This is a genomic window from Rahnella sp. PD4, from assembly GCF_049199325.1.
GTDB lineage: Bacteria > Pseudomonadota > Gammaproteobacteria > Enterobacterales > Enterobacteriaceae > Rahnella > Rahnella perminowiae.
In genome coordinates, this window is sequence record NZ_JBLZQF010000004.1 from 403168 (window position 1) to 460838 (window position 57671).

Sequence of the window (57671 nt, forward strand, 5' to 3'; positions counted from 1 at the left end):
CAGTAATTATTGGATTTCACATGGCCGATTGCTTACTAATACATTCACTTTTGCTAAAGCTTTTTATTTTCACTTTAAAAAACAAACAAATACAGCATAGCATTCATTATTTTCATAAGGGTAATAAAAGAGTTTCACGGTATTTTATTTTGGTAAATATAAAAATGAATACACGTTTTTTTTTATAAAAACACAAAAAATCGTCAAATATTAAATGATAATCATTGTTACATTTCATTTTTTTACATTGCCTGTTAAAAATACATTCTTAAACAAAGCGTATGTAGGATGAACTGTAGAGATAATTGATTTCAATCCATACGAGGGATCCGAAACCTCACAGCCAGTGCCTTTACAGACCTGGGCTTATCCCTCTGCACAGAGGCAGATATGGATAAATTTCTGTATTGATCAGCCAGATAGTGTTTTGTAGCTGGCAGGTATAAGCAGCATATGCTCAGCGCCAGTGCCGTTTATCCCCCCCGCACTTGGGGAGCGCTGAATGATTTTATGAACACCCGGTGTTACGGCTGATGACAGTGAACCTGAACTCTTTCAGTCATTTTCCAGTGCTGAGTAGCCGCCGGTGAAGTTCAGCGTGGTGACTTTTATTTCTTTCATATCATGAGTCAGTCAGATTCTTTGTATAAACCCCACTCATTCTGTATTGTTATGATTATTGATGTTTTTGCTACTTCGCGTTGCCATTTTCATCAGTTTGCGGTTATTTCAATCAAATATAGCCTATGCTAACTTTCTTAACCAAGACTATAACACATTGAAAATAAAGGTTTTTCTATTTTTAGTTTTGTGGCAAACTGCGCATCTCAACGAATAACCCGCCTTTTTTGTTCCCGAAGGCCTGACTGGTCCGTTTTATGCAACTTTATACCATTCTCATTCTGGCGTTCGGTATGTCCATGGATGCCTTCGCTGCGGCAATTGGCAAAGGTGCCTCTCTGCACCGGCCACCGCTGAAAGAGGCATTACGCACCGGGCTTATTTTTGGCGTGATTGAAGCCATCACCCCGGTGATCGGATGGGGAATCGGTCTGGCGGCCAGTCAGTTTATTATGAGTTGGGATCACTGGGTCGCATTCACCCTGTTGCTGATCCTCGGTATCCGCATGATTGTGGAAGCCTTCGGGAAAGATAAAGCGGTAGAAGATACACTGGCACCGCGCCGTCATGGTTTCTGGCTGCTGGTCACGACAGCCGTCGCAACCAGTCTGGATGCCATGGCCGTCGGAGTCGGTCTGGCTTTCCTTCAGGTGAATATTCTGGTGATGGCACTGACTATCGGTGCCGCCACCACTATTATGGCAACATCCGGTATGCTGCTTGGCCGGTTCCTCGGTGCCGCAATGGGTAAATGGGCCGAAATTCTGGGTGGCGTGGTGCTGATCGGTATCGGTACATCCATTCTTGTGGAGCATCTTGGCCTGCTGGGCTGAGATTTTCAGACATAAAAAAGAGGATTTTGTATCCTCTTGATCATTGGATGTTTTCTTTCTTTTCCCTGCCCCTGTTAAACAGAAAAATCCCGGTTCAGATTATCTTCACGCACAAAATCGATAAACGCCTGTAACGGCGCAGGGATAAGGCGCCTGTCATTGTAGTAAAGATACGGCCCGGAAAACGACAGCCACCACGGTTGCAAGATAGCCTCCAGTTTGCCGCTGGCAATGGCAGGCCGCAGCCATTCTTCAAACAGGTAGATAATGCCAGTACCCGCCACCGCCGTTTCCAGCGCCAGATCCATCGCGCCGCCGACACTGACCACCAGCGGGCCGTTCACCTGCACGCTGAGGCTTTCCCCCTCATGTTCGAATTCCCAGTCCGGCATGATCCCGCTGGCATAGCGACCACGCAGGCACCGGTGCTGTATTAGCTCCTGCGGATGCGATGGCCTGCCATGCGTATTGAGATAATCCGGGGAGGCCGCCGCAGCGTAACGCTGACGGCGCGGCCCGATAGGGATAGCCACCATGTCCAGTTCAAGGCGTTCGTCATAACGGATCCCCGCATCACAACCGTCACGAAATACATCCTGTACATTACTTTCGGCAATGATTTCCAACTGAATATCCGGATAACGCCGCAGAAACTCCGGTACCAGCGCAGGCAAAACCAGCCGGGTTGCACTAACCGGCACATTCAGACGCAGCGTGCCACCGGGCGTATTGCGATAACGGTTGAGAGCGTCAAGTGCCGCATCCACCTCTTTCATGGCCGGAATTAGCCGCTCGAGCAATGCTCTGCCCGCTTCAGTCAGCACCACTGCACGCGTGGTACGGTGAAACAGACGGATGCCGAGCTGCTGTTCAGCACGGCGCACCGCATCGCTCAACCGGGATGGATTGCTGCCCGTGACGCGTGCCGCCTCACGAAATCCCCCCGCTTTCGCCACTTCTACTACTGCATGCAACAGCGCGATATCCATCGGCATTGTGCGTCACTCCGTACAGTTTGTCCTGATTTCACCGGATAGTTGCACAAGCTGAGTGCGGCTACAATCGATGAACACCCACACAGGAGAATTCCATGACACAACCCTCAATGACTTACCGCCTCGGCGACAGAGAAGTGGCGCGCTTAGGTTACGGTGCAATGCAACTGGCTGGCCCCGGCGTTTTTGGCCCGGTCAGCAATGAAGCACGGGGCATACAGGTGCTGCGTGATGCCGTGGCTTCGGGTGTTAATCACATCGATACCAGCGATTTTTATGGCCCGCATGAAACCAATAAGCTGATCAAAAAAGCCCTCCATCCTTATCCCGATAATCTGCGCATCGTGACCAAAGTGGGTGCGCGACGCGATGAAAAAGGCGGCTGGTTACCGGCTTTCAGCCCGCAGGAACTGACGCTGGCGGTGGAAGATAACCTGCGCAATCTCGGGCTGGAGGTGATGGATGTGGTGAATCTGCGCAGCATGCTCGATGTCCATCAGCCGAAAGAAGGATCGCTGGAACCGCAGCTGGAAACGCTGATCAGGCTCCGGGAACGCGGTCTGATCCGCCATATCGGCCTGAGCAATGTGACGGCAAAACAGGTCGCCGATGCACAGAAAATGACGACCATCGCCTGTGTTCAGAATATGTATAATCTGGCGAACCGTCACGACGATGCGCTGATCGACAGCCTGGCGGAACAGGAGATTGCTTATGTACCGTTCTTCCCGCTGGGCGGTTTTTCGCCTTTGCAGTCAGCGCGGCTTGATGAAGTCGCGGCACAATTGCAGGCAACACCGATGCAGGTGGCGCTGGCCTGGCTGCTGAAACGCTCGCCGAACATTTTGCTGATCCCCGGCACCTCATCACCGCAACATTTGCAGGAAAATCTGGCCAGTGCGAAGGTAACTTTGTCAGATGAGGTAATGGAAACCCTGAACGGAATGGCGGGTTAGACGTCACGCGTCCCCTGCGCATCATGCAGGGGACGTTTTTCGGGATGGCTGAATCTGCGCTGTCATATTAACGGTCAGATCACGTCAACGGTATCCGGCTGTTCACTGCAATTCGCGGGCCTGTGCACAGATAAGTTTCCTCAGCCATTTCTGCGCATTACTGTCATCCGAACGCCGGTGCCATAACAGATAAAACGGGATTTCCGGCAGCGCTACCGGCGGCGGCGTCATCACGATATTTTGATGTTTCCCGCTGACTATCACACTGCGTTTCAATACGGTTGCAACATATCCCGTCTGCTGCACAACACCGGCAACACCCGCCATGGTCGGCAGCGTCAGGCGGAGTTCCCGTGTCAGCCCCATTTTTCTGAGCTGTTCATCGACCAGACCATAATGATTTCCTTCCGGCGAGACCAGAATATGGCTCATTGCCAGATAAGCTTCTAACGTCATGCCGTCGCGAGCCGCATCATTGTCGCGGCGGATCAGTGTGACAAATTCATCACTGAACAGAGGCAGTGACAAGATGCGGTTTTCCGGCCGGGTCGGGGGAATACCGATCACCAGATCCACCTCACCGGCATCCAGCATCGACACGGACGCATCGCGGTCGGTAAATGTCCGCACATGCAGCGCCACACCGGGCGCCTGTTCGCTGATCGCCCGCATAATGCCGGGCAGCAGCACCATCAGCGGGTATTCAGACGTACCCAGCGTAAAGGACATTTTTCTGTTCTCCGGCGCAAAATTGTCGTCCGGAGCCAGCAGATTACTCAGTTCGTTAAGCGCTTTTGACACGTGTAAACTGATCTCTTTTGCCCTGGCGGTAGGCAACAAACCGGAAGCACTGCGAATAAACAGCGGATCTGCAAAATGCGTTCGCAGGCGCGACAATGCCGCGCTCATCGCCGGCTGACTGACCGCCGCTTTGCTGGCGGCACGGGTCACATTCCGCTCTTCCATCAGCGCATCAAACGCGACCAACAGATTCAGGTCGAGGCCCTTAAAATCCATAAAACGTATATTCCTCTATATGCTTTTCTTATTTCAATTATGACTGATACAAATGGGATACTCGCTGCGTGCACCACATTAACCCTATAAAAATGCATTCAGCCAGAGGAATTTAGCGATGTCAGACAATAACGAGATGGCAAATCGACTTATAGCGGAACGTAAGGCAGTTGAAAAAATCTATCAGGCTTTCAGCCTGCATAATCCGGACTTAATGGATGAGGCAGTTACCCCGGACTGGAAAGATATTCCCCTCGCCCCCGGACAGGCTTCCGGCCCTGAAGGGCTGAAACCCATCATCAGGGGATTTATTGAAGCTTTTCCGGACGTGAAGATCACCCTTCACGATCTCCTTCAGACGCCGGGGAAGATTGCCGTGCGTGCAGAAATTACCGGCACACATAACGGCAACTTTATGGGCATCGAGCCTACAGGCAAATTTGTCAGCATCCGGTTGCATGAATTCCATGAGCTAAATGGCGAACGCATCACCACCACCTGGCATCTGGAAGACTGGTTTGGCGCGTTCATGCAACTCGGCCAGTTCCCGCCGCAGGGTTAAAAACGGACAATTCGCCGCACGGGCTGACCGGTCCCCTCTCTTTCATTTCGGATTATCCGGCGGCGTGGCCGGTGCGGCGAACCAGTTGTCCTGAGTCACCATGACGGCTGTTTCCGGCTGATTGACAAAATTCGGCGACATAATCTGCACATTAAATTCGTTGAAGACGTCCTGAATATGGCTGTGTAATTCGCTTCTTACTGTGGCAAGGGATTCGCCCGGACGGAGATGCACCTGCAGTTCATAGGCGATATACCAGTCCATCAGACTGAGCTGGCGTACCAGCGGTTTATGCTGAAGATCAATACCCTGCGTACGGCTGGCGGCCAGCTCCAGCATGGCGTGCACCTGCCGCCAGGGCGTGTCATAACCGATGGTGACACTGGTTGTCAGGTTGACACCGCCCCCCGGATTTTGTGCGCTGAGATTGGTGATTTTGCCACTGACCACCACAGCATTCGGCACGGTGACAACGTAACTTTCACGGGTGATAATTTTGGTCGCCAGCATGCCGATTTCACTCACCAGTCCTTCGTTATCGCCGATGCGGATCACATCGCCTTTACGCAGCGCCCGGGAATAAATCAGCACCAGTCCGCTCATCGCATGGTTCATCACGCCGGCAGATCCCAACGTCAGCATCAGGCCAAAGAATACGCTGACACCTTTGAAGGCCAGTGAGTTTGCGCCCGGCAAAAACGGATAGGCCGCAGACAGCGCAAACAGCCAGACCATGACAGAAATCAGTTTTCGAGTCGCGCCCACCGTTTCAGGGTGCAGGCCGGGCACCTGCGTTTTTCGGGTCTCAACCCGTTTTAACAGTATTTTTAGCAGCTTGAGAATAAACGCCGTAATGAGGAAAATGATTGCCACGATCATCAAGCCCGGGAACGCCGACACAATCGCCAGAGCGATTTTTTGCACCACATCGACTGACCAGTCACCCAGCGATTCCCCCCAGATACGCGTCCACGGATATAAACGGAACAACCAGCTCAGCCAGAGATAAAACGCCACGATGCTCAGAAAAATTATCAAAATGGCGTATAAATGCACTTCAACCGCACCCAGCAAACTGCGCCACCGGTACGGGATCCACCCTTTCTTCAGCAAAATCCTTGCCGTGAAATACGCTTTCACTTTAGCCCAGGATGTAAACGCCGCGTAGTACAGCAGAATAAGCACAGCGGTACCCGCAACCACTTTGAGTGTCGCGATCGCCAGATACGAGGAAGAATACTGCTCTGCCAGCGAGGTGCGTTGTGTGTTGAAGCGCGCCAGCACACGCTGCGCGGCCTGATCGAGCGTCAGGTCATCGCCTTCATCCAGATCACTTTCCGACAGCAACATCAGTGGCTTACCATTGATTACAAACAACCGCCCCTGCTGACCATAACGTTGCACAGACAGGATCTGCACCGGATGGCGGATGTCCTCGCCGTTCAGCGAACGCAGCGTATTACGGATACGCAACACACGCTCTTCCGGCGTGGACAAGCCGAACGTTGCCTGCAACATCACAACCGGCTGATGAAAAATAAACACAGTGCGGGCTTTTTCCTGATCAGACGGCATCTGCCGGGGTTCAGCTGCCTGCAGATGAAAGGAGCCAAAAAATGCCAGCCACGCCAGCAAAACGCACAGTCTGCCCTTTCTCAGCCAGGCCAGTAACTCCATCACCCTCAACCTGCTGTCACCCATCTACAGACTCCCAACACAAACACGGTAGGATCAAGACGCTGACTTAAAAATTTCAAGATAAGTCATCGTGAAATAAGTCTTTTAATTAAAATCAATCTTGGATAAATGCTAGTTACTCAGGGAAATTTTTACTAGCGATCAGGCATCTTTTTTTATTAACTGCGCCTGACCTACCAATGTCAGGTGTGACAGATGATATGGTTAAACGCAGGCGGCGGGCCTGCGGCAGTCACTGTATCTGCACCAGCAACCGCCCGCAGGTAAAACGTGGCTATTTAAAATGCGAAGCAATAATATTTATTTTAAACGAGGCATGGCGGTAATCATTTAATAACGAGCAGATCCTGATATCGCGTGGTATATCTCGGCGAGAGCATTTCACGCTTCATCTGCCATTGCTGCCGTATGCCCTGCCCGGCAAAATAAAGCGTTCCACGCCCCTTCCTGGCATTCAGATAATCCAATACGCCCATCAGTTTCTGGCTATTATGTCGCGGTGCGTTTTCATCGAAAAGATTCAGCTGAGCCACACCCTGACTGTAAAAATCGCCCAACATAATTCCGGCTTTCTGATAGCGATGTCCCTCTTTCCAGATAGCATCCAGACAGCGCGTCGCCGCAACCATAATATCCCGGCTATCCTGTGTCGGCGTCAGCAAATTAACGAATGAGCTGGATCCATAATAAGGCTCATTTAATCCGAAGGGAGACGTTTTAATAAACGCGGAGATAAACCGGCAATACTGATGTTCATTGCGGAGCTTTTCCGCTGCCCGGATAGCATAACTACAGATAGCCTGACGCATCTGCTCATATTCCGTGATCCGATCACCGAATGAGCGGGAGCAAACAATTTCCTGCTTTACCGGCGCAAACTCTTCCATCTCAAGACACGGTTCACCCCGTAACTCACGCACCGTTCTTTCCAGCACAACGTTGAAATGTTTTCTGACAAACCGGATATCAGTGTCTGCCAGCTGCAGCACCGTCCCGATCCCCATAGACTTCAGTTTCTTCGTGATCCGCCGGCCGACTCCCCAGACTTCATCCACGGGTAACGCCGCCATAAGCTTTCTTTGCCGTTCGACATTTGACAAGTCAACAACGCCACCCGTCTGCCGTTGCCATTTTTTTGCTGCATGATTAGCCAGTTTGGCTAACGTCTTGGTTTGTGCGATACCGACCCCAACCGTCAGATGCGCACGTTGCAGAACAGTGGCTCTGATTTCACGCCCAAACTCCGTCAGATCGCGACAATTGCGCACGCCCGTCAGGTCACAAAAAACCTCATCAATTGAGTATACTTCGCAGCGTGGCACCATCTCCTCAATTGTGGTCATTACCCGGTTGGACATATCCGCGTAGAGTTCATAATTACTACTAAAACAAACTACGCCATGACGCCTGAACACTTCTTTTTGTTTAAAATACGGTTCTCCCATTTTTACAAATGGATATGCTTCAGCAGAACGGGCAATAACACAGCCGTCATTATTGGATAAAACGACCACCGGCCGCCCCTTCAGGTCGGGGCGAAATACCGTTTCACAGGAAGCATAAAAAGAGTTCACATCACACAGTGCAAACATAGTCAGCTCGCAGATTTCACGATATAGGTCACTACGCCGAAAACTTCCAGGCTTTCTTCGCTGCCAATGATGATTGGCGCATAAACACTATTTTCAGGCCGGAGCATGACAACCGGATGCAGTTGCAGGCGCTTAACCGTGAATTCACCGTCAACCGCAGCAATGACAATATTGCCATGTTCAGCTTTACGGGAACTGTCCACGACCAGTAAATCGCCCTCGCCAATCCCGGCGTCAATCATTGAGTCACCGGTCACTTTCACGAAATAAGTGGCACTCGGATGCTGAATCATCAGTTCATTGAGATCAATACGCCGCTCAACATAATCCTGCGCCGGGCTCGGGAACCCGCAGGGGACAAGGTCGCTGAACAAGGGGAATGCCAGGATCTGCCGTGGCTCGTTAAGCGTGAGGAACTGCATTGTAATCACCATCAAGGAAAACTGTATGTATATACAGTATTATTTATCCCTGATGGAAAGCAAGAGGCTTTAAAGGCGGCGGTGCTTCTGCTGCGTACCGCGCTGAGTAAAAGCCTTTAAATTAAGGGTTTGCCAGACTGTAAATTTTTAGGGTCTGAGGGAACGGAGGTCGGTGAAAACAGTCCGGGCATAACCCGGACTGTACTCAGGACTGGCCGGGGAATATCAGCTGATATCTGCGCCGTTGGTCTCAATCACTTTCTGATACCAGTGGAACGATTTCTTCCTGTAACGGTTCCCCGTCCCGGAAATTTTATCGTCGAGGTCGACATAAATCAGACCGTAGCGTTTGCTCATCTCGCCGGTAGACATACTCACCAGATCGATGCACCCCCACGGGGTATATCCCATCAGTTCCACGCCGTCTTCAATCGCTTCAGCCATCGCTTCAATGTGCCGGCGCAGATAATTGATACGGTAATCATCGGCAATAAAGTGGTTTTCATCCGGTTTATCGACGGCGCCCAGCCCGTTCTCCACAATAAACAGCGGTTTTTCATAACGATCGTACAGCTGATTAAGGGCAATGCGCAGACCAACCGGGTCGATTTCCCAACCCCAGTCACTGGCTTCGAGGAACGGATTGCGCGCGCCGCCGAGCAGATTACCCTGTGCCGAAACCGCGTCCGGACTGGTTTTGTTGATGGTCGAAGACATGTAGTAGCTAAAACCAATGTAATCCACCGTATGCTCTTTAATCAGCGCTAAGTCACCCGGCTGAATATCCAGTTCGACGCCCTGCGACTGCCACAACCGTTTGGCATAGTAAGGATATTTACCACCGGCCTGCACGTCGGCGCAGTAGAAATTAAACGCCTGAGTCTCTTTCAGGGTTTCCAGCTGATTGACCGGATTACAGTCATAAGCGTAATGGGTGGCAAACAGGATCATGCAACCCATCTGGATTTGCGGGTGGGTTTCGTGGGCTATTTTTACCGCCAGGCTGCTGGCCACAAACTGGTTATGCCACGCCTGGAATTTCGCCTGAGCCTCAAGCGCACCGGTTTTCACCGTCAGCCCCTGGCTCATGATCGGGAAATGCGCCGCGCTGTTAATCTCATTGAAAGTCATCCAGTATTTCACTTTATGACCAAAGCGGGTAAGCACCGTGCGGGCAAAACGCTCAAAGTGACCAATCAGTTCACGGTTTTTCCAGCCACCAAATGCTGTAGCCAGATGGAGCGGCATCTCATAATGGGAAATCGTGATCACCGGTTCGATGCCGTGTGCGATACAGGCATCAATCACCTGCTCATAATGCTGCAGCCCCGCGTCGTTGGGTTCCTGCTCAATACCGTTCGGATAGATGCGGGTCCAGGCGATAGAAAAACGGTAACACCTGAATCCCATCTCTGCGAACAGCGCGATATCTTCCCGGAAGCGATGATAGTGATCGATACCTTTATGATTGGGATACGTATATTTTGCAGGATCAAGGGTAAAGTCAAACTCCGGGGAGGAAACGATGTTTAAACGGTCTTTACCACCCGGGATCGCATCGACAATCGACAGCCCTTTGCCATCCTGATCGTAAGCGCCTTCAACCTGGTTTGCCGCCGTTGCCCCACCCCACATAAAGTCTTGCGGAAACTTACCTTTCATAAAAAACTCCCTGAACGTGTCTGGTGATCCCTCGGATCATTTAGCAAGGGAGTAATTTACCTGCCAAAAGACGGCTCTGCCAGAAAAGTTACGCCGATGTCCGGACTTTCACGCGTAACCGACCCAGTGATCTAAATCACAGATTTTGCTGCATTAATCACTCCCGGAACCGCTTATCCCGCGTAATAACCGCTTATCTGCCTCTGTGACCGCTGACCAAGTTTCCCCCCTCCGCGCCCGCGAATTTGGCACCCTATGCAGGCACATAAAACAGGCCCCTGCCTCTCTGAAAGAGATCCTTAATAAAGAAAACAGAGAAGGGTATTTCGTGAGTCCTTTTAAAATAACCGGGTTATTTATGAATAAAAAAACATTATTCAAGCACATACCGTGGATGATTGTTGCCCTCCTCGGTGCCTGCTGTCTGGGCGTGGTTGCCCTGCGGCGGGGTGAACATATCAGCGCTTTGTGGATAGTCGTGGCCTCTGTCTCGGTCTATCTGGTGGCCTATCGCTATTACAGTCTGTATATCGCACAAAAGGTCATGAAACTCGATCCTTCGCGCGCGACGCCCGCAGTGATCAACAATGACGGTCTGAACTATGTGCCGACCAACCGCAACGTGCTGTTTGGCCACCACTTTGCTGCCATCGCCGGAGCCGGCCCTTTGGTCGGTCCGGTGCTCGCTGCACAAATGGGGTATCTGCCGGGCGTGTTGTGGCTGCTGGCCGGCGTGGTTCTGGCCGGTGCGGTGCAGGACTTTATGGTGCTGTTCATCTCTTCACGCCGTAACGGTGCGTCTCTGGGCGAAATGATCAAAGAAGAAATGGGACCGGTGCCGGGCACTATCGCCCTGTTCGGGTGTTTCCTGATCATGATTATTATTCTGGCGGTGCTGGCCTTAATCGTGGTGAAAGCACTGGCGGAAAGTCCGTGGGGAGTGTTCACCGTCTGTTCCACTGTGCCGATTGCCCTGTTTATGGGCATCTATATGCGCTTTATCCGGCCAGGTCGCGTGGGTGAGATCTCAGTGATTGGCGTTGTTCTGCTGGTCGCGGCAATCTGGTTCGGCGGCGTTATCGCCAGTGATCCGTACTGGGGTCCGGCGCTGACCTTCAAAGACACTACCATTACCTTTACTCTGATTGGTTATGCGTTTATTTCTGCCCTGCTGCCGGTGTGGCTGATCCTGGCGCCGCGCGACTATCTGGCAACGTTCCTGAAAATCGGCGTCATCGTCGGACTGGCGATCGGTATCGTCATCCTCAATCCGGAACTGAAAATGCCGGCCCTGACCCAGTACATTGACGGTACAGGTCCGTTGTGGAAAGGTGCGCTGTTCCCGTTCCTGTTTATTACCATTGCCTGCGGCGCGGTATCGGGTTTCCACGCGCTGATCGCCTCCGGCACCACGCCTAAACTGCTGGCCTGCGAAACAGATGCACGGTTTATCGGTTACGGTGCCATGCTGATGGAATCCTTTGTCGCGGTGATGGCGCTGGTAGCGGCATCGATCATCGAGCCGGGTCTGTACTTTGCCATGAATACCCCACCGGCAGGTCTGGGCATTACCATGCCAAACCTGCACGAACTGGGCGGCGATAATGCGCCGATGATCCTGGCACAGCTGAAAGACGTCACGGCACATGCCGCCGCCACCGTCAGCTCGTGGGGATTTGTTATCTCGCCTGAGCAGATTATGCAGACGGCGAAGGATATCGGTGAACCGTCGGTGCTGAACCGCGCAGGTGGCGCGCCAACGCTTGCCGTAGGTATTGCGCATGTGTTCCACAAAATTATGCCGCTGGCCGATATGGGCTTCTGGTATCACTTCGGCATTCTGTTTGAAGCGCTGTTCATCCTGACCGCGCTGGATGCGGGGACGCGTTCCGGCCGCTTTATGTTGCAGGATTTGCTGGGTAACTTTATCCCGTTCCTGAAAAAGACCGATTCGCTGGTCGCCGGGATTATCGGTACCGCAGGCTGTGTCGGCCTGTGGGGTTATCTGCTGTATCAGGGCGTGGTCGATCCGCTGGGCGGCGTAAAAAGTCTGTGGCCGCTGTTCGGGATTTCTAACCAGATGCTGGCTGCCGTCGCCCTGATCCTCGCCACCGTCGTGCTGGTGAAGATGAAACGCACGAAATATATCTGGGTCACCCTGCTGCCTGCTATCTGGCTGCTTATCTGCACCACCTGGGCGCTGGGGATGAAACTGTTCAGCACCAATGCGCAGATGGAAGGCTTCTTCTACATGGCCGGTCAGTATAAAGAACGCATCAGCGCAGGCGGCGCGAACCTGACTCCGGAGCAAATCAGCAATATGCATCACATTGTGATCAACAACTACACCAACGCCGGGCTGAGTATTCTGTTCCTGATTGTGGTGTACAGCATCATTTTCTACGGTATCCGCGCCTGCCTGCAGGCACGTAAAACAGACAAGCGTACCGATAAGGAAACGCCTTATGTGCCGGTACCGGCGGAAGGAATAAAACTCTCCTCCGGGCATTGATTGTTTTTCTGAAAGCCCCGCACTCCGGGGCTTTTCAGTTTAAATTCAAAGGAGTATGTATGTTTGACAACTTAGGTGCAGCGAAGAAATACCTCGGACAGGCTGCACGTATGCTGGTGGGCATACCGGATTACGACACCTACGTTCTGCATATGCAGACCAACCACCCGGATACGCCTGCGATGACCTACGAGGAATTTTTCCGTGAGCGCCAGCAGGCGCGTTATGGCGGAGACGGTAAAGGCGGAATGCGCTGTTGTTAAGAGGGCGCCGTTATTAGCAGGAAGGCAAACATGACACCGATTGCAGTCACAGTATTAACAGGCTTTCTGGGTGCAGGGAAAACCACACTCTTACGCCAGATTTTGCATACGCAGCACCAGATGAAAATTGCGGTGATCGAGAATGAATTTAGTGAAATACCGATCGACAACCAGCTGATAGGTGACCGTGCCACACGTATTACCACCCTGTCCAATGGCTGCATCTGCTGTACCCGCTCGGGAGAACTGGAAGCGGCGCTGCTGGATTTACTGGACAGCGTGGATAAAGGCGAGGTGCGGTTTGACCGGCTGATGATTGAATGTACCGGCATGGCCGACCCCGGCCCGATCCTTCAGGCGTTTTTCGCCCATGAGATTATCTGTGAGCGTTACGTGTTAGATGGAGTTATCACGCTGGTGGATGCCGTTCATGCCATGTCGCAGCTGGATCAATTTCCTCTGGCGCAGTCGCAGATTGGTTATGCTGACCGCATCGTGCTGACCAAGACTGATGTGGCCGGTGAATGCCCTGAACTGGCAGAGCGGCTGCAACGAATCAATGCACGTGCACCGGTTTATAGAATGATTCAGGGTGACATCGATCCGGCGCTGCTGTTTGATATCCGCGGGTTTATGCTGGAGGAGAACGTGGTCGCCGCCAGACCGCTGTTCTACCGCGTCGCGCCGGAGCAAAATGCCGTCTCTTCAATTGTCGTGGAGCTGGATTACCCGGTCGCGCTGACGGCGATATCGAAGGTGATGGAAGAACTGCTCGCCGGTTTTGCAGATAACCTGATGCGTTATAAAGGGATGTTATGGATAGCCGATCAGCCATGCCGTCTGTTGTTCCAGGGGGTGCAGCGGCTGTACAGCGCCGACTGGGATCGCGAGTGGCAACCGGACGAAACACCGCACAGTGTGTTAGTTTTCATTGGCAAGCAGTTGCCCGAAACCGAAATCCGCGAGGTCTTTGCGCGGCTGCGACCAGCCTGCTTAATCTGACCAATTTGACCTAAAGAAAAGCGGCGGGGTTTACAGCCCCACCGTCTCTTTCAGCGATTTCAGATAGCGGCGGCTGACCGGCACAATCTGACCATCGCGCAATAACAGTTCAGCCTGGTTTTTATCTTCCAGACGGATTTCCTTCAGATAATCCATGTTCACCAGATACTGCCGGTGACAACGTAACAACGGCGTGCGGGTTTCCAGCGTACGCAATGTCAGCTCCGTAAATGTCTCTTTACCATTCTGCCCGGTGACATACACCCCGCCGACCCGGCTGCTCACATAGGCTACATCTTCCAGCTGTAACAGCCAGATACGGTTGCTGCTGATACAGGGGATAAATTTCAGCGGCTGCTGATATTGCGGTAACTGCGAAACGTCCTGCGTCTGATAACCCTGACGTAATCTGGCCAGGGTTTTCTGAAGCCGCGCCGCCTGTATGGGTTTGAGCAGATAATCAAACGCGCACTGTTCAAACGCCTGCACCGCATACTCCTCAAACGCGGTGAGGAAAACAATGTGCGGCCGATGTTGCTGATCGAGCATGCCAACCATTTCCAGCCCGCTGATACGCGGCATCTGAATATCAAGAAATACAATGTCAGGGCGGATTTTATGGATCACACCGATCGCTTCAATGGCATTAGTACACTCGCCGACGATTTCAATGTCGCTTTCATCCTGAAGCTGTAAACGTAAATTTTCCAGCGCCAGTGGCTCATCATCCACAACAAGAACTCTCAACATACCACTCCCCCGGCTGGCAGGCGTAGCGTGACGCGGGTAAAATCATCCGGTTTACAGCTGACCGTAATACCGTAATCATCGCCAAAGCGCGCGCGCAGCCGCTTATCCACCAGACTCATGCCTAACCCGTCACCGCTTGCTTCCGGCTGATATAACCCGGCATTATCTTCCACTTCAACAATCACTCTTTCCCCCTCGCTGTAAGCACGAATAATAATATTGCCATTGCTCAGCAGCTGAGAAGTACCATGTTTAATGGCATTTTCCACTAATGGTTGCAGCGTGAAAGCAGGCAGGCTCTGATCAGAAAAGGCCGCCGGCACCTGTAAATCCACCTTCAGTTGTGACGGGAATCTTGCCAGCTCAATTTGCAGATAAGCATTCACATGTTCAAGCTCATCGGCCAGGGTGACAATTTCAGAGGAGCGTTTGAGATTCTTACGAAAGAATGTCGACAGGTACTGCACCAGTTGCCCGGCCTTGTCACTGTCGTGACGGATTACCGCCATCAGCGTATTGAGGGCGTTAAATAAGAAATGCGGGTTCACCTGTGCATGCAACAGTTTGATTTCAGACTGCGCCAGTAAAGCTTTCTGTTGCTCAAATTTACCGGCGAGGATCTGCGCCGATAACAGTTGGGCAATGCCTTCTCCCAGCGTCCGGTTGATGGAGCTGAACAGCCGGTTGCGGACTTCATACAATTTGATCGTGCCAATCACCCGCTGATTTTCACCCCGCAGCGGGATCACCAGTGTTGAACCCAGCTTGCAGTTAGGATGCAGCGAACAGCGGTAAGGCATCTCGTTGCCGTCGGCATACACCACTTCATCATTCTCAATGGCGCGCCAGGTATATTGGGAGGCGATGGGTTTGCCCACCAGATGATGATCGTCACCGATACCGGTAAAGGCGAGTAATTTCTCGCGATCGGTAATCGCCACGGCGCCGATATCCAATTCTTTCAGCAGCACCTGTGCCACTTTCATGCTGTTTTCTTCGTTAAAACCGCGCCGCAAAATCCCTTCCGTTGAGGCCGCCACTTTCAGCGCAGTGGCCGAAAATGCCGAGGTATATTTTTCGAACATCGCCCGCTTATCCAGCAGGATGCGCATAAACATCGCGGCCCCGAGAGTATTTGTCACCATCATCGGCGCGGCAATGCTGCTGACCAGATTAAGCGCATCATGAAACGGGCGGGCGATCAGCAGGATAATCAGCATTTGCAGTATTTCTGCGACAAAGGTGACACCGGCCGCGACCAGCGGATTAAATAATTTATCGATGCGTCCACGTTTGATCAACACGCTGTGTACCAGACCGCCTAATAATCCTTCGGCGATGGTTGAAATCATGCAACTCAGCGCGGTCATACCGCCCATCGAATAACGGTGGATCCCGCCGGTCAGCCCCACTAATCCCCCGACCACCGGGCCACCAAGAAGTCCGCCCATCACTGCACCAATTGCGCGGGTGTTGGCAATAGAGTCTTCGATATGCAGACCAAAGTAGGTTCCCATAATGCAGAAAATGGAAAAGGTGATATAACACAACAACTTATGCGGTAAGCGCACCGTCACCTGCACCAGCGGAATAAATAACCGCGTTTTACTCATCAGCCAGGCAATCACTAAAAACACGCACATTTGTTGTAGCAGCAGTAATATTAAATTAAATTCGTACATTCCCGGGCACCCAAAAACTGACAAGCTGGCAATATATCGTGCTTAAAAAAAATTTACCTTGAAGCTACCCGAAGAATAGGAATATTTTTATTGACGAATAAACTTTCATATTCTTTTAAAGGAAATATAAGAAGATTATTTAAAGGTACCGGTCAGGAAACGACAATATTTATTGAGCAGGCACCGCGCCCCGGCGCACATAAGCAAACGGCTCCCTGTCATGGAAGCCGTTATATTACCGGATAACTTATCAGTTCCGCGCCGTCTTTAATGACTACGGCCGGATTGAAAGGGACCGTTTAGCAGGCGACATCCACAATCAGTATGGCTCTCCGCTGGCCGATAATGCAAAGGTGCCCACCGGCATGACGGGCAGATATTTTTTATAATAATCGTGATAGTTTTTCACCGGGTCAATATCCTTGAATAAATCAGGATAAAGGGACTTTGCAATAAACTGTACCATGGTGAAATCGACCAGCGTACGCGATGCACCCTGATAAACCCCGAAGAGTTTGTCGTTTTTAATGGCCGGTAATGAACTCCAGCCGTCACGGTGAGCGAATCCGTTGAGTTTTGCTCTTGCGGCGGCTTCATTAACGCCGATGCCCATTTCTAACGCCGTATCGACTTTATTGTTCTCCCTGCCGGAAATAAAAATGACATCCGGTTTGGCGACCAGCAACTGCTCAGGATTAATTTCGCCCCACTGTTTAACGAAAGGCGCTGCAATATTTTCACCACCTGCGAGACGCAGCATCACGCCCCACATATTTTCGCCGTAGGTAAATGAATACTCGGCCGGACCTTTATTGCCAAACTCAATATAGACTTTTGGCTTAGGCAAATTCGCTTGTCTGATCCTGTCTTCAATCAGCGCGATGTTATTTTTATAAAGCCGGGCAAGCTCATTCGCGCGGTCGGTCTGGCCGGTTAATGTCCCGATAATCTCCGTGGATTTCACATGATTTTCCACCGTTTGATCATTATAGTCGAGCACAACAACCGGGATATTCAGGCTCTGAAGCTGGGTAACTTCATACTTCAGGGCGGCGTACTGCCAGCTGGCTAAAATGACCACATCCGGTTTCAGGCTAATCACTTTTTCCAGCGACACGTTGTGCAGATCGATTTCGCCAATATCCGGAATATTGGCGATGGACGGGCGGTGTTTAATATACATATCCCAGTTCGCAGGGACCTTGCCATGCCAGGCTTCGCGGGAGATACCGACAATATGATCAAACGCTTGCTCACCGCCGATCGCCATATAGTCTTCAAAATAGAAACCTAATACCGCTCTTTTCACCGGGGTTTCTAAGGTTATTTTATTTCCCAGGACATCAGTCAGTGTGGTGGTTGCGGCACTGGACTGTCCGGTCATCACGACTGACAGCATAAAAAGTAAACCATGAAGTAACTTCATTTAATTCCCTTAGGTATTGTGTGATTATCATCTGCAAGTGAAATTCATTATTATGGAAACCGATTTACTACACGGTTTATTTACCTTAAGTCACTGTAAAAAAAGGCGTGACGCCACACGATTATCGCGGCGGTATATTATACGTTCAATTGGCTACATCAGTACAGTCACAACTGCGCACTGCCGCGGTCGGGGCAAACAAGATCGGCTGATGTGAGTTTGCGTGATGACCGCTAATATCAATCGGAAAACGCTTCTCAGATGCTGAGCTATAATTAAAATTTACCGATAAGAAGGAGAATTATATGGCTCCAGTCGCGAGTATAGCAGGTGGGATTATATTTATTATCGTTGGCGTTGTGATGCTGTGGCTATTGGTGAAGGCGCATAAAGGCAACGCAGGCAAGAAGTTCTTTACTCCTCACAAATGTATGTTACTCATCGGGACCCTTGTCTCTTTTGTTATTTCCATTGTATTTTTCACCTCTTCTTCCTGATGACAGCTTAATTTTTGCCGTTAATGCCCCGGTTTTTATCGGGGCATAATAGCCGACAGGCTCCTGTTCTGCCCATCCTCGTCTATCATTATTATTCGTTTGCTAACTGCCTGCTTAATCGCTCAATCTTTTGTGAGGTGAATCGATGCAACGCGATGCATTTATGACAAGCTGGGGGGCGAGTTTCATTTCCGCCGGGACAGTTCTCTTTCGGGTGTGGGCGCCAGGCCAGGACAAAATGACCCTGCGACTTTCCGGCGAAAACAAAGACATGCTGCCGAAGGAAAACGGCTGGTTTGAGTTTGTGGCAACCGGTGTTTCTCCCGGTGAGGAATATCAGTTCATTCTTGCCGACGGACTGCCTATTCCTGATCCCGCCTCGCGCGCGCAGCTTGCGGACGTCAACGGCCCTTCGCTGGTGACCTCGTCATCAGGTTATACATGGCAGAATCTTGACTGGAAAGGCCGTCCGTGGGAAGAAACGGTCATTTACGAGATGCATATCGGGACATTCACGCCCGAAGGCACTTTCAGCGCCGCGCAGGAAAAACTTGCCTGGCTGGCAGAAACCGGCATTACCATGATAGAAGTGCTGCCGCTCTCACAATTTGGTGGTAATCGCGGATGGGGCTATGACGGTGTCTTGCTGTACGCGCCTCACTCCGCTTACGGCTCGCCGGATGATTTCAAAGCCTTTGTCGATGCCGCGCACGGTGTCGGCATCTCCGTGGTACTGGATATTGTGCTTAACCATTTTGGTCCTGAAGGGAATTATCTGCCGCTGCTCGCACCGGATTTTTTCGATCCGCAACGCACAACGGCATGGGGTGCGGGCATCAATTATCGAAATGAAGCGGCCCGATGCTATATTGCGCAAGCGCCCCTGTACTGGCTCAAGGAATACCGGCTGGATGGCCTGCGCTTTGATGCCATCGACCAGATGAAAGACACCTCTTCCCCGCATATTCTGATCGAAATCGCCGAGCGAATTCGCGAAGAGATAACCGACCGCCCGGTGCATCTGACTACTGAGGACAGCCGCAATGTGATCTTTTTGCACCCGCGCAATGCTGATGGCAACGTGCCGCTGTTTACCGCCGAATGGAATGACGATTTCCATAACGCCATCCATGTTCTCAGCACCGGTGAAACGCATGCCTACTATCAGGACTTTGCGCAAAATCCTGAAAAACTGGCAGCACGCGCATTAGCAGAAGGTTTCGCCTATCAGGGTGAAAAATCACCACAAACCGGTGAGCCACGCGGTGCGGTCAGCCGCAGGCAGCCGCCGGTAGCCTTTGTCGATTTCATTCAAAATCACGACCAGATTGGTAATCGCGCACACGGTGACCGGCTGATCACGCTGGCTGGTGCTGAACGTACGCACGTTCTGCTGGCCGCTTTACTGTTATCCCCGCATATCCCGCTGCTGTTTATGGGCGAAGAATATGGCGAAACCCGCCCGTTCCTGTTCTTTACCGATTTTGAAGGTGAACTGGCGCAGGCAGTTCGCGAGGGCCGCGCCCGGGAATTTGAAGGGCACAGCGATTACGGCAGCGAAACCGTACCCGACCCTAACGCCCTCAGCACCTTCGAAAATTCGAAACTTGACTGGCAAAAACTGACCCATCCCGAAGGCAAAAACGCACTGGCACTGACCCGCAAGCTGCTGGCGTTGCGCCAGAAACATATCGTGCCCTTACTGACACCGGCGAAAGGCGAAGTCGGCCAGATTGTCGGAACTTCAGCCGGTTTTCTCGCGGTTAAATGGGTATTCCCCCGAGGCACACTTTCGCTGGTACTGAATGTCGGTGAAGACACGCACCCGCTTCCTGAACTGCCGGGAGAAACACTTTTTGCCTGGCCGCCGGAAACGGTGACCTCCGTACCCGGCTCCCTTATTGTCCGTCTTGCGCCAGGAGTTTTACCGTGAAAATCCCCACTGCAACTTACCGCATTCAGTTCCGTAACGGACTGAACTTTGACACCGCAACCGGGCTAATCCCCTATTTAAAACAGCTGGGGATCAGCCATTTGTATGCTTCTCCGGTGTTTACGGCAACGTCTGACTCCACCCATGGCTACGATATTACCGACGCCAACGAAATTGATCCGTCGATTGGCGGACGCGAAGGCTTCGACCGTATGGCGCAGGCACTGAAAGCGGCAGGGATCGGACTGATCCTCGATATTGTGCCCAATCATATGGCTGCCTCACCCGAAAATGCCTGGTGGCGTGATGTCATTGAACATGGCGAAAAGAGCCGCTATGCACGCCATTTTGATATCGACTGGTCGCATCGGCTGACGTTGCCTTTCCTCGGGGATTCTTTTGAGGATGCGCTGCAAAAAGGCGAGATTACGCTCAAGGTTGATCCCCTCACTGGAAAGCCCGCTTTCGACTATTTTGGGACGTATTATCCTGTTGCGCCCGGCACCCTCACGGCAGATAACACAGACGGTCTGAACAAAACAGAACTGGCCGCATTACACGAACGCCAGCCCTACCGGCTGATGTGCTGGCGGGATGCGCCCCGCGAGCTTTCGTACCGGCGCTTTTTTGAGATCACAGGTCTCGCGGGGGTACGTGTAGAAGATGACGTCGTTTTCGATGATACGCACCGGCTGATCCTCGAACTGGTCCACGCGGGAGTGGTCGATGGCCTGCGGGTCGATCATGTGGATGGTCTTGCCGATCCCAAAGCTTATCTTGAACGCCTGCGGGAAAAAGCCGGGCCTGACTGCTATATCACGGTCGAGAAAATTCTGGGCAAAGGCGAGCGCCTGCCACCGGACTGGCCGGTTTCCGGTACTACAGGTTATGAGTTTATTGCCTCGCTTTCGGATGTGCTGGTTAATGATGAGAATATTGCAGTGCTTAGCGAGCTTTACGATAACGTGGTGGGCAAGCCGGTGGACCTGCGCAACGAACTTCGCGCGGCCAAGCTGATGATGGTGGAGAAAAATTTCGAAGGTGAATTCACTGCACTCTGGAAACTGGCTACCGATATTGCCGGGACAGAAGACGCGCCGTATGAAGAAAATGATATCCGCACCGCATTGCGCGAATTACTGATCGCTTTCCCGGTGTACCGCACTTACGGCACACCACGGGGCATGCCTGCGGAAGACGCGGCACTTTTACACAAGATACTGCGTAAGGTCAGCGCCACGATCCTTCCTGTTCAGGCTGAAATTCTCGCGTTTCTGGTGCGTATTCTTTGTGGAGAAACCTCCGCGGCGGCAGCATCGCAGGCCGGTTTATTCCGCACACGTTTCCAGCAACTGACCGGGCCGCTAATGGCTAAATCGGTGGAAGACACGCTTTTTTTCCGTCAGAACATGGAGCTGGCGCTGAACGAAGTGGGCGCGGAACCGTTAATTCGCACCTTCTCCCTCAGCCGCTTCCATACGGAGATGATAAAACGCTGCGAAGAGCAACCGGAAGCGCTTTCCGCAACGTCCACGCATGACACCAAACGGGGTGAAGATGCCCGCGCCAGACTGTTTACGCTGACTGAAGCCCCGCAGGAGTGGGCCGCCTGCGTGAAACGCTGGCACCGGATGAACGAGTCAAAGGTGAGAATACTTCCCGATGGCCCGGCACCACGCCCTGCGCTGACATGGATGCTCTATCAGGCGCTGGCGGGCGCATGGCCGGTTACCCTGGCACCTCAGGATGAACAGGGTTTGCAGGAACTCGACGACCGATTTCAGAGTTTTGTCGAAAAAGCACTGCGTGAAGCCAAGCTGCGCACGAGCTGGGATGACAATAACGAAGACTATGAAAAGGCAGTGCTGGATTACGCGCATCATTTGCTTTCACCGGCAAACCGGCTCTTCCTGCAAGATTTCCATACATCGATCCAGCCATTTATTCAGGCCGGACTGGTGAACAGCCTGACCCAGACGGTGATAAAACTCATGGCACCCGGCGTACCGGATATCTATCAGGGCAGCGAGGCGCTAAATTTCAGTCTTGTTGATCCCGATAACCGCCGTTTGCCGGATTTCACCCGGCTGGAACAGCAGTTAAGGCAGGATGAAAAACCGGCCTGGGACCAGCAGGCATACTGGCTGAACGGCCATCTGAAACAATACGTCGTGGCAACGCTCGCCGGGCTTCGCCAGCAAAAGCCTGCGTTGTTTCAGCAGGGCGACTATGTTCCGCTCAGTGCAACCGGGAAGCACACCGAAAACGTTATCGCGTTTGCGCGGGTGAGTAATGACGAGGCCGTCATTATTGCGGCACCGCGTCTGGTACTGGGTTTACCCGCGTGGGGATTCCCGCAGACGGAAATCGTACTGCCGCCCCATCTTGCTTACCGGCCCTACCGGGAGCTGTTCAGCGATAAAGAGATTACGCTGAACAACCAGATAGATATGGCGGTCTGGCCGGGTTTTGCTCCTGTCATCCTGATAGCGTCCGCCTCCTCTTAACGGAGGTGGAACTTCACGTTACCGACAGGTCTATGCGACGGATGCGCGGGAAGGCGTGCCGGGTAACAGAATGATTTTCCGGCAATCTTCCTGCCGTTTTTCGAAGATGTTATAACCTTTCGCGGCATCTTCCAGCGGCATATGATGCGTCACGATTTCTTCCGGTTTCAGTTGTCCGGATTCAATTAACATCAGCAGATCAGGAAGATAGGCATGAACATGCGTCTGCCCCATTTTAAAGGTCAGCCCTTTATCAAAAGCATCGCCAAATAAAAAACCGTGAATAAAGCCCGCGTAGACACCCGGTACGCTGACTATCCCGCCGCGGCGTACCGCAGCAATGCACTGGCGTAACGCTTTCCCGCTGCTGCCTTCAATCTTCAGATTGCTCAAAATGGTTTCGGTAAGGCTGCCTTTGGCTTCAAAACCAACGGCATCGATTACCGCATCAACGCCGCGGTGTCCGGCAGTGTGCTCAATAATCCAGGCTGCCGCATCGTCATTTTCATCGAAATTAATCGGGATCACTCCATACCGCTCCTGAGCAAACGCCAGCCTGTAGGGGTGATGGTCAATCATGAATATCTGTTCAGCGCCCGCCAGCCGGGCGCAGGCTGCGCTTAACAACCCCACCGGCCCCGCACCGAAAATCGCCACACTCGAACCGGGCATCAGTCCGGCATTTTTAACCGCCTGCCAGGCAGTGGGTAATATATCTGATAAAAACAGCACCTTTTCATCGGCTAATCCGTCCGGGACTTTAAAAGGCCCGGCATTCGCTTTTGGCACCCGCACATATTCAGCCTGCCCGCCCGGAATTCCGCCGTACAGGTCGCTATAGCCAAACAGCGCCGCCGGGGGGGTGATGTTTTTGGGGTTAAGCGCCGCACCTTTGTTGGGGTTAGTGGTTTCACAGGCGGCATACTGGTTGAGTTTGCAGAAAAAACATTCTCCGCAGGCAATAACAAAAGGAATAACGACGCGGTCACCTTTAGCGACGGCAGTAACATCCGCTCCGGCTTCCACCACTTCACCCATAAATTCATGACCAAATATATCGCCATGGTGGGTGCCCGGTATTTTCCCGTGGTAGAGATGCAGGTCAGAACCACATATTGCCGTTGCCGTCACTCTCAGGATGATATCATCGCTGGCCTGAAGTACCGGGTCAGGCATGTTATCAACGCTGACCTTGTACGGGCCGTGATAAGTCAATGCTCTCATGATTAATTTTCCTTTCAGGTCTTATTCAGACCGGTTAAGAGAATAGTAAATAATGATCACTGAGAGTATTCAGTCTAGCCCACCCTTATAGAGTGTCAAAAATACGCTATATTTCTCACCTGGAAATATGCAGGTTTAAGCACAGGAATTTTAATATTGAAATTAAAGGCTAATACTCAAGCATTGAGAATAATCCTAATTTTGACTTATTTACATCATCAAGACTAAGCTAATCAAAGAAGTGTTCCCCCTGCGAAAGTTTCAGGATGCAAACAGGGCAACATGGCAGAGGAAAGCCGGCTTTCTACCTGACACGATGATCTTCGACATGTCGTCATGTATGACAAAACCACGGGAACAGACACACTAATTTAACGCAACCTCTTCACCAGAGAAAAGCGACATGGACAAAGATGATCAACATCAGTTTGAACAAAGGACCACGCCAGTAGAAGAAAACATTAAATGGATCAAAACCGCGTGGCGGCTTGAGCGCATTGGTTTTTTTCTGCTGGGTTTGTTTATTCTTTATGCCTTGCTGGGAGGGTTTTCTCAGGGCTGGCTGAGCGATTCACTCTACCAAAACGATCCGACCTCGACACAAATCACTTATGAAAAATACCTGCGCAGCGACACCGAGTCACCGCTGATTATTGCCTATCCCGTTAAGCAAGAGAAAAGCGATCATATTACCCTCAGTGGAAAATTCGTGAATGAATATGACATTATTAACGTCAGCCCCGAAAGTGCCGCGATACACCGTAGCCCCGGCACGATGATCATCTACCCGAACAACCCCGGCGTTGCGAATACAGGTAGCGTGCAACTCACACTTAAACCAAGGGAATTTGGGATCTATACGCTCTCTGTAACGGCAAATAATAACTCGCCTTTTATCTTCAAACAGATTGTTTTTCCTTAGGGGGTCAAAATGGAAAATGTCCTCAGAGCAGCCATTATGTATGTTTTCCTGTTTATTATTTTTAAAATTTCAGGACGCAAGACACTGCTCGAAATGACTATTTTTGATTTTATACTGGTGCTGATTATCAGTGAGGCTACCCAACAGGCCTTGCTTGGGGAAGACTTCTCCATTACGGGCGCGATGATCACTATCGGAACACTGATTTTCATCGATAAAGGTTTAGGAATTCTGGAAAACAAAATTCCTAAACTTGATTTATGGCTTAATGGCTCTCCTATTATCCTCATCGAGAATGGCAAAGTCCTCGATCAGCGACTGCGTAAATGCTCCCTTTCCGAAGATGAAATCCTGGTAGTGGCTCGCCAGCAGGAAGGGATAGTTAACCTCAACGAGATTAAATTCGCCATCTTAGAAAACAACGGGAAAATATCGATTATCCCTTATAAAGAATAAGGCACCGGGAAATGAGGTGCGTTTGCAGTAACCCGGTGTTCCCGCTGATCATGCCCGTTTTTCTTCACGGGTGACGTCCAGTCTGCCGTTTTCAGGTTCAGCTTGCGTTCTGACAATCATATTCGGCAATGCCATTTCGATCCCCTGTTCGATCAGCTTTTCAATAATGCGGATATTAATTTCCTGCTGGATATCCATGTATTTATTATAATCGGCAGTATTGACGATATGGACTACTTCGATATTCAGGCGATCGGTACCAAAACCAAGCAAATGCGCGCGGTCAAACTTGGTTTCGCCGATATCGATAATAATTTCCTTTACCAGATCACCGATAATGCGCAGCTTTTCCGGCGGCGTATTAATCGCGATGCCAAAATTGAAAACAATACGCCGGGTTTGCATGCGTTTGTAATTATGCAGCGTTTGCTGGAGCAGAATAGCATTGCCGCAAACGATCTGTTCCCCGCTCAGGCTGCGTATCCGCGTCGTTTTAAGACCGATATGTTCGACAGTACCGGCAACATCATTAAAAACGACAAAATCACCAATTTCGAAAGGCTTATCAAAACCGATAGATAAGGAAGCGAATACATCACTGAGAATGGTCTGGATCGCCAACGCGATAGCGATACCGCCCACGCCCAGGCTGGCGACAAGCGCGGTAATATTCACGCCCACATTCGCCAATATCGACAGCAGCATCACTGACCACACTACCGCGCGGAAAATCAGCCCGGTGATCACCAGCGTTACCGGATTTTTGTTCATCCCGGGCTGACGCATAATATGACGTAACCACGAGACAACGGCCTGATCCAACCACAATGCCATCTGGAACGCCAGCACCAGGAACCATGCATGACTGATGGTGTTGTAGAGATTATCGGGCAGATTAACAAACCGCAGGCTGAACAAAAAAGCAGCAACGAAAAGCAGTAAATTACTCGTCCGGTTGAGGATCTCGCCCAGAATAAAACGGATACGGTGGCTTGCCGCATTGACCTCACCCCAGCGTTTTATGCCTTTGCGCAAGAATGACACCAGCCAGCTCAGCAGCCAGTACGTAACAAGCGTGACCACGCACATCGTCGCGACGCCGGTCCAGAACACCGGTGTCATCACCAGCGCGATAAAATCGAAATGTGATAAAAACTTCATCTTCCCTCCCGGAATTAATCACAAACCTTCAGTATAGAAAACGGGTCAGTATAGAACCAGGAATAGGAAAGTTCGGCAAAAACCGGGGGTGACGGTAAAGGAAAAACTTTGCTGATGTCTTACGTTATCGGTATTTATATTATATTCGGTCCGGTTTACTATGATTTCTGGCGTGAGTCCGATGTCCTGAAAAAACGTTCAACTGAGGTGCTTATTATGAAAAGAGCTTTAGTGATTGGTTATATGTCGTTCGTTTCAATTGCATTGGTTACCGCGCTGATAATCGGTGCCCGAAACGGATAACGCAGGTGCTGTAGGATGCATAGGATGAGGCTAAAAAGCGTTCTGACTTCCAGAAATATGTGCTCTTTGTGGCTCTTTTTTGACGATGACTTGAATTACAGGCGGGTCTGGGATTACTCTTAGATCAGCTGACGAAAGAACAGCAGACCATAAGCACCATACCCTTAAATAGCCCACCCATGCGGTGGGTTCTTTTTTGCCTGTCATTCCGCATTAAGAATTATCTTAGTTACGACATCTGTCAGACGTAAAAAAACCGGTGACACTTTCATATCACCGGTTTTTGCTGCGGGTTAACGCAAAATGAACCTTATGCGTTCAGTATGTCCTGTGCGGTTTTCTCAACCAGCGCCAGCAGCACTTTCACATCTTCCAGCGTGACCGTCGGGTTCAGCAAAGTCAGTTTCAGGCAGGTGATGCCGTTATGCTCGGTTACCCCCACGTTCGCACGGCCGGATTCCAGCAACGCATCCCCGATTTTCTGGTTCAGCAATGCGATTGCCGCATCGCTGCTGCCCGCAAGTGTCTGCGGACGGTAACGGAACAGAACGCTCGCCAGCTGTGGCTTCATCACCAGTTCCAGCGCAGCTTCAGACGTCACGTATTGGGCGACTTCCTGCGCCAGTGACACACCGTGATCGATGATCGCAGCGTACTGCTTCTGCCCTAATGCTTCGAGCCCCATCCACAGTTTCAGCGCATCGAAGCGACGCGTGGTTTGCAGAGATTTGGATACCAGATTCGGTACACCAGCTGCTTCGTCAAATTCAGAATTCAGGTAAGCCGCCTGATATCGCATCAGCTCATAATGACGCTCTTCTTTAAGCAGGAATGCACCACAACTGATGGTCTGGAAGAACTGCTTGTGGAAGTCCAGCGTGATGGAATCCACCAACTCGATGCCGTCCAGATAGTCGCGGTATTTTTCGGACAGCAATAACGCACCGCCCCATGCCGCATCCACATGCACCCAAATCTGATGCGCTGCCGCCAGTTCGGCAATAGCACGCAGCGGGTCGATAGCACCCGCGTCAGTGGTCCCGGCGGTTGCTACAATGGCCAGGATCTGATCGCCATTAGCTTGTGCCTGTGCCACTTTTTCGCGCAAATCGTTGAGATCCATACGGGCAAACTCATCGGTTTTCACCAGCGTAACGCACTGATAGCCCAGACCGAGCAATGCCATGTTCTTCTGCACGGAGAAATGCGCGTTTTCAGAACATAACACTTTAATTTTACGCAGATTGCCCACCAGGCCATCCTGCTGAATGGAATGCCCCTGACGTGCAAAGAAGGCGTCACGTGCCAGCATCAGGCCCATCAGATTGCTCTGAGTACCACCGCTGGTGAACACGCCTGCGTCGCCAGCCTGGTAGCCCACCTGCGTACGCAGCCATTCGATCAGCTTCATCTCAATGATGGTCGCTGACGGGCTTTGATCCCAGGAGTCCATGCTCTGGTTGGTGGCGTTGATCAGCACTTCCGCAGCCTGGCTGACCACCAGGCTCGGGCAATGCAGATGCGCAACACATTGCGGATGATGCACAGACAAACTGTCTTTCAAAAAATACTCAATCGCACGTTCAATCGCGGCCTGGTTACCCAGACCGTTTGGATTGAAGTCCAGCTTGATACGTTCACGCAGCTCAGCAACGGTTTTGCCCTGATACATTTCAGGTTGTTGCAGCCACTGCACAACCGCTTCACTGCTCTGTGCAATGGCTTGCTGGTAGGCTTCAGTGCTTTGCGCTGAGCCTGCCAGAATCGGGTTTAACTCGGACATCAGGATCTCTTACTCCGCTCAGGCAGGTTTGACGCCAGCCGCTAACAGCGCCTGCTCAAACTTGTCGAGGAAAATACCCAGCTCATCGTTAGTGATCAGCAGGGAAGGCAACAGGCGCAGCACGCAACCATTACGGCCGCCGCGTTCGAGGATCAGACCAGCTTCGAAACATTTTTTCTGCAACAATGCAGACAATTCGCCGTCAGCCGGGTAGCAACCCATGTGATCCTGCGCTTCGTTTGGTTTGACGATTTCGATACCAATCATCAGGCCCAGACCGCGTACGTGACCTATCACCGGATAACGTTTCTGCATGTCAGCCAGTTTGCCTTTCAGCCACTCGCCCTGTGCAGCCACTTTCCCGGCAATGTCCTGTTCTTTAAGAATTTTCAGCGTGGTCAGGCCGGTGGCCATCGCCAACTGGTTACCGCGGAAGGTGCCGGTGTGGTGACCCGGTGCCCAGGCATCGAACTCTTTCCTGATACCCAGCACGGCCAGTGGCAGACCGCCGCCGACCGCTTTAGACATCACAATGATGTCCGGCTCAATGCCCGCGTGTTCGAACGCAAACTGTTTACCGGTACGGCAGAAACCGGCCTGAACTTCGTCGAGGATCAGCAGAATGCCGTGTTCCTGAGTCACTTTACGGATGCGCTGCAACCACTCAGCCGGAGCCGGGTTCACGCCGCCTTCACCCTGAACCGCTTCCAGAATGACAGCCGCAGGTTTGCGAACGCCGCTCTCAACGTCGTTGATCAGGTTTTCGAAGTAATAGGTTAAGGCTTTAACGCCAGCGTCACCGCCAATGCCCAGCGGGCAGCGGTACTGATGCGGATAAGGCATAAATTGCACTTCCGGCATCATGCCGTTAACCGCTTCTTTCGGAGACAGGTTACCGGTCACTGCCAGCGTGGCATGAGTCATACCGTGGTAGCCACCCGAGAAACTGATAATGCCGCTACGGCCGGTGACTTTTTTAGCCAGTTTCATGGCAGCTTCAACCGCGTCCGCGCCTGAAGGACCGGTGAACTGCAGGCAATACGCTTTGCCCTGTTGTGGCAATAAAGAAAGCAGGTATTCAGAGAACTGATCTTTCAACGGGGTTGTCAGATCTAGTGTATGTAACGGCAAGCCGCTGGTAATGACATTTTGGATGCTTTGCAGCACGTCCGGATGATTATGTCCAAGAGCAAGCGTACCCGCGCCAGCCAGGCAATCAAGATATTGATTATTCTCAACATCAGTGATCCAAACGCCATTGGCCTTCGCAATTGCCAGAGGCAATTTACGTGGATAGCTCCGAACATTCGATTCAAATTCAGCTTGTCTCGCCAAATAGGTTTCATTGTTTCCGTTTAATGAATTCGCACCTAAACTGTCAATACGGACTTTATCCGTCATCATATCTCTCCTACAACCGTGGGTTATTAGAACGCCACAATTGAATAAATTTGATTAAAAAAATTACCAGCGTGTGAAAAACGCGGCCAATATATGGCTTTTTTGCCCCCACCTCAATAATTTATTTTGTATAGATTTGTTTATTCTTTCCTATATGAATCAATATTTTGCTGATTTAATGAACGATCATGCTGACTTAACTGAGTTACGCGGTCATTAATAAAGCACTAAAAAGCCCCTCCGGCTTGCTAAACCCCCCGTAAACACCCGACAGGACAGCCTTAAAATCGGGCAGTGGTGTTGCACCGGCAGACCCGCTGAACATGATGTCGCTGCACAGATAGCGACGCGTGAACAGTCTTTCAGGAAAGTTGTTTAATTATAGCGCGCAGGGGGTGATATGAGTGATGACATTAAAGCATCGGGGAGTAAATGGCTGAATAGCCGCCAGATATAAATTTTGAAATATATTACAGCGGCATAGAGTCCGGTTATTACAAAAATAATACTGAATAAGGTTTCACGCGTATATAAACAATACGCCCTGATCTTTACCTCATTATTCAGGTTATTAAGTCAAACATTAAGGTAAAGCTTATCCAGCGCGACGCCCTGATGGAATGTTGGCGACAATGGATAATCCCAAAATCTTATGATTTCAGGATTATGGGATTCTTAAAAACGACACGTCAGAAGAAAATGTCTGGTCAAGGTGACTGACGGGAAAAACGGGCGTTAAACCTTCCCTGAGCCGTCAGGCTCAGTTGCGCTCAGGATCGCCTGCCTGCTCACGTTTTTGTCTTGCCGCCTCGCGGGCTTCAGCGTCGCGTTTCTCATGGGTAGCGATGGCTTCGTTCTGAATACGGGTTGTGGTGTCTTCCTGCTCTTTGATCTGTCGCTGTATCTGCTCATGATATTCATTGGCAGACTTCTGGCTGTCCTCGCGCCATTGACGCTCAGACTGTAACATCTGTTCATGCTGCTGCCGGTTTTTCTCAGCGAATTGATCTTGCAATTGTTGTCTGCCTTGTTGGTCTGCAACGGCGGCAAAGCTGAAAAGTAATGCAGAAGTACAGGTGATACGGATCAAACGGGATAAAGAACCTGCCATGGATAAACTCCCTTTCCAAAAGTGTTTAAAATTCTTATAAAAACATCCGATTACAGGGAAAGAGTATAAAGCAGGGCCGCAGGCAGAAAGAGGAAGTGTCTTAAAAGTCTGAAAACGGCGAAAGTCCCCTTCCGCCGTCTGATGCTTACGTCATCAATACCCCTGCGTAACAATTTTTGCTGCGGAAGCCAGCACATCGCGACGGGATTTCGCATTTTTCTCCGGCTGCGTAAAATAGGTAATCAGGATCAGCGGAGCCTTATTTTCCGGCCAGATCACCGCAATATCATTCGTTGTCCCGTAATCGCCGCTGCCAGTTTTATCGCCAACCACCCAGGTCGCAGGCAGCCCCGCGCGGATACTCATCGCGCCGGTGGTGTTGCCTTTCATCCATTCCACCAGTTGCGCACGTTGCGGTTCAGCCAGTGCGCTGCCCAGCGCGACGTGTTGCAGACTCAGCGCCATCGCTCGCGGTGATGTGGTGTCGCGGTCATCGCCCGGAATGGCGGTGTTCAGTGTCGGTTCGGTGCGGTCCAGACGGAACGTTTTATCGCCGAGCGTGCGGGCATATTCCGTGACTTTCTGCGGCCCGCCAAGCTGCCCGATCAGTTTATTCATGGCGGTATTATCGCTGTACTGCAAGGCGGCGGCAGCCAGTTCGCCGATCGTCATCTCCGTACCGAGGTGCTTTTCGGTGATCGGGTTGTAATTTACCAGATCAGATTTTTTGATGCTGACGTGCCGGTTCAGCAGTTCCGTTTGCGTTTCACTTTGTTTAAGAATGGCTGACGCGGCCATGAACTTACTGGTGCTGCACATCGCAAAACGTTCATCGGCACGGTAAGCAATCTGGGAGTTGTCTTCGGTATTAATCAGCATCACGCCAAGACGGCCACCGCTGTCTTTTTCCAGCGCGGCAAGCTGCTGCTGCACTGACGTCATTTTTGTAGCCGTTTGCGCCCAGGATGCCGCGCTGAATGCGAGCATTGGCACCACAGCCGCCGCCATCAGGACGGTTTTACGCAGGGTATTTTTCATCATCAAAGCCTTCTCCTTTATATTGGCGAAGGGATTATGGCAAAAGCAGGGGCAGAAAGTAAAAAACCCGACACGAATGTCGGGTTTTGAGCAGAAAAAAGCCGTGATATCGCGCTTAAAACGTTTCCCAGTTTCCTTCCTCAACGCCGGGGATCGTCTGACGGTTTGACAGAAACGCCGGTGTTTTCGTCTGAGAGGCTTTGCGCACCGCAGCTGTCGCCGAACCCGCGCTGACTTTGAAAATGCTGATGGCCTGCGACAAACGCTCAGCCTGCTCGTTGAGCGAATGCGCCGCCGAAGAGGCTTCCTGAACTAACGCGGCGTTCTGCTGAGTTACTTCATCCATCTGGTTGATGGCTTTGTTAATCTCTTCAATCCCGGTGCTTTGTTCGTTACTGGCAATGGCAATTTCGCCGACGATGTCTGTCACATTTTTTACGCTGGACACCACTTCCGCCATGGTGGCACCGGCTTTGGCGACCAGCTGCGTGCCGTTATCCACCTTCGCCACAGAATCATCGATCAGCACTTTGATCTCTTTGGCGGCACTGGCAGAGCGTTGCGCCAGATTGCGCACTTCGGAAGCCACCACGGCAAAACCACGCCCCTGCTCACCGGCACGCGCCGCTTCAACAGCAGCGTTCAACGCCAGAATGTTAGTCTGGAAAGCAATACCGTCAATCACTGCAATGATATCGACGATTTTGCGCGAGGAAATATTGATACCTTCCATCGTGTTCACGACTTCACCGACCACTACACCGCCCTGCACCGCCACGCGGGAAGCCTGCGCCGCCAGCTGATTAGCCTGACGCGCATTATCGGCATTCTGTTTCACCGTGGCTGTCATCTGTTCCATAGCGGATGCGGTTTCTTCCAGTGAACTGGCTTGCTGCTCGGTACGGGAAGACAAATCCAGGTTTCCGGCAGCAATTTCACCGGATGCGCTGGTGATGGCATTCGTGCCTGCACGCACTTCGGTCACGATCCTCAGCAGATTTTCATTCATGTTTTTCAGCCCCTGCATGAGCTGCCCGGTTTCATCCTGGGAAGTTACCTGGATTTGCGTGGTCAGATCGCCAGCCGCTACGTTTTCTGCCACTTTCACCGCAGTATGCAGCGGACGGGTGATTGAGCGGGTCAGGAAATAACCCAGCGCGGCTGCCATTAAAATGGCCAGCGCAGAGAAAATCAGCGTCAGCTGAATGGCGGTGGCACCATCGGCCAGCGCTGTTTTACCTTCGGCCTGTAATTGCTGATCCTGAGAGTTAGCAAACGCGGTCGCCAGGTCCAGATACGCATTTTGCGAAATGGTCAGTTTACGCAGAACAAACTCGGTCGCCCCTTCCATATCACCGGCACTGGCTAAGGCAATCAGTTGCTCTTTGGCGGTTTCGAATGTTTGCCCCGCCTCCTGCAACGCTTTGATTTTTTGCTTGCCGGTCATGGTCGTCTGAATAGCGGCGATTTTGTCCATTGCGACATTGGTTTGTTTAACCGTGTCATCCAGCTGTACATAACGCTTCTTATTCTGCTCAGGATTTTTAGTATCAATGACGATGCCGCGCAGATATTTAATCTGGTCATTTACGCCGTCGCGGACGTCAAATGCCAGCCGGACTTTGACGTAACGGTCACTGACTATTTGGTCAATACTGCTATTGATGTTGCTTATTTTGGTAATGGCGATAGCGCTGACAATCACTAAAAGCAAAATGATAAGGCCGAATGCTGTCCCTAAACGGGCGCCGACACGCATACTGTTGATCAGTTTACACATTTTATTTCCCTTATTTCCTGGCCATTAAAAATTAATACAATGAAAAATAATTCAAAATATTGATTACATAGCGGAACTACTTTCTAATAATCTAATTAATTCTTAAAGGTTATCGGTATAAATAAGGGAATCTTTAGTGATGTGAATATTGGGAAGTGTAAAGAGGGATAAATGGTTCTGCTCCTCCCCTGTGCAGGAGAGGAGCATTATCAGGCAAACATTTCCTCAAGCCAGCCAACCCGCATTTCAGGCACGGATCGCAGCAACTCGCGGGTGTAATCATCCAGCGGTTCGGCCAGTGCGGAGGTGACCGGTCCCTGACGCACAATCACACCCTGTCTGAGCACCGCGACTTCATCGGCGATTTCGCGCACTACCTGCAAATCGTGGGTAATAAACAGGTAAGAAATGGCGGTGTCCTGCTGGATCTGGCGCAGTAATGCCAGCACATCGCGGGCAACTAACGGGTCGAGCGCCGAGGTTGGTTCATCGCAAACGATAACTTTTGGCTCCGCTGCCAGCGCCCGCGCAATACACACGCGCTGTTTTTGCCCGCCGGAAAGTGCGGCAGGAAAACGCGCTGCCAGTTCGGCATGTAATCCGACCTGCGCCAGCAGTTCACTCACCCTGGCCTCGCGCTGGCTGCGGTTCAGGCTCGTAAAGCAGGCCAGTGCACGGGAAATCTGACTGCCAATGCGCTCTTTCGGATTCAGCGCCGTGTCGGGGATCTGATGGATCAGTTGTACATCGCGCAACTGAACGCGGCTGCGCTGGTGCAAACTGGCGGGCAATACTTGCTGATTCAGACTGACTTCTCCGCTTTCCTGGGTAAGCAGCCCGCAAATCACTTTACCGAGCGTCGATTTCCCCGAACCGGATTCACCGATCACCGCCAGCGTGCGCCCGCGCGGCAAACTCAGCGAAACATTTTGCAGTACCGGCTGTGCATGATAGCGAGCACTGATGTTACTGATATCCAGCGCTGCTGGTGCATGACCCATTTGCGGCGTTTTGTTCCCACCCTGCGCATGCAGCAAACGGCGGGTGTAAACCTGTTGTGGCTGGCTCAGCAATTGTGCCGTTCCCGCCTGTTCAACTGTTTTACCGTGCTGCAACACCATAATGTGATCGCTTATCTGCGCCACCACCGCCAGATCATGGCTGATGTAAATCGCCGCGACGCCGGAAAAGCGGATCACATCACTGATAGCTTTCAGCACGCCGAGCTGGGTGGTGACATCCAGTGCGGTGGTCGGCTCATCGAAAATCAACAACTCAGGCCCGGCGCACAGCGCCATGGCAATCATCGCGCGCTGTAACTGACCGCCGGAAACCTGATGCGGATAACGCTGATAAAACGCCTGTGGATCCGGCAGACCAAGCTGTTCAAACAGAGCAATGGCTTTGGCCTGCGCCTGACGGCGGGGATACACATTGTGTTTCAGCGCCGCCTCAATGACCTGCTCGCCGAGGGTGATCGCCGGATTAAACGCCGCTCCGGCAGACTGCGCGACATAAGCAATCTTTCTGCCGCGCACCTGACGCAACTGGCGCTCAGAAAGCGAAGTCAGTTCCTGTCCGCTGAACGCAATTTTGCCGGACCGGATGCGCATCCCCTGCCGGCAATGCCCGAGAATAGCCAGTCCGATGGTGGATTTGCCTGCGCCCGATTCGCCGATCAGACCCAGCACTTCACCGCGCTTCACAGTGAAAGAGACATCATCCACCAGCGTGCGCGAATTTTTACCCTGCGACACCACGCACAGGTTTTCGATACTCAGTACGTGCTCATTCATGCTTTTTTCCCCCACACACGACGCTCACCGCTTATCAGCCAGTCCGCCACGGCGTTGACTGCCAGCGCCAGTACCGCGATTGCGCCCCCCGGCACCAGTGCCGCCCAGACGCCAAACAAAATGCCGTCTTTGTTATCGCGCGCCAGTCCGCCCCAGTCAGCGGTCGGAGGCTGAATACCCAGCCCGAGGAATGACAGCGCAGAGAGAAACAGCAGAATAAAAATAAAACGCAGGCCGAATTCGGCGATCAGCGTCTGGAGCGCATTGGGTAAAATCACATGCAGGAGGATCCAGCCGAGACTTTCACCGCGCAACCGCGCCACATCAACAAATTCCATTACGCCGATATCCACTGCAAGGGATCGGGCCACGCGCAGCACACGGGTTGATTCCAGCAGGCCAAGCACCAGCGTCAGCACCAGAATGGTTTTCGGCAAAACAGCCAGCACGATCAGCGCCAGGATCAGCGTCGGAATAGCCATCACAATATCGTTGCAGCGGGAAATCACCTGATCCAGCCAGCCGCCGCGCAGTCCGGCAATAAACCCGAACGTACAACCGACGATAAACGCCACCAGTGCCGCCAGTGCGGTCACACCAAGGGAAACCCGTGTGCCCCAGATCAGGCGGGAAAGCAGATCACGGCCGAGATTATCGGTGCCCAGAATGGAACCGGGCCCCGGTAAATCCCACGACATGCCGATCGTCTGATCCGGCGTGTGCGGGGCCAGCCACGGGGCAAAAATGGCGATAAGGATAAACAGGCTTAGCACCAGCAGGCCCAGTATCGAAGCAGGTTTTAATGCAGGCATTACAGCAATTCCTAAGATTCAGCGGTTATGGCGTAAACGCGGATTAGCGACCAGCGCCATCACATCCGCCAGCAAATTAAGCAGGATATAAATACCTGCCAGCAGCAACGCGCAATCCTGCATCACCGGAATATCGCGTTTGCTGATGCTGTCGACCATGTACTGCCCGAGTCCCGGATAAACAAATACGTTCTCGACAATCACCACACCGACCATCAGATAGGCCAGATTGATCGCCACGACATTGATGATCGGCCCCACCGCATTGGGCAATACGTGACGCCATAAAATGCGCGACGGTGACAGCCCTTTGAGCAACGCGGTATCCACATACGCCGAACTTTGCGCGGCTATCAGCGCAGCGCGGGTCATGTTGCTCATATGGCCGAGGATCGCCAGTACCAGTGTGGCGCACGGCAGGGAAATGGCGGAGAGTTTGGCCGCCAGCGGCATATCTGCAGTGATACTGCTGTTGCTCGGTGCCCACGCCAGCGTGATGGCAAATATCAGAATCAGCAAATAACCGGAGAAAAATTCCGGCAGGGCCACCGTGGCGCGGGTGATGACGTTGAGCAGTGTATCAATGACACTGCCCTGATAACGCACAGAAATAAACCCGATCAGCAGCGCCAGCGGAACCGCAATCGCGGCGGTACATCCGGCCAGAAACAGTGTATTCCCCAGGCGGGTAAACAACGGACCGCTGATGGCTTCGCGACTCGAAAAACTGGTGCCGAAATCGCCGTGCAGCACACCCGCCAGCCAGCTCAGATAACGGCTGACCGCCGGTTTATCCAGCCCCAGTTGAAAATTCAGTTCGCGGATAGCATCGGGCGTGGCGCTCTGACCGAGGATCGCCGTCGCCGCATTGCCCGGCAGCAGTTGTACACCGGCAAAAATCAGCACGGAAACGGCCAGCACCACCAGCACGCCATAGAACAGCCGCACCAGTACCATGCTCAGCAAGCCGGAACGGTGTTGCGAAAAACGGCCCGCAGGCCGCTGTGTCACTTTCTGTTGTGCAGATAAGTCAGACATATTTTTACCCGGTTCAGCCTTCAATCCAGACTTTCTCTGCCGCACGGTTACCACTGAGCGGCATTCCCGGAACGGATGTAAACCCTTTGATTTTGGCGGAACAACCGTCGAGCGCATCGGCGTACAGCGGGATGATCTCGCTTCCCTGATCAACCAGCATCACCTGAATGTCATGGTAAATCTGCCTGCGGCGCGCTTCGTCCGGTTCACCGCGTGCGGCTTTGACCATCGCATCGAAAGCCGGTACGTGCCACGCCGATTCATTCCATGAAGACTGACTGGTGAACACCAGAGAGAGCAGTGCGTCGGCGGTCGGACGGTTCGCCCAGTTCGACGACACAAAGGCTTTTTTCTGCCAGATATCATTCCAGAACGCATCGTCCGGCACGCGCACCACATTCAGGTTAATGCCCGCCTTGGCGGCGGATTGCTGATAAAGCTGACCGGCATCGACCGCGCCGGGGAAACCGGCATCGGCGACATTCAGCGTCAGAGGGCCGCTGAAACCGGATTTCTTCCAGTGGAACTGCGCTTTTTCTGGGTCGTACGGACGCTGCGGAATATCTTTCGCAAAGTATCGGTTCGACGGGAAAATCGGGTTGTCGTTCGCCACGCTGGCGTAACCGCCGAGCACGGTGTCGATAATTTTCTGACGATCGATGGCGTATTTGAGCGCCAGACGGCCATCAACATTATCGAACGGCGCCAGATTTGACAGCCCGGGGAAGGTGTAAATCATGCTGTCTTTCGCCCGTACCAGTTTCAGGTTCGGCATACGTTCGATGCGGCTGACAATGCGCGGATTCACGCGGTTAATCAGCTGTGCCGAACCACTGACCAGTGCGGCCACACGGGCTGTTGAATCGTTCATCGCCAGCGTTTCGACAGAATCAACATGCCCGCGTTCGCTGTTCCAGTAGTTCGGATTACGTTTGGTCAGCGTGGACACACCCGGCTGGAATTTCTCAAGGATAAATGCGCCGGTGCCGATGCCTTTATCAAAGTTTTCATTTTCAGCGGTAATGGCGAAATGCACGGCGCTCAGCAGCCAGACGAATTCGACGTCCGGTGCGGTGAGCTTAACAGTGACCTCATGGTCGCCGGTGGCTTCAATCGAACTGACGGTGTCCAGATAACCTTTCACCGGCGACGTGGATTTCTCACCCCGGTGATGATTGAGGGAATACACCACATCTTTCGCGCCCAGCGAACGGCCATCATGGAACTGCACGCCCTGACGGATTTTCAGCACCCAGGTTTTGCTGCCATCGGTTGAGGCCCAGGCTTCAGCCAGTGACGGTGCCAGTCTGGCGTTTTCGTCGATTTCCACCAGATTGTTAAACATCTGAGAACCGACGAAATACATGTAAGTTTCGAACCAGAATGCCGGATCCAGACGGTCGGTGCTGGAGGCATTGTCCACGCCGACGACCAGATGGCCGCCTTTTTTCGGTTTTTCTGCCTCCGCAGCAAAGGCATTGCCCAGCCACAGTGAATGGGTAGCCGCAGCAACGGAAAGTGCACCCGCACTTTTAATAAATGAACGACGATCAATCATGGTTTTCCCCTGTCTGCGAAGAATGCATCTTCAGCATTAATATGCGTTTTATTCTTTTTATGGATGTTATCTGGTGATGGATATTATCTGGCGAAGGCCTGTTTCAGCGCGGCAATATGTTCAGGCCCGATCCCGCAACAACCGCCGACCATGGTCGCACCCTGCGCCACCCAGTCTTTCGCGAAATCGAGATAACCGGCAGGATCAGTGTCCTGACGCATTTTGCTCAGCCCTTCATTGGCACCGCGTTTATTATCGGAAGGCTCGAATGCATTGGCATACACGCCGATATCAAGCTGAGATCCCTGTGCCGTCAGCGCCGCTCGTGCAGTTTTCACCGCAGTCGCCATCACTTCAGGACGGCTGCAATTGAACAGCACCGCCGCCGCAGAAACCCGCAGCGCCACGCTGACCGCATCGACAACCGCTTCACCGGAGCGCAGCAGCGCATTACCCTGATCGTCGAGATTGTCCTGCAAGGTAAAAGACAGCCACAGCGGACGCGGGTCATCGCCCAGCACATCGCGCACGGCTTCGACTTCTGCGACAGAGCTTTGCGTTTCCGCCAGCCAGACATCAACGCTGTCCGTCAGGTTATCCACCAGCACTTGCAGTAATTTTTTGGCCGCCACTGGCTCGAACAGATCCGGGCGATAAGATCCGAGAACCGGAGGGAGCGAACCCGCAACCTGCACGGCAGCCCGTGCCGCATCCGCCGCCTCGCGAGCCAGCTTGCCGGAGAGCGCAATCAGCGCAGCGCCCTGCTCCGCAAAAACTTCTTCACCCACGTGGAACGGCACAACGGCGTAACTGTTGGTGGTAATGACCTGAGAACCGGCAGCAATAAAAGCATCGTGAGCAGCCCGAACAAATTCAGGAGCCTGCATCAGCGCCAGTGCAGACCATTCAGGCTGGCGAAAAGGAGCCCCCATCCGGGCCAATTCGCGCCCCATGCCACCATCGAGGATTTTAATGTTACTGATCATTGTGCCACCGCCGTTGTATTTTTCTTAGCCGAATCAATCGTTAATCCGGCAGGTGGTGACACTCTACAAAACGAACGTTTAGATGTCTAGATTTCTTAATGGCTAAAAGGTGGGTTTTTTATTGTAAACTGGTCTCACTCGCCGTGAGGGCTGGATCGGGAATATTTCGGTTTCTCACTTGCTGTGAGGGCAAACCGGGAATATTTCGGTTTCTCACTTGTTGTGAGGGCAAACCGGGAATATTTCGGTTTCTCACTAACGGTGATCACACGACCCTTCGCGCCGAAACCGACCAAGAGGGAAAAATGCTTTTTCCCTCTTGGATCTCCCTTCGCTTTTTCAACACGCGCTCCGCTTGCTGGCCATGTTTCAGATATCTCAGTGACAGGCTGGAAATCTTGCCGCTGTGCGGTCCCTTCATTTCGGGATTGCAGCCTTTGGTCTGCAACCTCTCATTCAGCAAGCTTTCTGAATCGCCCGCATGATCTTAAAATCAAAACAGGACTCATCTGTTTTAAAGAGTGCAATGGCGTGCTCAAAATCCAGCTGAACGGAGCGGCTTCGAGACCTGTGGCTCGAAGACCGAGTGAAGGCAGTGCGAAGCACCTGGATTTGCGCCACTTACTATAGCCACGAAACACGTCCGTCGTGCCCGCGACAGCGCGCAGTGAAAGAGCCCGGGGGGTCTTGGGGGGTGGCGGCGATAGGCCGCCCCCCAAGTCGGTGTGGGCCGACGCCCACGGTCTTGACCTTAAAAGGCCTGTGTGGACGGCCCCCCCGTCTGTAATATTTATTTACAGCGATAAACCCAATGCGTATTATTCTCATTCGCTTTATTAACCATGCCCATTTTATCTTGTCCAGCCCTTGTCCGGGGGATTCTGGCGGGGTTTGCTCATGCAGATAAAGCCGTGTTCATACAAAAATGCCGTGGCTTAAAAATAATAAAATAACCGTGTGGAGAATAGTTATGCCTGTTTTTTCAGGGAATTGCGCTGTCAGGAACAATAAGCAAAACATTGATAATAATTCCGGAAAGAAACGTTCACTTTCAGTGATCGCATTGTTAATTTCGTCGTCATTGCATTCTGCGTATGCCGCAGACACCACCGTTAAGAAAACGGGTGACGATACTGTGGTGGTCACCGGGCAGAGTAACGCCAACAGCACCGCTGATACCGCCGCCACCGATTACAGTGTCCCGGTCACCACCGCAGGCACAAAAATGGCTCTGACAGCGCGCGATATTCCCCAGTCCGTCAGCATCATCAGCAAGCAGCGCATGGAAGATCAGCAGTTACAGTCTTTGGGTGACGTGCTGAGAAATACCACCGGCATTCAGGAAAGCGTTTCGGATCTTGACCGTCGTACTTATTACGCCCGTGGCTTTCTGATCGACAACTACATGGTCGATAACATTCCGACCACTTTCGATCCGCGCTGGGACCTGGGCGATTCACAGTCAGACACGGCAATTTACGACCGTATAGAAGTGGTGCGTGGTGCAACCGGCCTGATGACTGGCCCGGGCAACCCGTCGGCCTCCGTCAACCAGGTGCGTAAACACGCCGACAGCAAAGAATTCACCGGTAATGTTTCGGCTACTTACGGCAGCTGGAATAAACAGCGTTACGTGGCGGATTTAGCCACTCCGCTGAACGAAACCGGCAGTATACGTGGCCGTCTGATCACCGGTTATCAGGACAAAAACAGCTACGTTGAACGCTACGGCGCAACAAAAAAATTCGTCTATGCCACCGTTGATGCTGACCTGACTGATTCCACCCTGCTTTCCGCAGGCTACGAATTCCAGCAAACCAACACCGACAGCCCGACCTGGGGCGGCATGCCGCGCTGGTATCTGGACGGCAGCAAAACCGATTATCGTCGCGGGTTTAACTCAGCGCCGGACTGGGCTTACAGCGATAAAGAAACCACCAAGCTGTTCACCACCCTGAAACAGTCATTCGATAATGGCTGGCAGGCCACGCTGAACGGCACCCGTACTGAATCCCATATCGACAGCAAAATGATGTATATCGACGGGACATTCGATAAAACAACCGGGGCAGGTGAATCCGCCTATGCCGGTTATCCGGTGGTCGCAGGAACCGGCTATAACACCGGTAAACGGAAAGTCGATGGTGTGGATGCCTTCGCCAGCGGCCCGTATGAACTGTTTGGCCGTCAGCATGAACTGATGACCGGTGTGAGCTACAGTAAACAGCAGAACACTTATTACAGTTCATTTGCCAATATCACCACCGAAGAACTGGGCAATTTTAACGATTTCAACGGACAGTTCCCCGAAACCGACTGGGCCCCGCGTGCTCTGGCAGAAGAAGATGTTATTCGTCAGAAATCAGCTTACGTGGCTACACGCCTCTCGCTGGCCGACCCGCTGCACCTGATCGTTGGGGCGCGTTACACTAACTGGAATTCTCATACCCTGACCGACCAGATCGAGAAGAACAACATCACACCGTACGCGGGTCTGGTGTTTGACATCAACGATACGTGGTCCACATATGCCAGCTATACGTCAGTATTCCAGCCACAGACTTACCGTGATATTAACGGCGGCTACCTGTCACCGGTCATTGGTAAGAATTACGAAGCGGGGGTGAAAGCCGACTGGTTCAACAGCCGCCTGACGGCCTCTGTTTCCGTGTTCCGTGCAGAGCTGGACAACGTCGCGCAAAGTACCGGCCGTACAATCCCGGGCTCAACCGATACGGCTTACGAAGGTAAAAATGGCACTGTCAGTCGCGGCGTAGAATTTGAAGTGAACGGCGCCCTGACTGATAACTGGCAGATGACGTTCGGCGGCACCCGTTATATTGCAGAAGATGAAAACAGCGATGCAGTTAATCCTCAGTTGCCGCGCACCCAGCTGAAATTATTCTCCAGCTATCGTCTGCCGATGTTGCAGGATCTGACCGTCGGCGGTGGTGTGAACTGGCAGACACATGTCTGGGATACGGTTCTGGGGCCAAGCGGCAACGGTACGCGCTATGCGGAACAAGGCAGCTACGCGCTGGTTAATCTGTTCAGCCGTTATCAGGTCACCAAACAGCTGGCAGTGCAGGCTAACGTGAATAACCTGTTTGACAAAGAATATGACACCAGCGTGAATCAGTATGTGGTGTACGGGGAACCGAGAAATGTGTCGGTGACGGCGAGCTATAGTTTCTGATTTGCTGAGGCCGCAGCAATTGCGGCTTTTCACTTGCAGTGAGGGCAGAACGGATATATTTCGGTTTCTCACTCGCCGTGATGGCTGGATCGAGAATATTTCGGTTTCTCAAGTGCTGCGGTCACATGACGCGCTGCGCCGAAACCGACCAGAGGGGAAAGGCTTTTCCCCTCTGAACTCCCCTCGCTTTTTCAATACGCGCTCCGCTCGCTGGCTATGTTTCAGGTATCTCCGCGACAGGCTGGAAATCTTGCCGCTGCGCGGTACCTTCTCTCGGTCCTGAAGCCTGAGGTCTTCAGGCCGCTCCGTTCAGCAAGCTTTCTGAATCGCCCCCACGATCTTAAATTCAACGGCATACTGTTTTTTATCTTTTAAAAAGGTTGATTGGCGTGCTCAAAATTCAGCTGAACGGAGCGGCTTCGAGACCTGTGGCTCGGGTCGAGCTCTGCGAGACAACGTCACGAAGTGACGGCCCGAAGGGCGAGGCCGCAGGCCGAGTAACACCGAGAGAAGGCAGTGCGAAGCACCTGGATTTGCGCCACTCACTATTGCACCAGAACATGTCCGTCGTGCCTGCGACAGCGCGCAGTAAAAGAGCCCGGGGGGTCTTGGGGGGTGGCGGCGATAGGCCGCCCCCCAAGTCGGTGTGGGCCGACGCCCACGGTCTTGACCTTGACCTGGAAATTGACTTTAAAATCGCCCCCTTTGCACCGATCCGTGCAAAAAAACCAAAACTTACATAATTCCCCATGTTTCAACATGCTTTTATAAAGTACCATTAACATCATGAACACCATCCCCAATACTCCTGTCTTTGACGGTCATAACGACCTGTTACTTCGCCTGTGGCTGCATGACGCAGCAGATCCTGCTGCTTTGTTTCTTGATGGCTCCCTTGAGGGGCATCTCGATCTCAGGCGCTGTCGTCTGGGTGGCTTTGCAGGCGGATTATTCGCTGTTTTTGTACCACCTGCTTCGTATATGCCACAACTGAAGCCCAATTCCCCTGCAGAAACCTATGATGCTTACACCATTACGCAAGCGCAGATTTCGCTGCTGGAACGCCTTGAAACACAGTCCGCCGGGCGGGCAAAAATCTGCCGGACGGTCGGTGAAATTGAAGCGTGTATTGCGCAGAATGTGCTGGCGATGGTGATGCATATCGAAGGGGCGGAAGCACTCGGGGATGATTTCTCGCGGCTGGAGCGCTGGTATGAAAAAGGGCTACGCAGCATCGGTCCGTTGTGGAATTTACCCAACCAGTTTGGTACCGGTGTAAAGGGTGATTTCCCCGGTTCGCCTGACACCGGAGATGGCCTGACGCCCGCCGGGCTTGGATTATTGCGTGAGTGTAACCGGAAAAAAATTCTGTTTGATGTCTCGCATATGAATGAAAAAGCCTTCTGGCAGACGGCGACATTCAGCGATGCTCCGCTGGTCGCGACCCACTCAAATGTGCACGCGCTGTGTCCGCAACCGCGTAATCTGACCGATAAACAACTGGCCGCAATTGCAGAAAGCGATGGCTTCGTTGGTGTTAATTTCGGCACTGCTTTTCTGCGGGCCGATGGAAAACGTAACGGCGATACCCCGGTAACCGAAATTGTTAAACATCTTGATAACCTTCTTGATAAACTGGGGGAAGAAAATGTCGGTTTTGGTTCGGATTTCGACGGTATCAATGTGCCGGATGCTCTCGGTGATGTTGCCGGAATGCCTTTGCTGCTTCAGGCGATGTCTGATGCAGGATACGGCAACGAATTGATCGAAAAAATCGCGTACCGCAACTGGCTGAAATTATTAAAACAGACCTGGGGTGAATAGTTTTTCATCCGGGGTTTTGCGTTAATCCTTGTGGCTTACAGGGCAATATCGGTTTGCGTTCATCGCAACATTTTTATAGCCAAACCATCAATATTTGACAATAAGCCGATCACCTGCCGCAATTAAAGCAGCAGTGAACTTAACACTGTAATCACCAAGAGGACATTATTATGTGGACTAAACCTTCATTCGAAGACCTGCGTTTAGGCTTAGAAGTGACACTGTACATTTCTAACCGCTAAGCCTTTATGCCCACGGTTAACTGTGGGCATCTTCCTTCCCTTTCCCCTGGTTTTCATATGCAGATTATCGTACTTGGTTCCGCAGCTGGTGGCGGTTTCCCTCAGTGGAACTGCAATTGCAGCAATTGTCAGGGCGTGCGCAATGGCACCATGAAAACGTCCCCGCGCACGCAGTCTTCTATTGCCGTCAGCGATAATGGCACCGACTGGGTGCTGTGTAATGCCTCGCCGGACATCTGTCACCAGATTGCCGCTACGCCGGAACTGATAAAACACGACGTTTTACGCGGCACCGCTATCGGGTCAATCATCCTGACCGATAGCCAGATTGATCACTGCACCGGCCTGCTGAATTTGCGTGAAGGCTGCCCGCATCAGGTGTGGTGTACGCCGGAAGTCCACGAAGATCTGACCACCGGTTTCCCGATCTTTACCATGCTTTCTCACTGGAATGGTGGCCTGCAACACCACGCTATCGAGCCGGAGAACCGCTTCTCCGTTGCCGTGTGCCCGAACCTTACATTCACCGCCATTCCGCTGCTGAGCAATGCGCCACCGTATTCGAAATATCGCGGTAAGCCGCTGCCCGGTCACAATATCGCGCTGTTTATCGAAGACTCCCATACCGGCACCTCGCTGCTGTATGCACCGGGTCTGGGCGAGCCGGACGATGAACTGCTGAAATGGCTGAACAAAGCGGATTGCCTGCTGATTGACGGCACACTGTGGCAGGACAACGAGCTGGCAACCACCGGCGTAGGCCGAAATACCGGCAAAGACATGGGCCATCTGGCGCTTGCCGAAGAACAGGGGCTGATCGCCCTGCTGTCGTCACTTCCGGCAAAACGCAAAATTCTCATCCATATTAATAATACCAACCCGATCCTCAATGAATCCTCTGCCGAGCGGCAGGCGCTGACGCAACAAAACATCGAAGTCAGCCGGGACGGGATGCGCATCGAACTGTAGGGCAAAACGACCATGAGCATATCGACAACACAGACGTCACCGATGACGCCGCAGGAATTTGAACAGGCGCTGCGTGCCAAAGGCGCGTTTTATCACATCCATCATCCGTACCACATTGCGATGCATAACGGTCAGGCGACCCGCGAGCAAATTCAGGGCTGGGTGGCGAACCGTTTCTATTATCAGACCAGCATTCCGCTGAAAGACGCGGCGATCATGGCCAACTGTCCGGATGCGCAAACCCGCCGTAAATGGGTACAGCGTATTCTCGATCACGACGGACATGGCGGCAGTGAAGGCGGTATCGAAGCCTGGCTGCGTCTGGGCGAAGCGGTGGGGTTAGACCGCGATGTGCTGCTTTCAGAAGAAAGGGTGTTACCGGGGGTGCGTTTTGCGGTCGATGCCTACGTCAATTTTGCCCGCCGCGCCGTCTGGCAGGAAGCCGCGTGCAGCTCGCTGACGGAACTGTTCGCTCCGCAAATCCATCAGGCACGCCTCGACACCTGGCCGCAGCATTACACATGGATTGAGGAAGAAGGTTACGGTTATTTCCGCAGCCGCCTGAGCCAGGCTAACCGCGACGTCGAACACGGCCTGCAACTGGCGCTGGAGTATTGCGATACTGTCGAAAAACAACAGCGCATGCTGGAAATTCTGCAATTCAAACTCGATATTTTGTGGAGCATGCTCGATTCCATGAGCATGGCCTACGAACTGAACCGCCCGCCGTACCACAGCGTGACGCAACAGGCGGTCTGGCATAAAGGAAGACTCCTGTGATCACTATTACCGAACACTACACGCCGATGTTTCGTCGCGGCTACCGCATGCAGTTTGAGAAAACGCAGGACTGCCATGTGATTTTGTATCCGGAAGGGATGGCGAAACTCAACGACAGCGCGACCTTCATTTTACAACTCGTGGATGGCGAGCGGACGATCGCCAATATCATTGATGAGCTGAATACGCGTTTCCCGGATGCCGGCGGCGTGAATGACGACGTCAAAGACTTCTTCGCTCAGGCCCATGCACAAAAGTGGATTACGTTCCGTGAACCGGCTTAACCCTGCGGTCAAACCGCCGCTGTGGCTGCTGGCCGAACTGACCTACCGCTGCCCGCTGCAATGCCCGTATTGCTCGAATCCGCTTGATTTCGCCAAACAGGAAAAAGAGCTGACCACCGCGCAGTGGATCAAGGTGTTTGAAGAAGCGCGGGAAATGGGCGCGGTGCAAATCGGTTTCTCCGGCGGCGAACCGCTGGTGCGTAAAGACTTGCCGGAGCTCATCCGCGCTGCGCGTGATCTGGGTTTTTACACCAACCTGATCACGTCCGGCATCGGGCTGAGCGAAAAGAAAATCGATGCGTTTGCCGACGCCGGACTGGATCATATCCAGATCAGTTTTCAGGCCAGCGATGAGACGCTGAACGCCGCGCTGGCGGGTAACGCCAAAGCATTCCGGCAAAAACTCGACATGGCCAAAGCGGTAAAAGCCCACGGTTATCCGATGGTGCTGAACTTCGTGTTGCACCGTCATAACATCGATCAGATCGACAAGATCATTGATCTGAGCATTGAACTGGAAGCCGATGATGTCGAGCTGGCGACCTGTCAGTTTTATGGCTGGGCGCAGCTCAACCGCGAAGGTTTACTGCCTACCCGCGACCAGATCGCCCGCGCCGAAAATGTGGTGCACCAGTACCGCGAAAAAATGGCCGGCACCGGTAATCTGGCCAACCTGCTGTTTGTGACACCCGATTATTATGAAGAACGTCCGAAAGGCTGCATGGGCGGCTGGGGAGCGATATTCCTCAGTGTGACGCCGGAAGGCATGGCGCTGCCGTGCCACAGCGCGCGCCAGTTGCCGGTGGAATTCCCGTCGGTGCTGGACAATACCTTGCAGGAAATCTGGTACGACTCGTTCGGTTTTAACAAATACCGTGGCTTTGACTGGATGCCGGAACCCTGCCGTTCGTGTTCAGAAAAAGAGAAAGACTTCGGCGGCTGCCGCTGTCAGGCCTTTATGCTCACCGGCAATGCCGACAACGCCGATCCGGTGTGTTCAAAATCTGAACATCACGGCCAAATCCTCGCCGCACGAGAACAGGCCAATTGCACCAACATTCAGATCAATCAGTTGCAGTTCCGCAACCGCGCGAACTCTCAGTTGATTTTTAAAGGCTGAGGGTCTGATGCTGCCAGCCGCAGAGACCCTGACACTGAGCAACGGATTGCGGGTCAATATTCTCCATGACCCGCAGGCTTCACGTGCCGCCGCGCTTATTCATCTCAATGCCGGAAGCCATCACGAACCGGAGGAATTTCCCGGGCTGGCGCATCTGTTTGAGCATGTAGTGTTTGCCGGAAGCCATCAGTTTCAGGGCGATGACCGGCTGATGATGTGGGCGCAGGCGCAGGGCGCACGACTCAACGCCACCACGCATGCCACCTCGACGGCATGGTTTTTTGATATGACACCGGCAAAGTTTGAAGACGGACTGGCGCGTCTGACGGACATGCTGGTGCAGCCTTTGCTGACCACAGATGCCGTACAGCAGGAAGTGGCCGTAATCGACGCCGAATATCGCATGCTGACCACTCATGCGGATTCCCTTTGTGATGCGGCGCTGAGCCTGGCTTTTGCCGCACCGGCACAACTGCGCGATTTTCACATCGGTAAGCTTACCGCTTTCGGTGAGGATATTTCCGCTCTGCAACAGGCGCTGATACATTATCATCAGCAATTCTTCACCGCACGACGGCTCACGCTGTGGCTGCAAGGCCCGCAATCGGTCGCTGAACTCGCTGCACTGGCCGGGCGTTACGGCAATGCCTTTGCTGCCGGTAAAGGTTCCCCACCGGCCCATACTCAGCCACTGGCGCTGAGCCGGGAACGCTATCTTCAGTTGCGTCTGGAAAGTTCGCCACGCCTGCGTTTTTCATTCCCGGTGACGCTTTCTCCGGCGCTGACATTACTGCGCCAGTTGCTTACCGATGAAGCGCCGGGCAGTTTACTGGAACAATTGCGAACGCAGGCGCTGGCCGACAGCGTGCGGGTTTCGCTGCCTTATACGGATACCACGCACGCCATCCTCAGCATCGAATTCATGACCTGCGCCACTACGCCCGCGTTACGTGCCGGTGTCGAAACGTTGTTCTGCCACTGGCTGCAACAGGTTCGCGACTTAAGCACCGGACATTTGCAGCATTATGTAGCCCTCTCCCGTCGCGACTTCAGCCGTTTAACACCGCTGGAGCAACTGCGCGCCCGCACCCTGGATTTCCCGCCTGCGGCTCAAAACGGCTGGCAGAAATTGCTCAGCGAACTAAAGCCGGAAAATATGACACGGCTGTGGATTGCCCGGGATGTGCACGGACATAACGCGTCAGTTCAGGGTTTTACTTTGCCGGTCAGTTTCTCTGCCTGGCAGTCGGAAAGTGACAGCGTCACTGAATCACACTTTATGTTTTACCTCCCTCACGCAGAAGAAGCGCATACAGCGGATGAAAGCATACAGACAACCGGCGCTCCGCTGACCTTACTGCAGGCCTGCATCGCCCGTGCCAGCCTGCGGGCACTGTGTGCATTGTCCGCCCATCAGGGGAATTCGCTGATATTCAGCTACGAACAGGGAAACGGATTATTACAGCTTAGCGGATGTCAGGCATGGACGGCGCGCACGCTCTCGGCCGCACTGAGGCTGCTGCGCGCGCCTTCTCCCGCCGCGCTGGCACAAGGCAGGCGACTGTTTGAGCAGGAACAGCGTCAGCTGAGATCGGACATCGCGATACGCACCCTGCTGGCAACATTGCCGGAAGTGGTCGGTGAATCATCCGGGGAAGTACATGAATTGCGGGTTGCGGGTGATGATGCCGCCGTGCTGGTATTCTGCCCGCTGGCGGAAAATACCGCTGAATGTCTGGCCGCCACGCAGATTTTGGCGTATTTCCTTGAGCCAAAGTTCTTCCGGCAATTGCGCGTAGAGAAAAATATCGGCTATGTGGTGAGCTGCCGTTTCCATCAGACGGCGCGTCAGTCCGGAATTTTGTTTGCATTACAATCGCCGTCGTATGACACAGAAACGCTGCTGGGGTTTATCGATACTTTTATCGCGGAGATCCCGTCCGTCATTGATGGCATCACCCCACAGACACTGGAAGAAAAGCGCTGCACGCTGCGGGAATCGCTGAGCGTGAGGCCAGCTGACAGGCTGGAAGCGGCGAGGCAACAGTGGCTGAGGGAGTTTGCCTGTGCGCCGGAAATCAATGAAGCGTCTGTTGCGGCGATTACAACAGAACAACTGCTCGCCTGTGTACGAGCACCGGACAACTCCCTTCCCTGCGCAGGGGAGGGTTGGAGTGGGGTATTGCAGAAAAATCAAGAAGTTGATGTCTGCTTTGGCCATCGCTTCGTCCTTAAAACCCCCTCCCCGCCTCCCCCTTCGCAGGGTGAGGAGTAAAAAGTTTTCTTCAGCTACACTGTACGCAGATAAGATGTTAAGGATAAACATGCAAACTCCTCCCGCTCTCCAGCCGGACCACGCATTCGACACCCTGCTGGATCACTATAAAAAAGCGTCATTGCGTACCAGCGGCATCTGGTTACTGCTCGCTAATCTGAGCTTTGTGCTTTTTCTGTTTGGCCGGCACCAGTTCCGGGTATTGCTGGATCCGCACGCCGATGTGGCGGTTTCCGGTCCGGTGCTGGATAAGCTGGCACTGATTTTTCTGGTTTTTATCATCCTTCTTTTACCCGTATTGCGCTTCATACGCTCACGTACGCCCGCGATGGTACTGGCGTTTCTGGTCGGTTTGTACTGGGCCGTCGTGTTCCATTTCATGCTGACCAGTGATACGCAGCAACAACTGGTCTTCCCGCTTTTCTGCATGCTGATTTTTACGGCGCTGATTGCGTTGTACCCGACCATGCCGATCCTTTACAGCTTCACATTGCCGCTGTGGTTTTCATTATTTTTTCATCTGATACTGCTGAAAGCGGATATTCCGGTTCTGGAAATCGTCGCGATGATTGTCGCCAGCGCCCTGTTTGAGACAGCGCGTATTATGCTGAGCCGCTGGTTTGTGCTTTCCGTGCGGCGGGAATGCGACAACCAGTTGCTGGTCAGTAAGCTGGATAACCTGGCACATTACGATCCGCTGACAGGTGTAGCGAACCGCCGCCAGCTCGATAAACAACTTCAACAACTGATTGCACAAACGGAACGTCAGGGCGGTATTTTTTCCCTGATCATGATTGACGTGGATTATTTCAAAAAATACAACGACCATTATGGTCACCAGGCCGGAGACAACTGCCTCGTGGACATTGCGAAGTGTTTCAGGCAGGTGGTCAGGCAACCGGCCGATCTGGTGGCCCGTTATGGCGGTGAGGAGTTTGTGATCCTGCTGCACAGCGCCGCTGCAACAGATGCAGAAGTGGTCGCACAACGCATCAGGCAAAGTGTGGCGCAGGCGGCCATCCCCCACGCCTTATCGCAGGTGGCAGACACGGTGACAGTCAGTCAGGGCATTATGCAATGGTCGCCGGGCATGACTTCGCTGGAATTACTCCAACGTGCCGACGGCGCACTGTATGACGCCAAGCATGCAGGACGAAACGGCTATTGCGTGGGACAGTGAAGCAGGGCGTGGCTTCGAACGGAAGTTACGCCCTTTGCATTTTATAAGCTTGCGCGGTGAACCTGATTCCGTCCGTAGACCAGGGAGTCCCCGCTGATGTCAGCAATGGATTTCGCACCGGTCAGTATCATTGCGACCCGCATTTCTTTTTCGATAAGATTCAGCAGATTAATCACCCCCGCCTCGCCCGCTGCGGCCAGTGCATACACAAATGCCCTGCCCAACAGCACACTGTCGGCACCGAGGGCGATCATACGCACCACATCCAGCCCGGTACGGATGCCGGAATCCGCGAGAATGGTGATATCGCCTTTCACCGCATCCGCAATAGCAGGCAACGCGTGAGCGGTGGACAGCACCCCGTCGAGCTGCCGGCCGCCGTGGTTGGAGACCACAATGCCATCGGCACCAAATTTTACGGCGTCTTTGGCATCTTCCGGATCCAGAATGCCTTTAATAATCATCGGACCTTTCCAGAACTCACGGATCCATTCCAGGTCTTTCCAGGAAATCGACGGGTCGAAGTTAGCCGCCAGCCAGCCGATGTAATCCTCCAGTGTGGTCGGTTTACCGCGATAGGCCGAAACATTACCAAGATCATGCGGTTTGCCATTCAGGCCGACATCCCATGCCCATTGCGGATGCATCACTGCCTGAAACATCCGGCGTGCGACGGCATTCGGGCCACTCATACCGGAATGCGCATCGCGATAACGTGCGCCGGGCGTCGGCATATCCACGGTAAACACTAATGTTTTGACGCCCGCGGCCTGCGCACGTTCCAGCGCATTGCGCATGAAACCACGATCTTTGAGTACGTAAAGCTGGAACCACATCGGACGGTCGATGGCCGGTGCCACCTCTTCAATCGGACAGACAGAGACGGTCGACAACGTGAAAGGAATACCTTTTTTCGCTGCCGCACGGGCCGCCTGAACTTCGCCGCGTCGCGCGTACATGCCGGTCAGACCCACCGGTGCCAGCACGACGGGCATCGCCAGCTTTTCGCCAAACAGTTGGGTCTCCAGGCTGAGATCAGACATGTTTTTGAGGATGCGCTGGCGCAGGGCGATATCGGCCAGATCGGCGGTATTACGTCTGAGCGTATGCTCGTTGTAAGCACCACCGTCGATGTAATGAAACAGGAATGGCGGCAGTTTACTTTTTGCCGCAGCGCGATAGTCCGTTGATGCAGAAATGATCATGATATTTTCTCGTTATTCATAACGCGCTCTTTTATTTGGCGCTGTAGGGGTGCAGAAAGTGTAGTTGAAAATACACAACACGAGAGAAAACAATGACAACGAATTTCAGCGCTGTTTCACGATCCCCATTAATTTTGCAGTGATCTGCGCTGAAACCTCAGCAACTTTGGAAACTAAACCCACGCTCCGCCCCAAAAGAGACTAAGCTCAGGGGAGACGCCCGCCCGGCGACAAATTCGATCTGCCTCCCTGCCCTCTGCCCACTATTCTCTTCGAGTGAACTCTTATCGCAGCCCAGGCAACTGCCTTTTCGGGTTCGCGTAAGGTATGTCGACGTGAAAAATGCTGTGATTAACTGGTTTAAAAGTAAAAGAGCACCACCTGTTCCGGTCATTACCCGACGTCATCGGGCCAGCGCGCTGGAAAATCCCGCGCCTATCCGCGCCGAACTCTTCTCAGCGGATCAGATGGAACGTTTTGGCGGCAAGCTGGCACTCTCGCATAAACTTTCCGGTAAGAAACTGCCCTACTACCTGCTTAAACGTCTCGACGATAACGAAAAAGTCCTGACCCGCAGCTGTCTTGTCCTTAGCAGTGGCGACAAAGCCAGTATCACGCCCGCAGGAGAATGGCTGCTCGACAACTTTTATCTGATCGAAGAACAGATCCGCGTCGTTCGCCAGCTGCTTCCGAAAAACTTCGGCAAAGGCCTGCCCTCACTGGGCGCACCGCATTTTTGCCCGCGCATTTATGACATCGCCACCGAAGTCGTCAGCCACAGCGACGGACTCTGGGACATCACCACGCTCACCCGTTTTCTCTCCACCTATCAGAGCGTGCGACAGCTGACGCTCGGCGAATTGTGGGCGTTTCCGGGGATGCTGCGCCTGGCGCTGATCGAGAACCTGCGCCGCGTCAGTATTGAAGTGGCAAATGCCCAGCAGGAGCGCAATCTGGCCGATTTTTGGGTCAATAAATTGCAAGACAGCGCCGAGAACGATCCGGCCAGTCAGATCATAGTGATTGCCGATATGGCACGCAGCAATCCACCGCGCACCAGCGCGTTTGTCGCTGAACTGGTTCGCCGTCTGCAGGGACACGGTTCAATACTGGCGCTGCCGCTGACCTGGGTGGAACAGCGTCTGAGTGAAGTCGGCCTGACGCAGCGGGAAGTGATCGACAAATTTAATCAGCAACTGGCGGCCAACCAGCTTTCAGTCAGCAACAGCATTATGGGATTACGTCAGCTGACAGAAATGGACTGGGCGGATTTCGCTGAAAATCTCAGCGTGGTGGAGAAAATTCTGCATGAAGATCCCGCTGGCATTTACGCCTCCATGCACTTCGATACCCGCGACAATTACCGCCATCAGATAGAACGCCTTTCGCGAAATTCCCGCCACGACGAGGCCTTTGTTGCCAGCCGCGCGATTGCCTTAGCACAACAGGCCAGCGGTGCTGTCCAGCAACGACATGTGGGTTATTACCTGATCGACGCCGGGCGTAAGGCACTCGAAAAAGACCTGAATGTCAGATTCTCATGGGTAACGCGCATGCGTGGCCGCCTCAACCAGACTCCGCTACTCTCGTGGCTCGGCAGCCTGTTGCTGCTGACCACCGCCGTCACCGCTGATGCACTCTACCGTTCCGCCCATACGCCCATGCACTGGTTATGGTGGAGTTTGTTAGTACCGGTAGTGCTGGTCGCCAGCCAGTTCGCGCTCAATCTGCTCAGCGAAATCACCACCCGCAGCCGGACGCCGCAACCGCTGCCGCGCCTCGAATATGCCGGTGGCATTCCCGCATCGGCCAGCACGCTGGTGGTGATCCCTTGTCTGCTCGGCAGTCGCAAGAATATCGAGGCGCTGATCAGCAGTCTCGAGGTTTGTTATCTCGGCAACGTGTTACCAAACCTGAATTTCGCGCTGCTCAGTGATTTTCATGACAGCGTAAATCCGCAGAATGCGGATAACGATGCCCTGCTGGCCTTTGCCGTGCAGCAAATTCAGGTGCTGAACCGCCGTTATCCCTCTGCGCAGGGTGCACTGTTTACGCTGTTGCACCGCGACAGCGAACTCAATGAGAAACAAGGCGTGTGGATGGGGTATGAGCGTAAGCGCGGCAAACTGAATGCGCTTAACCGCTGGCTGCGCGATGAAGGCGAGCCGTTCTCGCTGACCGAAGGCAGCACGCAGGCGCATCTGCGTCAGGTGAAATACGTTATCACTCTCGACAGCGATACCGTGCTGCCGCGGGCCACCGCCCATCAGCTGATCGCGGCAATGGCGCATCCGCTCAATCATCCGGTGTATGACGAAAAACGTCATCGGGTGGTTTCCGGTTACGCCATTCTCCAGCCACGACTGGCGGAGGAAATCCCGGAAAATGGTCAGGGACGCTACGCCGCTTTATGCAGCAGCGTGCCGGGCAACGATCCTTATTCGTCGATGTCTTCCGACATCTATCAGGATTTATTCGGGGAAGGCTCTTTTGTTGGTAAAGGTATTTACGACGTCGATATGTTCATCCGCGCGACGGACAATACCTGCCCGGAAAACCTGGTGCTCAGCCACGACCTGCTGGAAGGCTGTTACGCGCGCTCGGGTATGCTCAGCGATGTGGTGCTTTACGAGCAATATACCGATCATTATCTGGCAGACGTGGCGCGTAAAACCCGCTGGATCCGTGGTGACTGGCAGTTGCTTAACTGGCTGGGGGTTTATGTCACGCAGGAAGATGGGACGCGCCGCCGTAATCCGCTGACCACGCTTTCCCGCTGGAAACTGTTCGATAACCTGCGCCGCAGTCTGGTCGCGCCAGCCCTGCTGGTTCTGATCTTCACCACGCTGCTGGTGGTGCCGGACAAACTTTACTGGCTCGGTTTTATTACCGTGATGTTGCTGTTCCCGGCGCTGGTGGCGCTGGTGTTAGACCTGCTGAATAAAGGGCCGCGACGGGCGCTGGTTCCGCATCTGAAAAGTGTGGCATCGGCCACCGTCAGCCGGATTTCCCGCGTGTTGCTTAATCTGATGACGTTGCCGCACGAAGCCGTTTATTCGGTGCAGGCGATTTTGCTGACACTGTGGCGACTCAGTGTCAGCCATCGCAAGTTACATGAGTGGGCGAGCATCAATATCAGCGCGAAATCCCGTGCACATTCGCCGGGATATTTCTACCGCCGCATGTGGGCTAATCCGCTGGCAGGCGTGGCGGTCATTTTGCTCGCTGCGCAGGCAAGTCCGCCGCTGCTGGGCTTTGCCGTCCCGCTCGGCCTGCTGTGGTTTATCGCGCCGCGTATTTTGTGCTGGCTGAGTCAGCCTGCCCGCCGCCAGGTACCGGATCTGGACGCACAACAACAAATTTATCTGCGTCAGGTTGCCCGTCAGACCTGGTCCTTCTTTGAAGTTTTCGTGAATGAAACAGAAAACTGGCTGCCGCCGGATAACTTCCAGGAAATCCCACAGCCGGTGATCGCGCACCGCACCTCGCCGACCAACATCGGGCTGTCACTGCTGGCCAATATTACCGCGTGGGATTTTGGTTATCTCACCCAGGGTGAAGTGCTGGAACGCACTATGCTGACGCTCGATACGCTGGATAAACTCGAGCATTATCGCGGACATTTATATAACTGGTACGACACACGCACGCTCCAGCCGCTCAATCCGCGCTACATTTCCAGTGTAGACAGCGGCAATCTTGCCGGGCATTTACTGACGCTGCGCACCGGCTTACGTCTGTGGCGAACACAGCCAGCCATCAATCTTCCGTCATGGCTAAAAGGTCTGGAAGACACGCTGAATATGGCGGAAGCCCCGGCAGATGCCCCGCTGGCGGCTAAGCTTCGCGAAAGTCTGAAACAGGCTGCGGGCGAAAAAGCTGAGCAGAGTATTTTGAGCCTGCGCGAGATGCGTGTGCTGATTGCCGCCACCGCAGAAGGCTGGCTGCAACGACTGGCGCAGCAACTTGATGCCGGTCTGCAGGCGTGGTCAGAATTTTACGCAGAATTGTCGCCGGAGGCGCAAAACGCACCACTCCCTTCGCTGCAATGGCTGGCGCAACAGGATGCCCGAACGGCACCGGCGCTTTCCCGCGCGATCGGTCTGGCACGGCAGCGTCTGGACATTATCGGCGAACTTGAACAGCGCCTTAATGACCATGCGCGCATGGATTTCCGCTTCCTGTACGACAAGAATACCCATCTGCTGACCGTCGGATATAACTGCGACTCTCATAAACTGGACAGCGGGAAATACGATCTGCTGCCTTCTGAAATTCGGCTGACCAACTACGTCAC

The 57671-nt window shown here is 52.9% G+C and carries 44 protein-coding genes and 1 other RNA gene (1 of these 45 running past the window's edge); 23 read left to right on the forward strand and 22 right to left on the reverse strand.

Features of this window, described 5'->3' with window-relative positions:
* The first annotated feature begins 878 nt into the window (after positions 1-878).
* Positions 879-1454: a manganese efflux pump MntP gene (gene mntP, locus ACOZIO_RS13580; RefSeq protein WP_421595391.1), complete on the forward strand. Its 576-nt coding sequence runs from the start codon at positions 879-881 to the stop codon at positions 1452-1454.
* A 74-nt stretch (positions 1455-1528) separates the two neighbouring features.
* On the opposite strand, the gene ACOZIO_RS13585 is transcribed toward mntP, so the two are convergent.
* Positions 1529-2449, reverse strand: coding sequence for a LysR family transcriptional regulator (locus ACOZIO_RS13585; protein WP_129953647.1), 921 nt, complete (start codon positions 2447-2449; stop codon positions 1529-1531).
* A gap of 95 nt (positions 2450-2544) precedes the next feature.
* Here ACOZIO_RS13585 and ACOZIO_RS13590 point away from each other — a divergent pair, with 95 nt between their 5' ends.
* On the forward strand, positions 2545-3405 hold the full coding sequence (locus tag ACOZIO_RS13590) for an aldo/keto reductase family oxidoreductase (RefSeq protein WP_129990972.1): 861 nt from the start codon (positions 2545-2547) through the stop codon (positions 3403-3405).
* A 102-nt stretch (positions 3406-3507) separates the two neighbouring features.
* Here ACOZIO_RS13590 and ACOZIO_RS13595 read toward each other — a convergent pair whose 3' ends face one another.
* The gene (locus ACOZIO_RS13595) at positions 3508-4422 is read right to left on the reverse strand and encodes a LysR family transcriptional regulator (RefSeq protein ID WP_217219062.1); all 915 of its coding nucleotides are present in this window, start codon (positions 4420-4422) and stop codon (positions 3508-3510) included.
* 118 nt (positions 4423-4540) lie between these two features.
* Between ACOZIO_RS13595 and ACOZIO_RS13600 the strand changes: the two genes are divergently transcribed.
* Positions 4541-4984, forward strand: coding sequence for an ester cyclase (locus ACOZIO_RS13600; protein WP_129953650.1), 444 nt, complete (start codon positions 4541-4543; stop codon positions 4982-4984).
* Positions 4985-5026: 42 nt separating this feature from the next.
* Here ACOZIO_RS13600 and ACOZIO_RS13605 read toward each other — a convergent pair whose 3' ends face one another.
* The 4 genes from ACOZIO_RS13605 to ACOZIO_RS13620 form a co-directional block, all read right to left on the reverse strand.
* The gene (locus tag ACOZIO_RS13605; protein WP_421595421.1) at positions 5027-6661 is read right to left on the reverse strand and encodes a mechanosensitive ion channel family protein; all 1635 of its coding nucleotides are present in this window, start codon (positions 6659-6661) and stop codon (positions 5027-5029) included.
* A 347-nt stretch (positions 6662-7008) separates the two neighbouring features.
* Entirely contained in the window at positions 7009-8274 is a 1266-nt protein-coding gene (locus ACOZIO_RS13610; protein ID WP_129953652.1) for a Y-family DNA polymerase, read from the reverse strand.
* A gap of 2 nt (positions 8275-8276) precedes the next feature.
* Positions 8277-8696: a translesion error-prone DNA polymerase V autoproteolytic subunit gene (locus ACOZIO_RS13615; protein ID WP_129953653.1), complete on the reverse strand. Its 420-nt coding sequence runs from the start codon at positions 8694-8696 to the stop codon at positions 8277-8279.
* A 225-nt stretch (positions 8697-8921) separates the two neighbouring features.
* On the reverse strand, positions 8922-10358 hold the full coding sequence (locus ACOZIO_RS13620; protein ID WP_129990970.1) for a glycoside hydrolase family 1 protein: 1437 nt from the start codon (positions 10356-10358) through the stop codon (positions 8922-8924).
* Positions 10359-10716: 358 nt separating this feature from the next.
* Here ACOZIO_RS13620 and ACOZIO_RS13625 point away from each other — a divergent pair, with 358 nt between their 5' ends.
* From ACOZIO_RS13625 to yjiA, 3 genes are read left to right on the forward strand one after another with little or no spacing between them, the layout of a single operon-like run.
* The gene (locus ACOZIO_RS13625) at positions 10717-12870 is read left to right on the forward strand and encodes a carbon starvation CstA family protein (protein ID WP_129990969.1); all 2154 of its coding nucleotides are present in this window, start codon (positions 10717-10719) and stop codon (positions 12868-12870) included.
* Positions 12871-12929: 59 nt separating this feature from the next.
* Positions 12930-13133 carry a YbdD/YjiX family protein gene (locus ACOZIO_RS13630; protein ID WP_129953656.1) on the forward strand — a complete coding sequence of 68 codons (204 nt, stop codon included), beginning with the start codon at positions 12930-12932 and terminating at the stop codon, positions 13131-13133.
* A gap of 30 nt (positions 13134-13163) precedes the next feature.
* Entirely contained in the window at positions 13164-14135 is a 972-nt protein-coding gene (gene yjiA, locus ACOZIO_RS13635) for a GTPase (protein WP_421595392.1), read from the forward strand.
* 30 nt (positions 14136-14165) lie between these two features.
* Here yjiA and btsR read toward each other — a convergent pair whose 3' ends face one another.
* The 3 genes from btsR to ACOZIO_RS13650 form a co-directional block, all read right to left on the reverse strand.
* Positions 14166-14885: a two-component system response regulator BtsR gene (gene btsR / locus ACOZIO_RS13640; RefSeq protein ID WP_129953658.1), complete on the reverse strand. Its 720-nt coding sequence runs from the start codon at positions 14883-14885 to the stop codon at positions 14166-14168.
* On the reverse strand, positions 14879-16567 hold the full coding sequence (locus ACOZIO_RS13645; RefSeq protein WP_129990967.1) for a sensor histidine kinase: 1689 nt from the start codon (positions 16565-16567) through the stop codon (positions 14879-14881). Before ACOZIO_RS13645 ends, btsR begins: the two co-directional genes overlap by 7 nt.
* A gap of 319 nt (positions 16568-16886) precedes the next feature.
* Complete coding sequence (locus tag ACOZIO_RS13650; RefSeq protein ID WP_421595393.1) at positions 16887-17993, reverse strand: ABC transporter substrate-binding protein; 1107 nt, start codon at positions 17991-17993, stop codon at positions 16887-16889.
* A gap of 305 nt (positions 17994-18298) precedes the next feature.
* Here ACOZIO_RS13650 and ACOZIO_RS13655 point away from each other — a divergent pair, with 305 nt between their 5' ends.
* From ACOZIO_RS13655 to treY, 3 genes are all read left to right on the forward strand, one after another.
* Entirely contained in the window at positions 18299-18490 is a 192-nt protein-coding gene (locus ACOZIO_RS13655) for a hypothetical protein (protein ID WP_129953661.1), read from the forward strand.
* Positions 18491-18635: 145 nt separating this feature from the next.
* Positions 18636-20423, forward strand: coding sequence for a malto-oligosyltrehalose trehalohydrolase (gene treZ, locus ACOZIO_RS13660; protein ID WP_129990966.1), 1788 nt, complete (start codon positions 18636-18638; stop codon positions 20421-20423).
* Positions 20420-22930 carry a malto-oligosyltrehalose synthase gene (gene treY / locus ACOZIO_RS13665; protein WP_421595394.1) on the forward strand — a complete coding sequence of 837 codons (2511 nt, stop codon included), beginning with the start codon at positions 20420-20422 and terminating at the stop codon, positions 22928-22930. Before treZ ends, treY begins: the two co-directional genes overlap by 4 nt.
* Positions 22931-22960: 30 nt before the next feature.
* Here the strand turns inward: treY and ACOZIO_RS13670 are convergent, their stop codons facing one another.
* Positions 22961-24154 carry a zinc-dependent alcohol dehydrogenase gene (locus ACOZIO_RS13670; protein WP_129953664.1) on the reverse strand — a complete coding sequence of 398 codons (1194 nt, stop codon included), beginning with the start codon at positions 24152-24154 and terminating at the stop codon, positions 22961-22963.
* A gap of 403 nt (positions 24155-24557) precedes the next feature.
* Here ACOZIO_RS13670 and ACOZIO_RS13675 point away from each other — a divergent pair, with 403 nt between their 5' ends.
* Positions 24558-25076 carry a hypothetical protein gene (locus ACOZIO_RS13675; protein WP_129953665.1) on the forward strand — a complete coding sequence of 173 codons (519 nt, stop codon included), beginning with the start codon at positions 24558-24560 and terminating at the stop codon, positions 25074-25076.
* A 9-nt stretch (positions 25077-25085) separates the two neighbouring features.
* Entirely contained in the window at positions 25086-25532 is a 447-nt protein-coding gene (locus tag ACOZIO_RS13680) for a DUF421 domain-containing protein (RefSeq protein WP_129953666.1), read from the forward strand.
* 48 nt (positions 25533-25580) lie between these two features.
* Here ACOZIO_RS13680 and ACOZIO_RS13685 read toward each other — a convergent pair whose 3' ends face one another.
* On the reverse strand, positions 25581-26693 hold the full coding sequence (locus ACOZIO_RS13685) for a mechanosensitive ion channel family protein (protein WP_129990963.1): 1113 nt from the start codon (positions 26691-26693) through the stop codon (positions 25581-25583).
* Positions 26694-26807: 114 nt separating this feature from the next.
* On the opposite strand from ACOZIO_RS13685, the gene ACOZIO_RS13690 reads away from it, so the two are divergent.
* Complete coding sequence (locus tag ACOZIO_RS13690) at positions 26808-26996, forward strand: hypothetical protein (protein WP_129953668.1); 189 nt, start codon at positions 26808-26810, stop codon at positions 26994-26996.
* A 310-nt stretch (positions 26997-27306) separates the two neighbouring features.
* On the opposite strand, the gene ACOZIO_RS13695 is transcribed toward ACOZIO_RS13690, so the two are convergent.
* The 10 genes from ACOZIO_RS13695 to ACOZIO_RS13740 form a co-directional block, all read right to left on the reverse strand.
* Positions 27307-28779, reverse strand: coding sequence for a pyridoxal phosphate-dependent decarboxylase family protein (locus ACOZIO_RS13695; RefSeq protein ID WP_129953669.1), 1473 nt, complete (start codon positions 28777-28779; stop codon positions 27307-27309).
* A gap of 18 nt (positions 28780-28797) precedes the next feature.
* Positions 28798-30183, reverse strand: a complete 1386-nt coding sequence (locus tag ACOZIO_RS13700; RefSeq protein WP_129953670.1) for a diaminobutyrate--2-oxoglutarate transaminase — start codon at positions 30181-30183, stop codon at positions 28798-28800.
* 757 nt (positions 30184-30940) lie between these two features.
* Positions 30941-31291: a hypothetical protein gene (locus ACOZIO_RS13705; protein WP_217233846.1), complete on the reverse strand. Its 351-nt coding sequence runs from the start codon at positions 31289-31291 to the stop codon at positions 30941-30943.
* Positions 31292-31444: 153 nt separating this feature from the next.
* Entirely contained in the window at positions 31445-32332 is an 888-nt protein-coding gene (gene blaRAHN / locus ACOZIO_RS13710) for an RAHN family extended-spectrum class A beta-lactamase (protein ID WP_421595395.1), read from the reverse strand.
* 112 nt (positions 32333-32444) lie between these two features.
* Positions 32445-34109 (reverse strand): methyl-accepting chemotaxis protein, encoded by a 1665-nt coding sequence (locus ACOZIO_RS13715; protein WP_129953673.1) that lies wholly within the window; start codon positions 34107-34109, stop codon positions 32445-32447.
* Between the two features lie 209 nt (positions 34110-34318).
* Complete coding sequence (locus ACOZIO_RS13720) at positions 34319-35905, reverse strand: ABC transporter ATP-binding protein (protein WP_421595396.1); 1587 nt, start codon at positions 35903-35905, stop codon at positions 34319-34321.
* Entirely contained in the window at positions 35902-36717 is an 816-nt protein-coding gene (locus ACOZIO_RS13725) for an ABC transporter permease (protein ID WP_129953675.1), read from the reverse strand. Before ACOZIO_RS13725 ends, ACOZIO_RS13720 begins: the two co-directional genes overlap by 4 nt.
* An 18-nt stretch (positions 36718-36735) precedes the next feature.
* Positions 36736-37674 carry an ABC transporter permease gene (locus ACOZIO_RS13730; RefSeq protein WP_129991116.1) on the reverse strand — a complete coding sequence of 313 codons (939 nt, stop codon included), beginning with the start codon at positions 37672-37674 and terminating at the stop codon, positions 36736-36738.
* Between the two features lie 94 nt (positions 37675-37768).
* Positions 37769-39310, reverse strand: a complete 1542-nt coding sequence (locus ACOZIO_RS13735) for an ABC transporter substrate-binding protein (protein WP_205952649.1) — start codon at positions 39308-39310, stop codon at positions 37769-37771.
* 86 nt (positions 39311-39396) lie between these two features.
* A complete protein-coding gene (locus ACOZIO_RS13740; RefSeq protein WP_129953677.1) occupies positions 39397-40299 on the reverse strand; it encodes a homocysteine S-methyltransferase family protein in 903 nt (300 codons plus the stop codon).
* A 970-nt stretch (positions 40300-41269) separates the two neighbouring features.
* Here ACOZIO_RS13740 and fhuE point away from each other — a divergent pair.
* From fhuE to ACOZIO_RS13790, 10 genes are all read left to right on the forward strand, one after another.
* Entirely contained in the window at positions 41270-43495 is a 2226-nt protein-coding gene (fhuE, locus tag ACOZIO_RS13745) for a ferric-rhodotorulic acid/ferric-coprogen receptor FhuE (RefSeq protein ID WP_421595397.1), read from the forward strand.
* A 417-nt stretch (positions 43496-43912) separates the two neighbouring features.
* Positions 43913-43995, forward strand: a non-coding RNA gene (locus ACOZIO_RS13750) — RtT sRNA.
* Positions 43996-44281: 286 nt separating this feature from the next.
* The gene (locus ACOZIO_RS13755) at positions 44282-45319 is read left to right on the forward strand and encodes a dipeptidase (RefSeq protein ID WP_258454130.1); all 1038 of its coding nucleotides are present in this window, start codon (positions 44282-44284) and stop codon (positions 45317-45319) included.
* Between the two features lie 170 nt (positions 45320-45489).
* Positions 45490-45561, forward strand: a complete 72-nt coding sequence (gene pqqA, locus ACOZIO_RS13760; RefSeq protein ID WP_013578120.1) for a pyrroloquinoline quinone precursor peptide PqqA — start codon at positions 45490-45492, stop codon at positions 45559-45561.
* A 57-nt stretch (positions 45562-45618) separates the two neighbouring features.
* On the forward strand, positions 45619-46530 hold the full coding sequence (pqqB, locus tag ACOZIO_RS13765) for a pyrroloquinoline quinone biosynthesis protein PqqB (protein ID WP_129953680.1): 912 nt from the start codon (positions 45619-45621) through the stop codon (positions 46528-46530).
* Positions 46531-46542: 12 nt separating this feature from the next.
* Positions 46543-47310, forward strand: coding sequence for a pyrroloquinoline-quinone synthase PqqC (gene pqqC, locus ACOZIO_RS13770; protein ID WP_129953681.1), 768 nt, complete (start codon positions 46543-46545; stop codon positions 47308-47310).
* A gap of 26 nt (positions 47311-47336) precedes the next feature.
* Positions 47337-47594, forward strand: coding sequence for a pyrroloquinoline quinone biosynthesis peptide chaperone PqqD (gene pqqD / locus ACOZIO_RS13775; protein ID WP_235174637.1), 258 nt, complete (start codon positions 47337-47339; stop codon positions 47592-47594).
* Positions 47557-48714 (forward strand): pyrroloquinoline quinone biosynthesis protein PqqE, encoded by a 1158-nt coding sequence (gene pqqE / locus ACOZIO_RS13780; protein ID WP_129953753.1) that lies wholly within the window; start codon positions 47557-47559, stop codon positions 48712-48714. The genes pqqD and pqqE overlap by 38 nt, the downstream gene beginning before the upstream one ends.
* Before the next feature lie 7 nt (positions 48715-48721).
* The gene (gene pqqF, locus ACOZIO_RS13785) at positions 48722-50989 is read left to right on the forward strand and encodes a pyrroloquinoline quinone biosynthesis protein PqqF (protein WP_421595398.1); all 2268 of its coding nucleotides are present in this window, start codon (positions 48722-48724) and stop codon (positions 50987-50989) included.
* Between the two features lie 49 nt (positions 50990-51038).
* A complete protein-coding gene (locus tag ACOZIO_RS13790) occupies positions 51039-52169 on the forward strand; it encodes a sensor domain-containing diguanylate cyclase (RefSeq protein WP_217219563.1) in 1131 nt (376 codons plus the stop codon).
* A 41-nt stretch (positions 52170-52210) separates the two neighbouring features.
* Here ACOZIO_RS13790 and lldD read toward each other — a convergent pair whose 3' ends face one another.
* Positions 52211-53374, reverse strand: coding sequence for an FMN-dependent L-lactate dehydrogenase LldD (gene lldD, locus ACOZIO_RS13795; protein ID WP_129953685.1), 1164 nt, complete (start codon positions 53372-53374; stop codon positions 52211-52213).
* Positions 53375-53709: 335 nt separating this feature from the next.
* On the opposite strand from lldD, the gene ACOZIO_RS13800 reads away from it, so the two are divergent.
* Positions 53710-57671, forward strand: the start of a protein-coding gene (locus ACOZIO_RS13800; protein ID WP_421595399.1) for a GH36-type glycosyl hydrolase domain-containing protein. The gene runs 4573 nt beyond the window's last position; 3962 of the gene's 8535 nt are visible here — the first part of the coding sequence; its start codon is at positions 53710-53712; the stop codon falls past the right edge of the window.

Excerpts from the sequence above, each read along its gene's own strand:
- mntP (WP_421595391.1), top strand. The coding sequence starts at position 879 with ATGCAACTTTATACCATTCTCATTCTGGCGTTCGGTATGTCCATGGAT.
- ACOZIO_RS13585 (WP_129953647.1), bottom strand. The coding sequence starts at position 2,449 with ATGCCGATGGATATCGCGCTGTTGCATGCAGTAGTAGAAGTGGCGAAA.
- ACOZIO_RS13590 (WP_129990972.1), top strand. The coding sequence starts at position 2,545 with ATGACACAACCCTCAATGACTTACCGCCTCGGCGACAGAGAAGTGGCG.
- ACOZIO_RS13595 (WP_217219062.1), bottom strand. The coding sequence starts at position 4,422 with ATGGATTTTAAGGGCCTCGACCTGAATCTGTTGGTCGCGTTTGATGCG.
- ACOZIO_RS13600 (WP_129953650.1), top strand. The coding sequence starts at position 4,541 with ATGTCAGACAATAACGAGATGGCAAATCGACTTATAGCGGAACGTAAG.
- ACOZIO_RS13605 (WP_421595421.1), bottom strand. The coding sequence starts at position 6,661 with ATGGAGTTACTGGCCTGGCTGAGAAAGGGCAGACTGTGCGTTTTGCTG.
- ACOZIO_RS13610 (WP_129953652.1), bottom strand. The coding sequence starts at position 8,274 with ATGTTTGCACTGTGTGATGTGAACTCTTTTTATGCTTCCTGTGAAACG.
- ACOZIO_RS13615 (WP_129953653.1), bottom strand. The coding sequence starts at position 8,696 with ATGCAGTTCCTCACGCTTAACGAGCCACGGCAGATCCTGGCATTCCCC.
- ACOZIO_RS13620 (WP_129990970.1), bottom strand. The coding sequence starts at position 10,358 with ATGAAAGGTAAGTTTCCGCAAGACTTTATGTGGGGTGGGGCAACGGCG.
- ACOZIO_RS13625 (WP_129990969.1), top strand. The coding sequence starts at position 10,717 with ATGAATAAAAAAACATTATTCAAGCACATACCGTGGATGATTGTTGCC.
- ACOZIO_RS13630 (WP_129953656.1), top strand. The coding sequence starts at position 12,930 with ATGTTTGACAACTTAGGTGCAGCGAAGAAATACCTCGGACAGGCTGCA.
- yjiA (WP_421595392.1), top strand. The coding sequence starts at position 13,164 with ATGACACCGATTGCAGTCACAGTATTAACAGGCTTTCTGGGTGCAGGG.
- btsR (WP_129953658.1), bottom strand. The coding sequence starts at position 14,885 with ATGTTGAGAGTTCTTGTTGTGGATGATGAGCCACTGGCGCTGGAAAAT.
- ACOZIO_RS13645 (WP_129990967.1), bottom strand. The coding sequence starts at position 16,567 with ATGTACGAATTTAATTTAATATTACTGCTGCTACAACAAATGTGCGTG.
- ACOZIO_RS13650 (WP_421595393.1), bottom strand. The coding sequence starts at position 17,993 with ATGAAGTTACTTCATGGTTTACTTTTTATGCTGTCAGTCGTGATGACC.
- ACOZIO_RS13655 (WP_129953661.1), top strand. The coding sequence starts at position 18,299 with ATGGCTCCAGTCGCGAGTATAGCAGGTGGGATTATATTTATTATCGTT.
- treZ (WP_129990966.1), top strand. The coding sequence starts at position 18,636 with ATGCAACGCGATGCATTTATGACAAGCTGGGGGGCGAGTTTCATTTCC.
- ACOZIO_RS13670 (WP_129953664.1), bottom strand. The coding sequence starts at position 24,154 with ATGAGAGCATTGACTTATCACGGCCCGTACAAGGTCAGCGTTGATAAC.
- ACOZIO_RS13675 (WP_129953665.1), top strand. The coding sequence starts at position 24,558 with ATGGACAAAGATGATCAACATCAGTTTGAACAAAGGACCACGCCAGTA.
- ACOZIO_RS13680 (WP_129953666.1), top strand. The coding sequence starts at position 25,086 with ATGGAAAATGTCCTCAGAGCAGCCATTATGTATGTTTTCCTGTTTATT.
- ACOZIO_RS13685 (WP_129990963.1), bottom strand. The coding sequence starts at position 26,693 with ATGAAGTTTTTATCACATTTCGATTTTATCGCGCTGGTGATGACACCG.
- ACOZIO_RS13690 (WP_129953668.1), top strand. The coding sequence starts at position 26,808 with ATGTCTTACGTTATCGGTATTTATATTATATTCGGTCCGGTTTACTAT.
- ACOZIO_RS13695 (WP_129953669.1), bottom strand. The coding sequence starts at position 28,779 with ATGTCCGAGTTAAACCCGATTCTGGCAGGCTCAGCGCAAAGCACTGAA.
- ACOZIO_RS13700 (WP_129953670.1), bottom strand. The coding sequence starts at position 30,183 with ATGATGACGGATAAAGTCCGTATTGACAGTTTAGGTGCGAATTCATTA.
- ACOZIO_RS13705 (WP_217233846.1), bottom strand. The coding sequence starts at position 31,291 with ATGGCAGGTTCTTTATCCCGTTTGATCCGTATCACCTGTACTTCTGCA.
- blaRAHN (WP_421595395.1), bottom strand. The coding sequence starts at position 32,332 with ATGATGAAAAATACCCTGCGTAAAACCGTCCTGATGGCGGCGGCTGTG.
- ACOZIO_RS13715 (WP_129953673.1), bottom strand. The coding sequence starts at position 34,109 with ATGTGTAAACTGATCAACAGTATGCGTGTCGGCGCCCGTTTAGGGACA.
- ACOZIO_RS13720 (WP_421595396.1), bottom strand. The coding sequence starts at position 35,905 with ATGAATGAGCACGTACTGAGTATCGAAAACCTGTGCGTGGTGTCGCAG.
- ACOZIO_RS13725 (WP_129953675.1), bottom strand. The coding sequence starts at position 36,717 with ATGCCTGCATTAAAACCTGCTTCGATACTGGGCCTGCTGGTGCTAAGC.
- ACOZIO_RS13730 (WP_129991116.1), bottom strand. The coding sequence starts at position 37,674 with ATGGTACTGGTGCGGCTGTTCTATGGCGTGCTGGTGGTGCTGGCCGTT.
- ACOZIO_RS13740 (WP_129953677.1), bottom strand. The coding sequence starts at position 40,299 with ATGATCAGTAACATTAAAATCCTCGATGGTGGCATGGGGCGCGAATTG.
- fhuE (WP_421595397.1), top strand. The coding sequence starts at position 41,270 with ATGCCTGTTTTTTCAGGGAATTGCGCTGTCAGGAACAATAAGCAAAAC.
- ACOZIO_RS13755 (WP_258454130.1), top strand. The coding sequence starts at position 44,282 with ATGAACACCATCCCCAATACTCCTGTCTTTGACGGTCATAACGACCTG.
- pqqB (WP_129953680.1), top strand. The coding sequence starts at position 45,619 with ATGCAGATTATCGTACTTGGTTCCGCAGCTGGTGGCGGTTTCCCTCAG.
- pqqC (WP_129953681.1), top strand. The coding sequence starts at position 46,543 with ATGAGCATATCGACAACACAGACGTCACCGATGACGCCGCAGGAATTT.
- pqqD (WP_235174637.1), top strand. The coding sequence starts at position 47,337 with ATGTTTCGTCGCGGCTACCGCATGCAGTTTGAGAAAACGCAGGACTGC.
- pqqE (WP_129953753.1), top strand. The coding sequence starts at position 47,557 with ATGCACAAAAGTGGATTACGTTCCGTGAACCGGCTTAACCCTGCGGTC.
- pqqF (WP_421595398.1), top strand. The coding sequence starts at position 48,722 with ATGCTGCCAGCCGCAGAGACCCTGACACTGAGCAACGGATTGCGGGTC.
- ACOZIO_RS13790 (WP_217219563.1), top strand. The coding sequence starts at position 51,039 with ATGCAAACTCCTCCCGCTCTCCAGCCGGACCACGCATTCGACACCCTG.
- lldD (WP_129953685.1), bottom strand. The coding sequence starts at position 53,374 with ATGATCATTTCTGCATCAACGGACTATCGCGCTGCGGCAAAAAGTAAA.